Here is a 57,671-nt window from a genome sequence, read left to right as displayed (position 1 = left end):
GCTGCGGTAACAGAGCCTGGTGGGCCAGTAACTTATACTGTTACCATTACGAATACGTCGTCTTATTTTGACTCACCAGTGTCTATTGATTCGCTCAGCGATAATTTGTTTGATATCTCGAGTGGTACCGGAACTTGTACCACAGGAGGTACGCTGAATGCTGGTGAACAAGTTGTTTGTACTTATACCACCAATCTTACCGGCAACTTTGGTGATGCAGCCATTGTGAATGAGGCTAGCATTACGATCTCTGACAATGAGGGTGACACTGCAAGTAGCAGTAATACACATGCTGTTGCGATACTTGATGTTCCTTCTAGTATTTCGTTAACTAAACAGGCGACACCGAATTCTGTACCAGAAACTGGAGACGATCCTTCCGTTGTTCGAGCTATTGATTACACCTTCACCATTACTGTGAATAGCTCTGGTGTTGACACTGTGACATTTAGTTCGTTGTTAGATGATAAATTTGGTGAGCTAGTCGATGAATGTTTAGTAGGCGGTTCAACTAAGTTAAGCGAGTATGTGGCAGATCCAGGAGAAATGCTCTCTTGTGTAATCTCCCGTGATCTACAGGGCAGTGCAGGTGATAGTCATGTGAATATCGCGAATGTCAAAGGTGTCGACGCTGATGGTCAGATGGTTATGGCTGTAGCGACTGAAACGGTCAACTTTACCGACGTGATGCCAACTCTTGAGCTCGCGTTCGCGCCAAGAATCGTTGTGGTCTTGCAGATCAAGAATACCAGCATCGAAAACGTCAAGTTGTCTGGTCTCACATTGTTTAGCCAGAACGTGCTAGAGGATGATATGGTCGATGACGGTTTCACTTTCCGAAATGTAGGAGGCACCTATAACGAAGTGTTCTATCCAGCATGTGAACTCAATAAAGATATCGAGTATGCCGGTTCTGGTAACGACACTTACTTGTGTGCCTTTGTCGTGGACTTCGAAGCAGGTCTTGATGACGTAACCGCGGTTAACTTTAATGCCAACGCTGGAGATGCAGTCGTTGTTAGTGTTAAAGATGACCAAGATAATACGGTTAGCGGAAATGTATCCGTTCAACTCGTGACTCAGGAATAAAAATATGAGCGTACATTGCCATTGGCGATGTACGCTTTTTCTCGCTTTTTATGTCTAGTTTGGAAAATCGTCAAGCGAATCATTGAACTCTTATTTTACGATGCGTATTAAGTGTGCCTTAAAATGCGAGCTATCTATCTCATTGGAGGCTGATTTCTACGCCTACCTATCTCCACCCCCTCAACTACGCCTCGGGCTGGTCAGTCTAAATGTTGTGCGCTTGATTGCACTTTGTAGGGTTTTTTACGTCCAGTAGTGTGAATTGTGTTCAATGAAAAGGTTATTTCATCAATTTCAAAAACTTTAGTAACATTTTTCACATTTTGTTCGGTAGGACCTTTTTTAGGATAGAGACAGGTCAAGTCTTTGATGTAAGACGCCTCTTTTCCCTCTATAACAAAAGGTTTAGAAAGTGGACAATAAAAAACTAAACATGACAGTGGTTGCTAAAACCCTAATACCTCTGCTCTCAGCAGCTGTATTAGCAGGTTGTAACTCGAGTAGTGATTCTGGTACGGATGCTGGCGGAAACACGGGTAATATTGAAGGTCTATATCAGGCGGGTGAAAACGAAGTTGTAATCTACTACAAACGTGATGTAGCTGCGCAATCTGGCGGGACATATGATGGCTGGGGCTTGCACCTTTGGAATGGCGAAGGGTGTGAGAGTACGGATTTAGAAGCGATGAGCATTGGATCTGGCGGCACATCATGGGATAGCCCATACGCACACTCTGGTATCAGTGATACTTATGGTGCTTATTACGTACTTAAAGTTAACCCAAATGCGTCAGATCCTCATGAGTGTATGAACTTCATTCTGCATAAAGGTGACGAAAAGGCGTTTGGTGGCAACAACCTTAAAGTTGAACTTCGCAACTTAGATGAAAACAAAGGTATCTTCGGCTTCCATGGCAGCAGCAAACTTTATTACGCACCTATTGAAGAGCGCCCGGTAGTGATTGATGGTCGTTCTGCACACTGGATTGATGCAGATACTATTGCTTGGGAATCAGCAGGTTCTGCGAGCAAAGTAGCGCTTTACCACAGCAAAACGGGTGGCATTGAACTTGATGAAGACAAAAACATCTCTGGTGGTGAAAAGCTTGAACTATCCATTGGTGGCGATCTAAATGATTCGCAGAAAGAGCGCTTCAGACACCTAGCAAGCCTTAAAGCTGTAACGAATAACTTTACTGCGGCTGAGGTTCACGACCTTCTCAAAGGACAAATTGTTCTTGTTGCGTACAACGCTAACGACGAAATCATCTCTGCAACTGAAGTTCAGTCAGCGGGTGTATTAGACTCTGTCTACGCTTCAGAAGAAGCGGGTGACGCAATGTCTGAAGAGCTAGGTGCTATCGTTGAAGGCAGCTCGGCAACCTTCAAACTTTGGGCACCAACGGCCCAGTCTGTATCTCTTGAAATCTATGATGACGCAAAAGGTCTAGAAGAAACGATTACTATGAATGAAAACACTGACAATGGTGTTTGGTCTAGTGATCCAGTTTCTGGTGCGGTTGGTAAGTTCTACCGCTATAAAGTGACGGTTTATCATCCAACGACGGGTAAGGTCGAAGAGCGTCTAGTTACTGACCCGTATTCTTTGAGTGTATCTGCAAACTCTCTGTACTCCCATGTTGTTGATCTTGATGATCCTGATCTAGCTCCTCAAAACTGGGGCGCTGCCTTTACTAGTCCAACAACGAAAGATATTGACCATGTACTTTACGAGTCACACATTCGTGACTTCAGCTTTAGCGACACTAACGGTACTACTGCAAACAACGGCAAATACCTTGCGTTTACTGAGTCAGAGCGTGAATCAGTGAAACACTTACAAGCGTTAAAAGACGCAGGTATGACAACTCTGCACGTGCTGCCAGCATTTGATATTGCGACTGTCGATGAAGTAAACCGCGTAGATATCACAGATACAGTAGGTGACCTATGTGAGGCTAAGTCAGACGCCGCTATTTGTGCGACGGGCAACATGGGTGACACCATTGAATCCGTGCTTGAAGGCTTTGATAGCTCAACTGGTGATGCTCAGGCGCTGATGAATGACCTTCGTATGCTTGATAGCTTCAACTGGGGTTATGACCCGTTCCACTACACAGTGCCTGAAGGTAGCTATGCAAGTGATGCTGACGGTTCTGCGCGTATCAAAGAATTCCGTGAAATGGTTCAAGCGACTCATGACATGGGACTTAAGTTCGTTATGGATGTGGTGTACAACCACACTAATGCATCGGGCGTAAATGATAAGTCGGTACTGGATAAGATTGTCCCAGGATACTACCACCGTCTAAACATCAACACGGGTGACGTAGAAATGTCTACATGCTGTGATAACACAGCAACTGAAAACCTAATGATGGGTAAACTTATGGTCGACTCACTAAAAGTGTGGGCTAACGATTATAACGTTGACGGTTTCCGCTTTGACTTGATGGGCCACCAACCTAAAGACCTAATGGTAGAAGCACTAGCAGAAGTTAAGAAGATTGATCCTGATACTATCTTCTACGGCGAAGGTTGGGACTTCGGTGAAGTTGCAAACCACGCTCGTTTCGAGCAAGCGACCCAAATCGCGATGGCTGGCACAGGTATCGGTACATTCTCGGATCGTCTACGTGATGCGGTTCGTGGCGGTAGCCCGTTCGACGGTGGCGAAGACACAGATGGTCGCCGTTCACTTAAGTACAACCAAGGCTTTGGTAACGCTGCTTACATGAACGATGAGGTTGAAGACTCTGCTGCAACAACTAAGGCGATGCTTCATAACCAAGACCTAGTTCGTCTGGGTATGGCAGGTAACCTAGCGACTTATGTACTGCTTGACTCACAAGGTGAGACTAAGCTAGGTAAGAACGTAGACTACAATGGTGCACCTGCTGGGTACACAGAGCAACCTTCAGAGAACATCTCTTACGTTTCTAAGCACGATAACCAAACGCTTTGGGATAACAATGCCTATAAGATTGCGTCAGGTACATCGTCTGCAGAGCGTGCGCGTATGCAAACGGTCTCTCTGTCTACTGTGATGATGGGCCAAGGTATTCCGTTCATCCACATGGGCTCTGAGCTACTTCGTTCTAAGTCAATGCAACGTGACTCTTACGATTCTGGTGACTGGTATAACCGCGTTCGTTTCGACGGTACAGACAACAACTGGAACGTTGGTCTACCTCGAGAAGACAAAGACGGTTCAAACTGGAACTTGATCAAAGAGATCATCGCAGATTCGACAGCTAAGCCAGATGCAGACGATATCGAGCTGTCTAAACAGCAGTTCATGGAGCTACTTACTATCCGTAACGATAGCGAGCTGTTCCGTCTTGCGACTGCAGCTGAAGTTAAGAACCGCGTAGACTTCCGTAACGTTGGCGCAGACCAAACTCAAGGTCTGATTGTGATGACGATTGATGATGGTACAAGCGCTGGTGCTGATTTAGATAGCAAGTACGATGCGATTGTGGTTGTGATTAACTCAACGGCTACAACTCAAGACTTCACTATCGAAGATACTGCAGGGTTTGTTCTGCACGATGTTCAGAAAGCTTCTGCTGATGATATCGTGAAGACGGCAGAGTTTGCGGATAGCACGTTCACTGTTCCAGCACTAACAACAGCAGTTTTTGTTCTGCCACAAAACGGCGCACAAGGTGCTGGTCTACCGGTTGATATGTCTAATAAAGACGTGTCAAACCTACCTCCTTACGGTGAAACAGACCTTTACGTACGTGGTAGCTTAACGGGTGATAGCTGGCCTGCAATTGATGAATTCAAGATGAGCTTCGTTGGTAACGGCATCTACAGCCTAACAGTTGGTTTGGATGCAGGTAATCATGAGTTCAAGTTCGCGGATGCAGACTGGTCTGACGGCACGAACATCGGATGTAACTGGGCTGAGCAAGCGAGCGGCTCTATCGACCTTGGTACAGAAGGTAACTGCAAGCTATCCGTTGAAACAGCAGGCAAGTACACGTTCACTCTTGATGCGTCTTACATGCAAAACGATACAGCAGACAAACCAGTTGTTTCCGTTGTTGCAGCACCAGATGCGCCAACTTGGGGTGATACAGCACTATACCTACGTGGCGATGTCACTGATTCTGGTTGGGCTGCGATTGATTCTGCTAAGTTCACTTATGTAGCTAACGACGTGTACGCGCTTGAAGTAGCTTTGAGTGCGGGTAACTTCAACATGAAAGTGGCAGATTCTGGTTGGTCAGATGCAACTATCTTTGCACCGGATGCGGAAGGTGTTTCAGTTGAGTTCGGTACACCACTAACACTTGGTGTTGGTCCAGCAACTAAGAACTTAGGCATTGCAATCCCGAGCGCAGGTGATTACCGCTTCGAGGTTAACTTTGCTGACAAGAGCGCACCAGTGCTTACCGTTACACAGCTATAAGGTTTTTGTAACTTAAATAAAAAGGCAGCGAACATTCGCTGCCTTTTCTCATTGTGCCGGTATTTAATTGGAGCTAGGCGATTGATGTTAGTCGACTACCACCGCGGTACCACTCGCCGATACCATCAACATACCATTCCCAGTACCCAGTACTTCATAATCGAGATCCACGCCAACAACCGCGTTCGCGCCCATGTCGCTGGCTTTTTGCTCGAGTTCTTTCAAAGCAATCTCACGCGCTCTTTGTAGCTCACGCTCATAAGTACCAGAGCGACCCCCGACGATGTCTCGCAGTCCCGCAAACATATCTTTAAAGACGTTAGCGCCTAATATTGCTTCGCCGGCAATCACGCCTTTGTAGTTAACAATTCTTTTTCCTTCAACGGTTTGTGTTGTTGTTACTATCATGCTTTGTTCCTTAATGAAGAGTTCCTTAATGAAGAAAGAGATGGTGTGTTATTCACCATAGCAGCTTGGTTGGATTAGATAAAAGTATCAATTATGGAATCAAAGGGTGCATCACAGTGTCTTGTGAAGTGTTTTCTAGAGGTGGGGTTAGGGGACATGAGATATAGAGAAGGAGAGCAACGCTCTCCTTCTCAAAGATTATTTCTTAACTGGGGTGTAACCGTACTCTTCGATCAACATCTGCCCTTCGGCTGAAAGAACATATTTGATGAACTTATCTGCATCGTCATCGATATCGTCTTTCTTGTGCAGCAACAAGAATGGGCGAGCCAGTTTGTATTTGCCTTCCGAGATATTTTTGGTTGAAGCGTCAATGCCTTCGAACTGAATCGCTTTAACTGAGCGGTCAACTGAACCTTCAGAAATAAAGCCAATCGCGTGTGGGTTGTGGTTCACTATGGTTTTTACCATGCTGTTGCTGTTAACGACCAAGTTGGTTGGGTTAATATCCGAAACGGTTCTGTCGTTAATAACGCGAGTTAGACCGAGTAGGTTTTCAAAACTAGCGCGCGTACCTGATGAGGCTTCACGAGTTACTACTGCGATCTTTTGATCTGGACCACCAAGTTGCTTCCAGTTGGAGATCTTACCTTTATAGATATTGAACAGCTGCTCACGAGTTACGTTTTGAACTGGGTTTGCAAGGTTAACGACAACCGCAAGACCATCATAGGCGATTGGAAAGACTTCTAGAGACTCATTATTTTCTTGGACTGTGAGATAGCGGCTGCTCATGCCAATATCGGTCGCGCCTTTTTCTAGAAGAGTGATGCCTGCGGTTGAACCCACGCCTTGCACTGCAACGAATGTGTTTGAGTTTTGGTTGTTGTATTGCTCTGCTAAAACATCCATCACTCGCGCAACAGACGTTGAACCTGAAACGTTCACTTCTTCCGCTTGAACATGGGCAATGCTGGTAATAGAGAGTAGGGTGGCTAGCGCGATGCGAAGCATAGGAAAACTCCAAATAAAGTAAGAATTTGCCACATCATATTTCGTTAGTGTGACACTTTTGTGAATTGGCAAAACTCGCTGTTGGGCTGGCTCCCAAAAACATTCTTTTGGACTATGCAACGCTAACAAACTGCCCAAAAAGCAGTTATATTAAATGTATCTAACTAGAGGTGTGGTGTATGACGCTTATTCAAATGTCACAGTGCCGTTTAGAGCGGTGTGCGGAGATTGTTTGCAGTAACCGTAATCGCAGTATGCCCGTTGAACTCGGAAAGTCTCTATTTGAAATGCTAGAGCAGGGCGTAGTATTTTCTAAAGCACACTATCTGCTTGATTCCACTTCTTCGAGTTACACCAGTGCAGTAGCCAAAGTCGAACTGGATCCAAATGATCAGAATTGGTTAGTGTTTGTTCCCGATGAAGAAGACGGCGAAACCTGGATACCTTATCCGTTTCTTGGCAAAAGCTCAGATCTCACTGCCGTTATGCGAGAAATCGAAAAAGACCCGAAAGCTTACTTTTGGTAAAGCGTTTGAGGGTTATGTATTAGAAGATACAAAAAATGGGAGCCTAGGCTCCCATTTTTGCGAATGGAGAATTACTTCTGTTCTTCGGTCGCTGTCGCCGTCTCTACCTCAGCAGGTAACTCAGCAAATACTTCAACAGGTTTAGCAACTAGGCTACGCGTCTCTTGGTTTACATCTGAAAGTACGACTTTTAGTGTGTCACCTAAGCGATAAACCACTTCTTTATCGATAGACACTGTGCCTGTTTCGTTGTTGCTTTCGATACGCTCTTTGTTGGCAACGATTAGCGGGTTAGGGATAAACACACCAGCGCCATTTTCTAGAAGACGAGCACGCATGCCTGCACGGTTGATGTCGAAGATCTCAGCAGTGAACTCTGTTCCAGCTTTTGGTTCGTTTTCAAGAGTACGAGCGTACAGCCAATCACCGACTGTTCTTTCAGCGATCTTGTGGTGCTTACGGTGAATCGCGAGCTCTTCGCCTAGCGCATCATCTGGCTTCTGAATTGGTTCATTACCAAGAATCAATGCTTTGAGAAGACGATGGTTAACCATGTCGCCGTATTTACGAATCGGAGAGGTCCAAGTCGCGTAAACATCCAGTCCCATCGCGAAGTGCGCATCAGGCTGGTTGCTGATTTCGCTGTAGGCTTGGTACTTGCGAATACGGTTGTCTAGGTAGCTTGACTCAAGCGCACCAAGGTCGCGACGAAGCGCTGCAAAGCCTTCGAGTGTCGATAGAGATTCAGCGGTATACGTCGCTTCTTCCTTATCTTGGTTTACAAGTTCAACCACGTCTTTTAATTTGTCAGCTTTAAAGCCTAGGTGGGTGTTGAACACGCCGTAGCCAAATGCTTTGCTAATTGCGCGACCCGCACAGATATTAGCCGTGATCATCGACTCTTCCACTAGGCGGTTAGCTGTGCGGCGCATATCCGCGTGAATAGCGACGACGTCGTTGTCTTCACTCAGTTCAAAACGATAGTCTGGACGATCTGGGAATACAACTGCGTGAGTTTCACGCCAATTGGCTCGTGCTTTGGCAAACTCGCTCAGGTCAGTCACAACTTTGGCGATCTCTTCTGTCGGTTGCCATTTTTCACAACTGCCTGTTTCAAGCCAATCCGACACATGGTCATACGCTAAACGAGCATGTGACTTGATGTTGGCAGCGAAGAATTTGATGTCATCAGCAATAACACCATCGGCATCAACGGTCACTTGGCAGCAGATTGCTGGGCGTACTTCATTCTCAATGAGAGAGCAAAGGTCATCAGCAAGGTCGCGAGGTAACATCGGAATGTTTCGACCAGGCAGGTAGATAGTAAAGCCACGCTCGCGCGCTACTTTATCCATACTATCTTCTGGAGTGATGTATGCAGTTGGGTCAGCGATAGCAATCGTAAGTTCGAACTGGCCATCTTCTTTCTTTTTCGCATACAGTGCATCGTCCATATCTTTGGTGGATTCACCATCGATAGTGACGAAAGGCATGTCAGTTAGGTCAATGCGCTCTAGTGCTGCGTCATCTTTAATTTCCCAAGTATCAAGACCTTCTGGCTCAGTGTTTGGCAAATCGTTTTGCGCCAGGGTTACCCACCAAGGAGCAATCTTGTCATCAGCATCAGTGATCTTCTCAGTGATTTCAACAAAGAAACCATTGTCGCCTTTAAGAGGGTGTCGAATAAGCTGAGCAACAACCCAGTCGCCTTCTTTTAGCTCGTCTGACTTAAGACCTTTGATGGTCTTAGCTTTCAACGTCAGCTTCTTTAGTTGCGGATGATCGGGTGTAACGTTCAGTTTGCCTTTAAACAACTTAACGCGACCAATAAAGCGGGTTACGCCTTGCTCTACAAGCTCTTGAGGTTCTGCTACTTCACGCTCTTTTTCCGTACGAATGATCGCGACAACTTTATCGCCATGCATACACTTCTTCATGTACGGAGGCGGAATAAAGAAACTATTTTTAGCGTCCACTTCTAGGAAACCAAAACCTTTCTCAGTCGCTTTGATGGTCCCTTCTTTTTTAGGAAGGTTTTCTTGAATTTGCTGCTTAAGTTGAGCGAGTAACGGATTGTCTTGAAACATGTAGCGTTTATATACCTTTGCTTGAGAGAAGCGATTATTGCGGTGGATTCTACCATTGGATTGATATGGCGTCACACACAAGTTGAAGTAAATCGAGACAGGACAGTCGCAGCAATAGTTAAGTTGCTAAGTCCCTAAAAGCATGAATGTTTGTTTTCTAACCGAGAAATGTGTCAGTTTGACTATGGTTTATACAGATTTTTGTCATTGAGGAGAAAATTGTGATGTATTTCAATTTTTTCTAGCTTTTTTTGTGCTTTTAGGGAATAATCCGCCTCCTTGTTTACGTCCCTAGCGGCTTGATGCGATTTGTTACTTATCCGCATCTGAATGGAATCAGCTCTTAATCGATTGTTTTTAGAGACAATCTGGATCAGTTTGGAATTGGTAGAGCTCGTGGGACCTAGTTATTAATCTAAGAATGGGATCCCAATGACAGATTCTACTATCCAGTTTAGCGATTTAGCGCTGAACGACGCTATCCTTTCTGCTCTTGACGGAATGGGTTTTGTTTCTCCAACGCCTATCCAAGCTGCAGCTATTCCTTACCTTCTAGAAGGTAAAGACGCGCTAGGTAAAGCACAAACTGGTACTGGTAAAACAGCTGCCTTCTCTCTTCCTCTACTTAACAAGCTAGACCTTGGTCAACGTAAGCCACAGGCTATCGTTCTTGCCCCAACTCGCGAACTAGCGATTCAGGTTGCAGCTGAAGTTAAGAACCTTGGTAAAAACGTTGCTGGTCTTAAAGTTCTAGAAATCTACGGTGGTGCATCTATCGTTGATCAAATGCGTGCACTTAAATCTGGTGCTCACATTGTTGTTGGTACTCCTGGCCGTGTTCAAGACCTTATCAACCGCGACCGTCTACACCTAGACGAAGTACACACGTTTGTTCTTGATGAAGCTGATGAAATGCTAAACATGGGCTTTGTTGACGACGTAACAGAGATCATGGAGCACGCCCCAGAAACAGCACAGCGCGTACTTTTCTCTGCAACTATGCCTCCAATGCTTAAGAAGATCGTTGACCGTTTCCTTCGTGAGCCAGAGTACATCGACGTTGCTGGTAAAAACCACACAGTTGACAAAGTAGAGCAGCAGTTCTGGGTTGTTAAAGGCGTTGAGAAAGACGAAGCAATGTCTCGTCTTCTTGAAACAGAAGAAACTGACGCGTCAATCGTATTCGTACGTACTCGTCAAGATACTGAGCGTCTTGCAGACTGGCTATCAGCACGCGGCTTCAAAGCAGCGGCACTGCACGGTGACATTCCTCAGTCTCTACGTGAGCGTACTGTTGATCACATCAAACAAGGTGTTATCGACATCCTAGTTGCGACTGACGTTGTTGCACGTGGTCTAGACGTTCCACGTATTACGCACGTATTCAACTACGACATCCCATTCGATGTTGAGTCTTACATCCACCGTATCGGCCGTACTGGTCGTGCTGGACGTAAAGGTAAAGCGATCCTTCTAGTTCGCACTAACCAAATCCGTATGCTTCGCACTATCGAGCGCGTAACTAAGTCTTCAATGGAAGAAATCCAACTTCCTCTACGTGACAAGGTTGCAGAAGCTCGCCTAGTTAAACTTGGTGAAGAACTCGCTCAAGAAACTGAGCACAAGTCACTAGACAAGTTTGCTGAGCTTGTTGAGAAGCTACAAGAAACTCTAGAGATTGACGCAGCAACACTTGCGGCAATCCTTCTTAAGCGCCAACAGGGTAAACGTCCACTGTTCTACATTGGTGAAGACCCAATGATCGCTGCTATCGAGCGTGACAAGCAGCGTCGCAAAGAGCGCCGTGAAAACCGCGATCGCGACGGTGGTCGTGATGGCGGTCGTAACTTCAACACTCAAGACTGGGATACGTACCAACTACAAGTTGGTCGCGAGCAGGGTGTTCAGGTTAAAGACATCGTTGGCGCACTAGCAAACGAACTAGGCCTAACTAAAGGTTCTATCGGTGCTATCAAGCTAGACCGTGAATCAACTTACGTTCAGCTTCCAAAAGCAATGACTTCAGACGTTGCTGGTAAGCTACAGAAACTACGTATCCGCCAAAAAGAAGCGGGTGCGGTAGTGGTTGATTTCAACGACTTCCGTGAGCCTCGTGGTCGTCGTGACGGCGGTCGTCGCGATGGTGGCGGCTACCGTGGTAATCGCGATGGCGGTGGCTACCGTGGCAACCGTGATGGTAACCGTGAAGGCGGTCGTGGCCGTGGTCGTGATGGTGAGCGTCGTTTTGATCGTAACCGTGGTGGCGATCACCGTGGTAGCCACCGTGGCGAGCGTTCATTCTCACGCAACCGTCGTGATGAAGCTTAAAAATAGTTGAGCACTCAAAAATAGTTGAAAGCCGAGCGTAAGCTCGGCTTTTTTGTATGATGAATATGCAACCTGTCTGCGAAGCTACTATAATCAAGGGATGCAATCGATTAAATTCAAATCGTGAATTAAATAATATGTTGATCATCATCAATAAATATCATTTTGATACAATCGAATTCTTAAAAGAAAGTTGAAACATTCAAAAAATATTGAATAATACTACTAATGTTTGGAAGTCGACTTCCATCAATGCTCAATAACAGGATAAATCCCCCCATGTCTAATTCGTTTGTTCTCGTAATCAACTCTGGTAGCTCATCTTTGAAGTTTGCCGTGATTGATTCACAAAATGGTGAAGCAGTACTTTCTGGTCTTGGCGAGTGCTTTGGCCTTCCTGAGTCTCGTATGAGCTGGAAATTCAATGGTGAAAAAACTGAAATCGCTATCGAAGGCGATGACAGCCACCACAAAATTGCTATCAGCAAGCTAGTAGGTCTGACTGATGAACTAGGTCTGCAAGAGAACATCGTAGCTGTTGGTCACCGTATCGTTCACGGTGGTGAGAAATTCACTAAGACTGTACGCATTAACGAAGAAGTGACGGCGGAAATCGAAAAACTTGCGGATCTTGCTCCACTACATAACCCTGCAGGTGCTATCGGTATCCGAGCTGCGATGGAAGCGTTTCCTTCTCTTCCTCAGTTTGCTGTGTTCGACACTGCATTCCACCAAACTATGCCTGAGAAAGCATTCACTGGCGCAATCTCTAACGAGCTTTACAAAGAGTACGGTATCCGTCGTTACGGTTTCCACGGCACAAGCCACTACTTTGTAAGCCGTGAAGCGGCGAAAATGCTGAACAAACCGGTTGAAGAATCGAGCTTTATCTCTGTTCACCTAGGTAACGGCGCATCAGTATGTGCTATCAGCAACGGCGAAAGTGTTGATACGTCAATGGGCTTTACTCCGCTAGCTGGTCTTATGATGGGCACACGCTCTGGTGACCTTGACCCAGGTATCATTGAGTTCTTGATGAAAAAAGGCTGGAGCCAAGAGAAAGTATTCGAAACGCTTAACAAGAAATCTGGTTTCCTAGGTGTATCTGGTCTAACGTCAGACGCACGTGGCATCCTAGAAGCGATGGAAGAGGGCCACGAGGGCGCTAAACTAGCGTTCGAGGTATTTACATACCGCGTAGCTAAGTACATTGGTTCTTACATGATTCCACTGTCTAGCCTAGATGCAGTAATCTTCACTGGCGGCATTGGTGAGAACTCTCTAGACATTCGTCGTGAAATCCTAAGCAACCTTAAACTACTAGGTTTCGTTGAAGATGCGAAAGGTAACGAAGATGCGCGCTTCGGTAACGCAGGCATCATCGGTAAATCTGAACTGCTAGACGCGGTTGCTATGGTTATCCCAACTAACGAAGAATTCGTTATCGCTCAACAATCTGTTGAACTGCTTTAATCATTAGATACCCCAATATCTATTGACCCTCGACCCGGAGTGCCTGACTCCGGGTTTTTTTGTTTTAACTCAACACTAAATCATAAATCACCAAAAAATAACAACTTAGCAGCTTACCCGCATGCCATCCTTTTTAAGCCGTTTGACTAATATTTATTCACCTATTTTACTTAGTTATAAAACAGTCAAAAAGGAGGAAGGAACCTCTGATGATCCGAGAAAGCGCGAACCATGCTGAGCGACACACGATTAAAAGATTAGTTACGGCTAATATCTCACCGATAATTGTCAGTGATTTACAAGGTAAGTTACTTTATGTTGATAACTCCTACGCTACTGTGTTGGGTTACAGTCAGAACGAAATTTTCTCTTCAAATGTCGTCATAACGCACCCTGATAGCCTGGGTCTAAACAAGCTTGCTAGAGTAGCATTGGTTGATCAGGTCATTGACGAGATATCAATTGATAAGACCTATTTAAAGAAAAATGGTGACATACTCAATGCAGAGCTCAAGATGAAACTTTACTTCGATAAAGTGAACCTGCAAAAAGTACTTGTCTCACGGGTTAACTATGCGAGTGACAAGCGAAGTTTAAATGATCTTTATACGCTGGCGTATTGTGATGCATTAACCGGACTGTACAACCGCAACTATCTAAGTATTGTTGAGCACATCTTTAGCCCCAGCTTTTACAGCTATATGCTCTACTTCGATATAAATGAATTCAAGCAGTTAAATGATGAATTTGGTCATCAGTTTGGCGATCAGGTACTGATTCATTTTGCGCGACATTTACGTTCAGCGACGAATGATCTAGGTACTCATATCCGTTTAGGAGGGGATGAGTTTATTACTCTGTTGTCAGGTGTACGGGATCAAAAGCTCCTTACTGAAATGGTCAGAAACTTAGAGTCATTCAAAGTGATTTCACCGAGCAGTTGTTCAACTAAAGTAAGTGTGAGTGTTGGAGTGGTTCCTATCAACGAACAATCCATCTCCCTGAGTAAAACAATTGCCATCGCCGATACTGCGATGTACTGCAAAAAACGGTACCTTAGGCGTCAAGGCTGACAAAGCGATTGGTTGAGTTTTCCATCAAGTCATGTTTTATTTGTCATTATATCAATTATTTAGTGGTTGAATGGAATAATCATGTCTAAAGTTATACTAACCGGTTACATAGAAGTACCGAACGATGAAATTAGCGTTGTAACTGAAGCTCTGAATGAGCACATTTTACTCACTCGCAAAGAGTCGGGTTGCATAGTTTTCAAAGTCACCCCACATGATGATATTTCTGGTCGATTCGATGTTTATGAAGAGTTTGTTGATACAGCCGCTTTCGAGTTTCATCAAGTTCGTGTTGCTAAATCACATTGGGGAAAAGCTACTGTGAATGTTAAGCGCTTCTACGAGGTTGTTTATAGTTAAGTATATTTAAGGGCTTTATTCGTCGGTAGAGAGAGGAGGGAATATGTTATGGATTATCACCAAATACCTGCTCACAGCTGGCGTAGTAGTCTTGATCTCTGAAGTAGCAAAGCGAAGTGATAAGCTTGGTGCTCTAATTGCAGCACTACCTGTGGTGACCATTCTTGCTTTAATCTGGATGTATGTAGAAGGGCAAGGTCAGCAAAAGCTAGCAAATCATGCTTACTACACCTTTTGGTATGTATTGCCGACGTTGCCAATGTTTCTTCTCTTTCCACTCCTGCTGAGTCGTTATTCTTTTTGGTGGTCCCTGGGTGTCGGGGCATTAGTGTCGATAGGGTGCTTCTTTGTCGTTGTCTATATAGCGAAAGGTATGGGTATCGAACTGATTTGATGGAAGCGTCAAGATGGCATTTGAGAGCGTGCCACCTTTGAATTTGGTGCTTTGCGCAAAGTCTCAGCGACATAGTGGGCTGTTCTAACTACTTCCTCTAAATTAACACCGGTATTGATACCCAAACCCTCACATAGATACAGAACATCCTCTGTCGCTACATTACCGCTGGCGCCAGGTGCATAAGGACAGCCTCCGAGTCCAGCCACACTGCTATCTATGGTGTTGATACCCATTTGTAAAGCTTGAAAAATGTTGGCGAGGGCTTGGCCGTAGGTATCGTGGAAATGCACGGCAAGGTTGAGGGTTGGCAATAAATGGGACACCGACTCAATCATTCGAGCAATTCTTAAAGGTGTTCCTGTCCCAATCGTGTCGCCCAACGATACCTGATAGCACCCGAGATCACTCATTGCCTTTGCTATAGACGCTACTTGAGCGGGCTGAGTTGGACCTTCGTACGGGCAATCGGCGACGCATGAGAGGTACCCTCGAACTCTAATATTTTCAGATGCCGCGAGAGCGATAACGGGCTCGAAGCGCTTTAGGCTTTCGTTGATGGAGCAGTGAATATTATTCTGACTGAACGTTTCGGATGCAGAAGTAAATACGGCAACTTCGTCAGCGCCCGCCTGAATGGCATCTTCTAAACCTCTTAAGTTCGGAGTTAGGGCAGAATAGGTAATATACGGCTTTCTGTTAATCGCCTCAAAGACTTCAGCGGAATCCGCCATTTGGGGAATACGTTTTGGAGAAACAAACGCGCCTGTTTCGATGTAACAGAGACCAGTTTGGGAGAGTTTATCAATTAAGGCGACTTTAACGTCGAGAGGCACCATTTTTTCATTCTGCAGCCCGTCTCTCGCGCCAACTTCAACGATGTTGACATGTTTTGGTAGAAGCTTGTGCAAGCGTGTTGAATAGTCATCGTTTCTAATCATTGTTATTCCTTCCAAACCCACTCTGGCGTTGTTTTTGAGAAGAACGATTGCAGTCCATGCTGCCCATCTTCAGAGACTCTTGCGTCTGCGATAAGCTCTGCGGTGTGATTGATGAGAGGATCTTCGATATGAAAATGGCATTTTTTAATTAATGATTTTGTGTTTCGGATGGCAGACGGACTAGAGGAAAGGATTTGTTTGGCCATGTCCGCCGCAACAAATTCAGAATCGCCGTCCTGTGTCAGTTCATGAAAGAGACCTAGTTCAAGTGCTTGTTTTCCAGAGATTGTCTCAGCGGTCAGCAAGTATCGTCTTGCCGAGCGAGTTCCAATAGCTCGAACGACATAGGGGGCTATAGTAGCGGGTATCAGACCAATCTTTACTTCGCTAAAGCAGCAAAGACTGGACTCTTCGCCAATGACGATATCACAGCAGCATAGTAGACCCAACGCTCCTCCAAAGGCGCAACCTTGAACGACGGCGATTGTTGGCATTGGCATGTTATCCAGCGACGATAATAGTAGCGCAAGCCGCTTGGCGTCTTGGACGTTCTCTTCACGACTGTTATTAGCCATTGATTTCATCCATGCTAAATCAGCACCAGCAGAGAAGTGTTTGCCTTCTCCTTGCACGATCAAACACCGGACATTTCGTTGGTTGGAAAGAGAATCTAGCGCGGCTATGAGTTCACTGATCGTTTTGCTGCTGAACGCATTTCGTTTGTCAGGGCGATTCAAAGTAATGGTAGCGACACCAGACGCGGTGATATCAAGACGTATATGGTCACTCATAGCTTTCCCCTACATTCGAAAGATACCAAACTCACTGTCGGGTATAGGTGCATTGAGCGAGGCTTTGAGAGCTTGACTCAACACGCTGCGTGTTGTTTTAGGGTCGATGATTCCATCATCCCAGAGCCGCGCACTCGCGTAGTAGGGGCTACCTTCTCGCTCGTAGCGCTCAACAATACTTAGTTTGTAAGCTTCTGCTTGAGCAGGCTCCCATTCTTCACCCTGACGCTTTTTCACATCATGTTTCACCTGAGTGAGGACATTAGCGGCTTGTATCCCACCCATTACCGATATACGAGCATTGGGCCACATCCACATCATGGTTGGGTCATACGCTCGGCCGCACATCCCATAGTTTCCCGCACCATAGGAACCTCCGATGATCACAGTAAACTTAGGGACGTCTGCACATGAAACGGCCATGACAAGTTTGGCTCCGTGCTTAGCAATGCCGCCTTCTTCGTACTGTTTTCCGACCATGAATCCGGTGATGTTTTGTAAGAAGAGCAGGGGAACCTTACGCTTGGCACATAACTCGATAAAGTGTGCCCCCTTTTGAGCAGACTCAGAGAATAGGATGCCGTTGTTGGCGACGATACCAATTAGCTGACCTTCAATTCGAGCGAAGCCACATACCAGGGTTGAGCCATAGAGTGCTTTAAACTCATCGAAATCAGAACCGTCTACTAATCGGGCTATCACCTCTCGGACATCAAATGAGAGTCTCAAATCGCGGTTGACGATGCCATAGATGTCTGTGATGGAGTATTTTGGAGGAAGGAACGAGGCTGTTGTAGCTTCAACTAAGGACTGGTTTGTGTTGGAGAGAGCTTCACGAGCAAGTTCAATGGCATGACTTTCTGAATCAGCATAATAGTCCGCGACACCTGACTTTTTGCAGTGAACATCAGCACCACCAAGCTCCTCATCTGTCACTTCTTCCCCTGTCGCAGCTTTGACTAGTGGTGGCCCAGCCAAAAAAATCGTGCTTTGCTGCTTCACCATAATTGACACATCAGCCATGGCGGGTACATAGGCTCCACCAGCAGTACACAAACCCAGAACGACGGCGATCTGCGGGATACCCTTTGCAGACATGCGAGCTTGATTGAAAAAGATCCGCCCGAAATGCTCTTTATCAGGAAACACTTCTGCTTGATGTGGCAGGTTAGCGCCACCTGAATCTACCAAGTAGATGCAGGGTAGGTAACATTTCGCTGCGATTTCCTGTGCTCTTAAGTGCTTTTTTACGGTTAAAGGATAGTAAGTCCCGCCTTTAACCGCTGGGTCATTCGCGACAATCATGCACCTTACGCCCGATACATGGCCGATGCCCGCAACAACCCCAGCGCAAGGTACTGACTCATCGTAGACTTCCCAAGCGGCAAATTGGGCGATCTCAAGAAACTCCGAGCCCTTGTCAATGAGTGCTGCAATGCGTTCTCGCACTGGCAATTTGCCTTTCTTGCGTTGACGCTCAATCGCCTTATCTCCACCGCCTTGCTTAATTTGGGAGAGATTATTTTCCAGCTTTGAGACTAGGCTCTCCATCGCTGCTGTATTATCTTTAAAAAGCTCTGAATCAGGCTTAATTTTGGTGATAATTTGTGGCATAGCCTCTCCTTAACGCGACTCGTCAAACAGCTCTCGACCTATCAGCATCCGACGAATTTCTGAGGTTCCTGCGCCAATTTCATAGAGTTTAGCGTCTCTCAATAGTCGACCTGCTGGATATTCGTTGATATAACCGTTACCGCCGAGTAGTTGAATCGCATCGAGCGCCATTTGCGTTGCTAGTTCAGCGGTATACAGAATGACGCCTGCAGAATCTTTGCGGGTTACCTTGCCTCTATCGCAAGCGTTAGCAACCGCATACAGATAAGATCGAGCAGCGTTGCAACGGGTATACATATCAGCAAGCTTGGCTTGAACTAGCTGGAACTCACCAATGGCGCGTCCAAACTGTTTGCGTTCATGAACATAAGGGACGACGAGATCAAGGCAGGCTTGCATAATGCCGACGGGACCAGCAGCTAGAACGACGCGTTCGTAGTCAAGACCGCTCATTAATACCTCGACGCCGTGGTTTACTTCACCTAACACATTCTCAATCGGTACCTTGCAGTCTTGGAATACCAGTTCACTAGTGTTTGAACCCCGCATGCCAAGTTTGTCGAGTTTTTGAGCATGGCTGAATCCATCAAACTGCTTCTCGATGATAAAAGCAGTAATACCGTGTTGCGCAGCGTTCGGATCGGTTTTGGCATAGACAACTAGCACATCGGCATCGGGACCATTAGTGATCCACATTTTGCAGCCGTTAAGTAAAAAGTGGTCTTCGTGGCGCTCGGCTCTTAACTGCATACTCACCACATCTGAACCAGCATTTGCTTCACTCATTGCGAGCGCGCCAACGTGCGACCCATCAATGAGCTTTGGCAGGTATTTTTCACGTTGCTGTGAATTGCCATTTCTGTATATTTGATTGACACAAAGGTTTGAGTGCGCGCCATAAGAGAGAGCGACGGAGGCGGAAGCTCGGCTGATTTCTTCCAAGGCAACGACGTGAGCAAGGTAGCCCATATCTGCGCCGCCATACTGTTCAGCGACGGTAACGCCAAGTAAGCCCATGTCTCCTAGTTGTGACCACAATTCATTTGGAAAAGCATTTTGCTCATCGATTTGAGCGGCGAGAGGCGCGATACATTCGTTCGCAAACCCGCTCACGTGTTCACGAAGTAGGTTGATGGATTCATCTAAGCCAAAGTCCATGGGGCGATACTGAGCGAGCATAATTCCTCCTCATACTGGACATTGACCTAGTCACAAACCCATGTTGCGCAAAGGTGCGCTGAGCGTTCTACTCTTTTGCTAATGCGGCTTCGCAGCGTTTTCGCGCAACGGTCAAGTCTTCCAGTAGTGTATTAATGTCATCGAGCTGTCTTTTGAGAACGGCTTCTTTCTCGTCAATGATCTTCAACATTTTGGTGAGTTGGTCACCTTCTTGATGAGTATCATAAAGCTCGAACAATTCCCTGATCTCTGCGAGCGAGAAACCTAGGCGTTTTCCTCGCAGTATGAGTTTAAGGCGTATTTTGTCGCGTCGATTGTAGAGACGCATACTGCCGCTTCGGTCCGGTTGGATCAGACCTTCATCTTCATAAAAACGAATGCTTCTTGTCGTGATATCAAATTCTTTTGCGAGTTCGCTGATCTTATAGGTTTCCACGGTACTGCTCTCCGATTTACTGGGCTCAGGTCAGTCTTCACTCTACCACTGCTGTATTGAGTAAAGATAAATTGACAAGTTAGCAACTTGTTTCTTTACGTTTACGTAAATGTTAGTGCTATGCTTACGTAAACGTCAAGCTAATCATTAACAATGAAGTGAGTGAGGAAGCAAGGTGATGGATAAGCATGTTGAAGACAACGAAGTCTGGGTAGTTGCAGCGAAGCGAACGCCGATGGGAAAATTTCAGGGCGAGCTTGCTTCATTTAGTGCGACGGATTTAGGAGGCATCGCAATGAGCGCGGCGTTGAAAGAATCTGGGCTAGACGTAGACGTCGTTGATGAGGTCGTAATGGGCTGCGTGCTGACTGCAGGCGTTGGTCAAGCTCCGGCCAGACAAGCTGCGCTGAACGCCAATCTCAATCTCAACACGCCTTGCACAACCGTCAACAAAGTGTGTGGGTCGGGGATGAAAGCTGTGATGATGGTGACCACTCAGATTCGGATAGGGGAAGCTGCGTGTGCGGTAGCGGGTGGGATGGAGAGTATGACCAATGCGCCATACTTATTACCGCAAGGACGAAATGGCATGCGCATTGGGCACAAAACGACTTACGATCATATGTTTCTAGACGGGCTGCAAGATGCCTATGAAGGCGAGCTAATGGGCGTTTACGGTCAGAGAACTGCCGATGCTCTCGGCTATAGCCGTGAACAAATGGATGAATGGGCGGCACGCTCAGCAATGAGAGCGAAAAGTGCCATTGAAAATGCCTCGTTTTCACAAGAAATTGCGAAGATCCAATTAGATAACAACACTTTTATATCAAATGATGAGCTACCCAGTTCAATTCGAGTCAGCAAAATCCCGTCGCTAAAACCTGCTTTTGATAGCAGCGGTACTATCACAGCCGCAAACTCCAGTGCTATTTCCGACGGGGCTGCGGCATTGGTGCTGATAAGCAAAGTAAAAGCCCTCGACTTGGGACTCGCGCCGCTCGCTGTCGTTAAGGCACAGGTAACGGCTGCAAGAAGACCTTCAGAGTTTACACTGGCACCCCTTGATGCCATTCAAAAGCTACTCAAACAGCTCCAGTGGAATCGAAACGATGTTGATCTTTGGGAGATCAACGAAGCCTTTGCTGTTGTCACTCAAATAGCAATTGACCAGCTAGAACTCGACTCAGAAAGGGTCAATGTTAAAGGTGGTGCTTGTGCGTTAGGGCACCCAATAGGTGCGAGTGGCGCACGAATTCTAGTGACGCTCATACATGCGCTGAGAGAAAGAGCGCTCAAATCAGATAAACCGCTCAAAGGAATTGCCACTTTGTGTATTGGTGGCGGTGAGGCAACCGCGGTCGCCATCGAAGTACCGAATATTTAACGGACATTATGAGGACTTACTCATGACCAACAACGTTAGAAATTTTATTGATGGGCAAGCCATCGTCTCTAATGCGACAGAATGGCTTGACGTCACTGACCCGAGTACAAACGATGTTATTGGAATGGTGCCTCTGACGCCAATTGATGAGATGGAAGCCGCCATTCAGCAAGCCGTTTTGGCTCAAAGAGTGTGGCGTGAGGTGGCAGTGTCAGAGCGTGCTCGTTTAATGCTTCGTTATCAGCACTTACTTAAAGAGCACCACGACGATATCGCAGCAGTGCTCTCCAAAGAAACAGGCAAGACCCTGGCAGATGCCAAAGGCGATGTGTGGCGCGGTATCGAGGTGGTAGAGCAAGCAGCAAACATAGCCTCAAATATGATGGGTGAAACCGTTGAGAATGTGGCGACCGATATCGATAGCTATTCGCTCATTCAGCCACTTGGTGTGTGCTGTGGTATTACTCCATTTAATTTTCCAGCCATGATACCGCTTTGGATGTTCCCGATTGCCATAGCAGCAGGCAATGCCTTTGTTCTTAAGCCTTCAGAGCAAGTTCCTTATACCGCAGTGAAACTCGCTGAGCTATTCCATCAAGCGGGTGCGCCAAAAGGTATTTTGCAGGTTATTCATGGGTCGAAGCCGCAGGTTGACTACTTGCTAACTCATCCAAACATTTGCGCGGTTTCATTTGTTGGTTCAGTGCCCACCGCTCAATACATATATCAAACGGGAACGGCAAATCACAAGCGAGTACAAGCCTTTGGGGGCGCGAAAAACCATATGGTGATCATGCCTGATGCAAATAAAGAGCAGGTGATTAACCAATTGGTGGGTTCGTCGGTGGGCGCAGCGGGGCAGCGTTGCATGGCTATTTCTGTTGCGGTGTTTGTCGGTAGCGCAAATGAGTGGATTGATGAACTTAGTGATGCAATGAAGGCGATCCACCCTGGCGCATGGAATGATGCCTCAGCCGCTTATGGGCCACTAATCAGTAAACAAGCGAAACAACGTGTGTTGGATCTGATTGAAAAAGGGAAGTCAGAGGGAGCGCAATGCCTGCTAGATGGTTCCAGCAGTACTGTCAAAGATTTTCCGAACGGAAACTGGGTCTCTCCAACCTTGTTCAAAGGGGTGACACCAGAAATGGCGATTTATAAAGAAGAGATATTCGGACCAGTATTGGTGTGTGTAGAGGTGGACAGCTTGGAGGAGGCAATTGCTTTGGTAAACGCCAATCCATACGGCAATGGCACGTCCATCTTTACAGCGAGTGGTGGAGCTGCACGCAAATATCAACATCAGGTGCTCGTGGGTCAGGTAGGGATCAATGTTCCGATCCCGGTTCCTCTACCATTTTTTTCATTTACAGGCTGGCGCGGCAGTTTTTACGGCGACCTTCATGCCTACGGTAAACAAGCCGTTCGTTTTTATACTGAGACCAAAACCGTCACAGCAAAATGGTTTGAAGAAGATGTGTCAGATGGGCCTAATTTAACGATTCAGCTTCGTTGAAAAACGGGTGAGCTTCTCAAATGGGGGTAAATGATGGATTTTGAACTTAACGAAGACCAGCGAGCCTTTGCGGACACGGCGAGTCAGTTCGCAACAGAGAGCCTACTTCCAAATGCTGCAAAGTGGGATGAAGAATGCCACTTCCCCAAAGACGTTCTTAGACAAGCGGGTGATATCGGTTTTCTTAGTCTCTATACGCCGGAAGAGCAAGGTGGGCTGGGGTTAAGTCGGTTAGATGCTTCCATCGTTTTTGAGCAGTTAAGTATGGGCTGCACATCGACGACAGCTTTCATGACGATTCACAACATGGTGACGTGGATGGTCGCCAGCTTTGCAGACGATGCCGCTCGGCAGCGATTTGTACCTAAGCTTATCTCTGGAGAATGGCTCGGCTCATACTGTTTAACCGAGCCTAATGCTGGCTCAGATGCAGCGTCACTCACTACAAATGCGAGTCTTGAGGGCGACTATTACGTGCTCAATGGTGCTAAAACTTTTATCTCTGGTGCGGGAGATACTGAAGTGTTGGTCGTGATGGCGAGAACCGGAGAGGTCGGCGCAAAAGGGATTTCTGCATTCGTACTGGATGCAGATTCCGAAGGAATCAGCTTCGGCCGTAAAGAACCAAAGATGGGCTGGAATAGCCAACCCACTAGAGCCATTACTTTTGAGAACGTTAAAGTCCCAGTTAATCAGTTGTTAGGTCGTGAAGGTGAGGGCTTTACTTTTGCCATGAAAGGGTTGGATGGTGGGCGCATAAACATCGCTACTTGTTCTGTTGGGACTGCCCAACACGCGCTAAACCAGGCGACTCAATATCTTCAAGAAAGAAAGCAATTCGGTCAACCTTTAGCGAGCTTTCAAGCATTGCAATTTAAGTTGGCCGATCTAGCTACTGAGTTGGTCGCCGCGAGGCAAATGGTACGCTTGGCAGCGTTCAAGCTCGACGCTGGGCATGCAGATGCCACGACATATTGCGCGATGGCGAAACGCTACGCGACCGACGTTGGTTTTAAGGTATGTGACGGTGTACTTCAGCTTTTTGGTGGATATGGCTACATCAAGGAATATTCGTTAGAGCGTCACTTCCGCGATGTTCGTGTTCATCAGATCCTTGAGGGGACCAACGAAATCATGCGCCTCATCATTGCAAGGCGATTGCTAAATAACAGTTACCCGATCGAATAGTGCTACCTTCAAAATGAGCGGATAAGGAGAACGCCTCATGTCTGAGTCATCATTGATTCCTCATCAAATTCAGGATCACGTTGCAATGATCACGATCAGCAACCCGCCAGCGAACACCTGGACGGCGGCAAGTCTCAACAACCTAAAAAGCTTAGTCGATGAGCTGAACGCTAACAGAGAGGTCTATGCTTTAGTTATCACCGGGCAAGGAGAGAAGTTTTTTTCTGCTGGTGCAGATTTAAATGTGTTTGCAGGCGGCGATAAAGAGAGTGCTTGTTTGATGTCACGCGCTTTTGGTGAAGCGTTCGAAGCCTTATCACAGTTTCGTGGAGTGTCGATCGCCGCCATCAATGGCTACGCTATGGGAGGAGGCCTAGAAGTCGCGCTAGCTTGTGACATTCGTATTGCTGAGACACACGCTGTGCTCGCCTTGCCTGAAGCGAAAGTGGGATTATTGCCTTGTGCCGGTGGTACTCAAAATCTCACGGCGTTAGTCGGGGAGGGCTGGGCAAAACGAATAATCTTGTGTGGTGAGCAAGTTTCAGCCCAGCAAGCATTGCAAATTAAGCTGGTCGAGGAGGTTGTAGGTAAGGGGCAAGCCTTAGGAGCTGCGAGTAAGCTTGCTCAACAAGTCGCCAATCAGTCGCCTTCATCAGTAGCAGCATGTAAAACGCTTATTCAAAACAACCGAGGTCATTTTGTATCGCACGGTTTAGTCAAAGAGCGGGAGTTATTTATTCAATTGTTCGATACCGAGGATCAAGCAGAGGGCGTGAATGCATTTCTAGAGAAACGTCCACCTCAATGGAAGAATCGTTAGGAGGTTTTATGGCACCAGTCCAGTTCCAGGAAGTTAGCTGTGACAATGGCAATGTGATTGGTATTGCTACACTCAATAATCCGAAAGCACTCAACGCACTGACCTTCGACATGTTAGTGCTGTTGAAGCAGCAGTTAGAGGTGTGGCATGAGGATGACAACGTACTTTGCGTTCTATTGGATGGCTCAGGCGATAAGGCCTTTTGTGCTGGTGGCGATGTACGTGCTCTGCATGACAAGATGAAACAGGGGCCTTTAGACGATGCAAAAGCCTATGGTGAGCAGTTTTTTGCGACCGAATACGAGTGCGATTACCTAATCCACACTTATTGCAAACCCATCATTGCATGGGGAGAAGGTATTGTCATGGGGGGTGGAATGGGGCTGTTTATGGGCGCGAGCCATAAGGTGGTAACGCCAGACTCTCGACTCGCGATGCCAGAGATTAATATTGGTCTCTTTCCCGATGTGGGTGCCACCTATTTTTTAAATCAACTAGAAGACAGTATTGGTCTGTTTCTCGGACTAACTGGCGTTATGATGAATGCCACCGATGCGTTAGATATCCATCTCGCTGACCATCTAAACGCGCCTTCTGATAAACAGAGATTGATAGGCCAACTTCAAAGCGCTGAGTGGGATAGCGTTGAAGACAGCTATGACTACATCACTGAAATCCTTAGCGAGTTATCCGACAAGGCCAATATCGCTAAGCCTGAAGCGCACCTTAAACCACTACTTCCTGATATATCGTTAGCATGTGACTCAGATAACCTCACCGATGTGTACGCCAATATCATGGCGTTACCTTGTCACGAAAAGTGGATGGAGGCTGCTAAGCAAAACCTTATGGACGGTAGCGCTATTACAGCACACATCTGTTTTAGACAAATCAAGAATTACAGTCACTTATCTTTAGCCGACTGCTTCCGACTTGAGCTAATCCTCGGACTTAGAAGTGTTCTTCTCGGTGAGTTTCAGGAAGGCGTGCGCGCTCGTTTAGTTGATAAGGATGGTATGCCGAACTGGAAGTATCAACATGTCAGCTTGGTGGATAGAAGCGTCATTGATGAGCTATTCACCTCATTATGGCGCGATGAAGAGCATCCTCTCGCCAAACTTGGACACTATTGAGTCAACTACGGTGGAATAATTAAGGAGATAATTATGAACGAGCAAGCTAACACCACGATTGCTTTTGTCGGGCTTGGAAACATGGGAAGTCCTATGGCGAGTAACCTGCTTAAAGCTGGGTTTGCCGTTCGTGCTTATGACCGTGTGCCAGCGCTTATTGACGCGTTGAAGAAAGAAGGTGCGGTGGGATGCTCAAGCCTAAGAGATACCGTAGAGAGTGCCAATATCGTCGTAACCATGTTACCTGCGGGTGAGCATGTTAAGGCAGTGATCCTTGGTACCGAATCTGATGAAGGGGTGCTTGAGCTCATCTCCGACGATACGTTCTTGATTGATTGCTCGACGATTGACCCGGATACGGCGAAAGCAGTCGCTAGCGTTGCCTCTGAAAAAGGCATCGAGTTTGTCGATGCGCCTGTTTCTGGCGGTGTTGCAGGTGCCACGGCTGGCACGCTGACCTTTATTGTTGGTGGAACGGACTCTGCTTTTAGTAAGGCGAAAGCCATTTTGTCTCATATTGGGAAAAACGTGTTTCACGCTGGGAAAGCGGGCGACGGTCAAATGGCAAAGATATGCAACAACTTATTATTGGGTTCTGTCATGGCAGCGACATGTGAAGCCCTTAATCTTGGTGTGGATAACGATCTCAATCCTGAGGTGTTATCAAATATTATGCTACAGAGTTCTGGAAGAAACTGGGTTTTAGAACTATATAACCCTTGTCCGGGAGTTTTGGAGCACGCGCCAGCGAGCCACCAATATACTCCCGGTTTTATGTGTAAGTTGATGTCAAAGGATTTGGGGCTTGGGTTAGATGCGGCGAAATTGAGCCAATCTTCAGTGCCCATGGGAGCGTTAGCTCACAGTCTCTACGCACTCCATAACCGAAACGGAAATGCGGAGTTAGATTTCTCAAGTCTTTTTGAGTTTTTTAGCAATAAGCAGTAGAAGGGAGAAGTAAATGGAACTTGAACAGAGCGTTATCGCTATTACTGGTGCAGGACAAGGATTAGGTCAAACTATGGCGACAAGCCTAGCTTCGCAGGGAGCGAGCTTGGCACTGCTCGATGTCAATCAAGACGCCTTAACAGAGACAAAAGAACTCTGCGAGGCATTTGGGGTAAAAGCGCAAACTTATCAAGTCGATGTCACCAATGAGGAACAAGTGGAGCAGGTATTTAGTGACATTGTCACTGAATTTGGTGCTCTTAACGGTCTCGTCAACAATGCCGGAATTCTCCGTGATGGCATGCTCGTTAAAGCAAGAGGGGGCGAAATCACTAAGATGTCTCTGGGTGACTTCAATGCGGTCATTAATGTCAACCTTACGGGCACTTTTCTGTGCGGTCGTGAGGCTGCAGTGAAGATGATTGAGTCAGATTCTCGCGGTGTCATCATCAACATCTCTAGCGTCTCACGAGCGGGTAATATGGGGCAAACCAACTACGCAGCTTCTAAGGCAGCGGTTGCGACCATGTCATCAGTATGGGGTAAAGAGCTGGCTCGTTACGGTATCCGTTCGGTAGCGATTGCACCGGGTGTTGTAGAAACGTCGATGACTGCTTCCATGAAGCCAGAAGCGCGTGAGCGCTTAGAGAATATGGTGCCAGTGCGTCGAATGGCTGACCCGTCAGAAATCGCCCATACCGTTCGTTATATTCTTGAAAACGAGTATGTTAATGGTCGCGTGATTGAGGTAGACGGTGGGCTTGTTATCTAGTTATTTACTTTCAGCGTTATGAGTCTTGTGACCTCTACCTGAAAAGGTAGGGGTCTTTGTTTTTATGATTATAGGTGTGCTGGACTTATATCATCGTCTAAAATTGCTTGCTCAATCACATTAAGTAATACAATAGCATTGTAGTATGTTTGTTATCCATCTGGAGACCCTACAACGATAACAAGGACATCTACAATGAAAAAAATCTTACTTGGATTAGCGGTTGCGAGCCTAATGGCGGGCGCTGCACAAGCATCTACTCAAGTGATTACCTCTTCTTCAAATGAGCTGTTACAAGATCCCCAGTTTACTGAGTTTAGAAGCAACAAAGGTAAGAGTGATTTTTGGCGTAAAGAAGCGGATAACAAGAACGGAAAAGGCGATGTTGGTAGCTCAAAAGACACGGCTTTTGATGATGAAGGCTCAGTGCGCATTCGCTTTAGAAATGCGACGGATGATTTCTCAGCTACTCCGGGTGTGAGTCAAGAAGTCGCGGGTCTGAAACCGAACACTGACTATACGCTTTCGTTCTACTACAACGACAAGAAGGGTGATAACTCACCGAGCCAACTACTTGCTGGTGTACTCGGTGCAAACGGAAAGACACTCAAAGAGAAATCAATTCATGTTACTGATCTTTCTGACAGCCCTAAAGGTGCGGTGAAGAAGTCATTCCGCCAAGCGTCACTTTCGTTTAACTCTGGTGATAATACCAGCGCCGTTATCTACACCAGAATGCGTATCACCGATACGTCTGGCATCAATATGGATGGTGATATCGGTAAGCAGACTGAAGTACGTTTGGATGAGTTTGCTTTGAAAGCTCAATAATGCGCTATTAGTTATATTCCGAAAAGCCTCAGCAACCGTTGAGGCTTTTCTTTTGGATACTACACTCAATGTCTTCAAATAATTCAAGGGCAGCATAATACGCGTCTGCGACAATTGTGCTTTGCCTCAGGTTCTTCCTCTGAACCATATTGGACAATAGATGAAGTATTTGGATTAATCTTATCCTTTTGTCGTAGTCAAACGACCAATCAGGCTCCGTGACTAAGGGCTGTCCCCTGAGTGCTATTTTAAACGGCAGTCTACAGTCGACAAATATTTCGCTATTCACTGTCACTAAACAGGCTAAGATCAATATCTTCTCACTGTTAGGCCTAGCAACATCTGCACCACCAAAATTATGTTTAAGCTTGTTTAGATAGCGTTGAGCTGTTTTTTTGCACAGAGGTTGTGGACACTGAGTTTCAGTCTGGGCATCCTCATAATCCATGCACACAGCAATATCGTTTGTTCTTCGCATAACCACTCCTATATTAGCTAATTCGTGGCTATCTCACTGATCGTTTAATAATGGCAGTAAAACGATTGTCGGACGTATTGGCAGAGACTAGGATCCATCCTTGAGCGTTCATATAGTTCAGAGCGTCCATAGGAGAGTTAAAAGCCAGTGTTTTACCGCTTTCATCTCTCAATAAATCTTTGTTCCTAATCCCTATCTCCAATTCTTGCCCAAAGTCGACTTCAACTTTCCATTGGGTAAGGCTGAGCAATTTCCCTGAGGCGATGACCATCGCATATTGTTCTGTTTGATTGGTTCTAGATGTAGCCTCTGGTGATTTAGCAGCCAATGCTGTAGAGCACAGGGCAAGTGTTAGTAAAGGGGTTAGAAAAACTCTATGGATGGCTTTCATGGCTACCTCCGGTAATCTTTAGCTCAAAGTAAGCACGTTGTGTGTGATTGAGGCTTAGATTACTAGAGGGCATTTCCATTATTCGGAAATGATTGGGGCGCATTATACGAATTATGGATGCGCATTTGGGGTGTTAGCCTTCGCTGTCACCATCGCGTTTTTTCAAAGACGCGTAGAAGTTAGAGAGAAACTCGATGTCCTCTTTCGGGGCCGCTAACATGAGATCGAGGAACTTTAGCGTACTGGCAGAAAGCGGCAACTGACCACCATGTAATCGTTCTAACTGAGTCATCGGAAACAATTGCAGTAAGCTTACGTCGAGCGCTTTTGCAATTCGGAAAAAGTCCAAAATGGTGAAGTGGCTCTTCGCTTCTCGATCCATTTTCTCATAAAGAGAAGAACGACCAATGTCCGCCTTTTTAGCCAGTCCGTTTTTAGAGAGTCCTTCTTGAACCATGAGAGCTTCGATCCGCTCTATGACCATTTTTCGAAATACCGTCTCTTCAACGCCAAAAAACTCGAATCCTTCAGTTTCTATTTCTGCCATAGCGTTTGTCCGTTTTTCTGGAATCAGTCCCTTAATGGTATCTGAATTTCGGAAATTTGAAATGATAATTTAGTAGCCAGACACAGAGACTAGAGCGGTCTCAACTGATTAACCAAATAGATGAGGGTAAACACCATGCTAACGACTAAACGCGCAATCCTTGCTACTGCACTTGCACTATCTGGCGCAGCTCAGGCGATTTCTCTTGAGCCAGCTCCAGGCCTGGATGTAAATCAGCCTTACTATGCTCCGCAAGCATTTGTGCAGCAAGAAAGCCTACCTATTGTGGATATTCGCGGCGTAAAGCCGGCAGACTACGCTGAGCTATTTGAAAAGCAGGTAGGCGAAGAAGTGCGACGTGGTATTGAGGAAGCGCAATACGTCTATAAGCTAGCAGGGATAAATGTGGTCGAGTTCGAGAAAAGCTCGATGAAGGTGCTGGAAAACTCACGAAAGTTAAACCCGGAATATTTTGAAATCGTTGAGGCACTGGCAACAGTAGGTGGCATTTCTTTGGAAACCATGTTCACTCTATCGCAGCTAGATGCAGCATTGGCGTCGGCAGCCCAGTCTGCACTAACTGGATGTACAACAGTAAGTTTTGCTGGTACGGGTGTTGTTGGTCAGGTAAACGATACGCCATCGCTTTCTGGAGGCAACTACTGGGTATTGCAAGCTGATGACTATGTACAAGTGATGGCGTCTGGCTTCTATGGCTCAGGTCAGACGCTGGGTAAAGATATTGGTGTTGTGATTAACTTCCAAGGCACGGATTCCAAAGGTGTTGGGCTAGAAGCAGACAGCGCAATTGAGCTAGGTGCACTTCAAAACTATCTCGTGCGCAATGCTAAGAGTGTTGATGATGCGGAAAAGATCCTCGACCAATACCGCACAGTAGTGGCTTCTCACTTTAACTTTGCTGATAGCACTGGTAACACCGTTGGCGTAGAGATGCTTGATGGTGAGAACTACATAATTAAACGTCCTGCGGGTGTTGGTCATGCTAACCACTCTGAGCGCCCAGGCGTCATGCAAGCTTTCGCAGAATCTGTTGGTTTAGGTGAGAAAAGTAAGCAACGCACGGTTGCTACCGCCTATACAGAGTGGCGAGCAGAATTCGCACAGCAGTTCATCGACAATACGCCGGAGGGCAATGTTGATGCCGCTAAATATGTCCTGAATACTAAACCCATCGCCCAACACGCAGCCTATGGTTCTGATTTTATTACGACATTAACAGCGGTGATGGATACAAAATCAGGATGTATGGAAGTAGCGCCAGGCGTGGGAGAGTGGAATGACTTTCAGAAAGTGTGTCTTGAAAAATAATGGGCATCTTAACGGTTAAGTTAATGAGACTTCGCTACTTGCTGGGGATTTTATTTATTGCTCTCGTAGGATGTGATCATACCCCATTAAAGTATCAGGACAATTATGAACTTTGTCAGTCTCTGGCATATGGCTATAGTGAAGAAGTGGTGCAAGAGTTAGAAAGTCGAGGGCGATCAGCCTCAGATAAAGAATGCGGAGATGCCAAACGTCGAAAGCAAGGTGAGATAGAGCTAAGGCATTTAATCTGGAGTGCTGAGCATACTATTCGGCATGAGAGCTAAGATTAGCCCTCACTAGTTGATAGAAGAAAAGATAATAGGACAAGGACGTTTGCCTTATGTTGACCGCTACATTCCTCTATAGTTCGGTCCTCCGCCACCTTCGGGTGCTGTCCAGTCGATATTCGCTGAAGGGTCTTTAATATCACAGGTTTTACAATGCAAACAGTTAGTTGCGTTTATTTGTAGCTTACGGTTGCCCTCAACATCAACGATTTCATAGACACCAGCAGGGCAGTAGCGTTGACTCGGTTCATTGTAGAGGGGGATATGTGTATCCAGCACCAAAGTAGAATCAGTAAGGTGTAAATGACAGGGTTGGTTTTCTTCATGCTGTGTGCCAGATAAAAACAATGAAGAGGGTCTATCAAAACTCAAAACGCCATCTGGTTTCTGATAATTTATGGGCGTTGTACTGTCTTTCGTTTTGAGTGCCATATGATCCTCAATGTTATCAGTCACTTTCAATGGAATAGGGCTCTTAAAGAGTCTAGACCACCAGTTTTGTTCTATTACATTAAGTAGGCCGCCCAACGGTTCTCCAAACTTGTGCAGGTTAGCGCCAAAGTTTCGAGTCGATGCCAGTTCTTTATATAACCACGAGCTTTCAAACCGACTTTGATAATCGGCTTCCTGATGAACCTGTCCGGCAGACAATTGTTCAAAGACCGCTTCAGCCGCAATCATTCCTGATTTCATCGCTGTATGGGTACCCTTGATTTTCCCCATATTTAATGTGCCAGCATCACAGCCAATCAGTAATCCTCCCGGGAACTGTTGTTTAGGCAATGAACGTATTCCACCTTTGGTAATAGCGCGAGCCCCAAAACACAAGCGTTCTCCACCTTGCAAATATTTGGCTATGGCACGGTGGTGTTTGAAGCGTTGAAACTCCTCAAAGGGATTCAGGTGAGGATTGGCGTAGTTAAGGTCAACGATCAAACCTACCGCAACTTGGTTTGATTCAAGATGGTATAGAAAGCTGCCACCTGTGGTAGCGCTTTCGGATAATGGCCACCCAACTCCGTGTAGCACTTTGCCTTTAGAGTAGTGGGGATGATCGTCAGGGAGTTGCCAAAGTTCTTTAAAGCCGAGAGCATAGTGTTGTGGCTGTTTGTTCTTGTCTAATGAGAACTTGTTGATGAGCGACTTACCTAGATGTCCGCGCGATCCTTCAGCAAACACAGTATACTTGGCTAATAAATTGATACCGAGTTCGAATGTTGGTTTTTTCTCTCCTTGTTTATCGACTCCCATATCCGTGGTTTGCACCCCGATAACGCGTTGCTCAGAGTCATACAACACTTTACTCGCGGCAAAGCCAGGAAAGATCTCAACGCCCAACTGCTCTGCCTGCTGTGCAAGCCAGCTGCAGAGTTTGCCTAGGCTTATCGCGTGATTATCTGATGAGTTTTTTAAAGTACAGGGCACCATTGCGCTAGGAACTTTAAGATGATTTAAATGTGTTGTTAGATAAATAAACTCGTCGTCACTAACAGGATTGGCTATGGGAGCATTCATCTCACGCCAGTCTGGTAGCAGTTCATCTAAAGCTCTGGTTTCGAATAGGGCACCAGAAAGAATATGTGCGCCAACCTCCGACCCTTTCTCAATCACGCACACGGAAAGGGTTTGGTTTTGATCATGAGAAAGCTGAGCTAGCCGAATGGCTGCCGAGAGGCCAGCCGGTCCTGCACCGACAATCACGACATCAAACTCCATTGATTCTCTTTCCATTATGTACACCTTTGTTGCCAAACATCGGATTCAAAACTTCCTACGTATAAATATAATGCAGTTGACGTAAACGTAAACTTTACTAAGCTCAGTTTATGGTCAATCCGAGCCGTTGAACGTCGAATTAGGGAGTGAACATGAAGGTATTAGTGGCGATAAAGCGTGTAATAGACCCTTATGCGAAGATCCGTGTAAAAAGCGATGGAACCGGGGTTGAGACAAGTAATATGAAGATGTCGATGAACCCGTTTTGTGAAATTGCGGTGGAGGAGGCGATTCGATTAAAGGAAGCTGGTGTTGCCAAGGAGGTTATAGTGGTCTCCATTGGTGATACTAGCGTGCAGGAGACGTTGCGCGGCGCGCTGGCACTCGGAGCAGACCGAGCAATCCATATTGAAGCGATACAAGAGCTAGAGCCGTTGTCGGTTGCCAAAGTACTAAAACAAATCATGGAACGAGAAAAGCCTAAATTAGTTTTACTCGGTAAACAGTCCATCGATACCGATAACAATCAAGTCGCTCAGATGTTGTCTGCGATCACTGACCGTCCTCAGGGTACTTTCACATCAAAGCTGGTCGCTTCAGGTACACACGTAACTGTAACCAGGGAAGTGGATGGTGGGTTAGAGACCAATCGCCTAGAAATGCCAGCGATCATCAGTACTGACCTTAGGTTAAATGAGCCTCGTTACGCGTCACTTCCTAATATTATGAAAGCTAAGAAAAAGCCGATGGACCTTATCAAGTTAGAAGACCTCGATGTCGATGTGATTAGCCATCAAACAATACTGAAAGTTACACCGCCAGTTGCTAGAAGCGCAGGGGTGATGGTTGCCACGGTCGATGAGCTGGTGGATAAGCTTAAAAACGACGCCAATGTGCTTTAGGGAGAGTATTATGGATACGCGAGTTTTGGTCATTGCCGAGCATGACAATAACAACATTGCTCCAGATACGCTGAAGGCATTAAATGCCGCATCACAGTTAGGTGGAGCCGTCTCAGTATTGGTCATTGGGCATCAATGTTCGAGTGTTACCGATACACTGAGTGGAGCTGTCGGTGTAACCCAGGTGTATCAAATAGACGATGAAAGATACCAAAATCCACTAGCAGAAACGTTAACACCAGCAGTCTTTGGTTTAGCGAAAGACCATAGCCATGTGTTGGCGGCTGCAACGACCTTCGGTAAAAACTTGCTGCCAAGAGTTGCAGCGTTGTTAGACGTTGGGCAGGTATCGGATGTGATCAGCATTGAGTCTGCAAATACATTCATTCGTCCTATCTATGCAGGTAATGCGCTTGCTAAGGTGCAGTCCAACGATAGTAAAATCGTGTTGACCGTTCGCGGGTCTGCGTTTCAAGCATGTGCGCTGGGTCAAGATTCGGCTCCTGTCGTTAATCTCGATGCGACAGAGACAGCAAATACTATTAGTGAGTTTATTGGTATTGAACAAACGGTGAACGAAAGACCCGATTTGTCGAGTGCAAACGTTGTAATTTCAGGTGGACGAGGCCTAGCGAGTAAAGAGAATTTCGCCTTAGTAGAGAGGCTTGCAGATAAACTTGGCGGTGCTATAGGCGCATCGAGAGCCGCGGTGGACGCCGGGTATGTGTCTAATGATCTACAAGTCGGTCAAACCGGGAAGATAGTAGCCCCAGACCTTTATATCGCCGTTGGAATCTCCGGCGCGATACAGCATATGGCAGGGATGAAAGACTCAAAAGTCATCGTGGCGATAAATAGTGACCCAGATGCGCCAATCTTTGAGGTGGCAGATTATGGTTTGGTCGGAGATTTGTTCGAAATTATGCCTGAACTGATAGATAAAGTTCCTTAAAGCAGTGCGTAGCTGAAGCTCAATGACCGAATACAGGCTAAGGCTACGACCTTAGCCTTCGTCTTTATCGCTTTCCTTCAGAGTCCTCGCCGCGTAGCGCACTGCAAACAAACACATCAACATCATGATAAATGGAATTGAAGCCAAAGACATTTCGACCCATGAGTACTCAGTAAAGAACTTCGATAACAAAAGGTGCGACAGGATATTGAGAAGAGCAATCGCAATTGCGACTACAAGTAGCTTTGATTCTCTATTCAAAACGAACGGCTTCCTACCTATATTAATATTATTGAGTCAGAACTGACGTCCCGACTACTGCAACGGTCGTGACTATATCATAGGGATTACTTTGGTTTCGTGATGATCTAATAACTTTAAGTTATTGATACTTGCTGTAGGCGTCGATGAATTGCAACATATTCAAACCACAAATGGGAACTCAAAGGATACGAAATGTCTGGGATTACTGATTTAGACCAACTACTAGCCTCCATGGAGCCGAGCTTGGTCGATGAAGAGTTTGTCTTTTGCACCTGCAACGGATCGCTAAGTGAATACACTGAACTCGACATTATAGGGTCTTTTAAAGAGCGAGAAGGACTCACCCTGATACTGCCTTTATCGCAGGCTAGGCAAGCAGACCTTGAGTATGAAGGTGTCTTTAGAATGATCACCTTAAATGTCCACTCTAGCCTCGAAGCCGTCGGTTTAACTGCTGCGGTGTCTAACAAGCTTTCCCAACGAGGTATCAGTGCAAATGTCGTCGCTGCCTATTATCACGACCATATCTTTGTGCAATCTACTAAGGCTGATGAAGCACTTTCAGCACTGCTGGAGTTTGCGAACTAACGGCTTAAAAGGGAAGAAATACTATGAAGTATGATGAGTTTAATGACTTTTGCAGTTCATTTACGGCGACATCGCATGTAGTCCAATGGGGAGATGCGCATGTTTGGAAGGTTGGAGGAAAGGTCTTTGCTATCGGAGGGTGGAGCAAAGAAGGCAGTGAAGCGTATATATTCAAAACCTCGGATCTAAATTTCGATTTTCTCAGTGACCATGAGGGCTATCGCCCCGCACCGTATTTCGCTAATCGTGGAATGAAATGGATTCAACAAACCGAGACGCAAGGACATCTCGATGAGGAGTTACGATACTACATCGGTGAATCATATCGTATTGTTGCATTGGGATTGAGCAAACGAAAAAGAGCAGAACTCGGAATCGATGTCTAGTAGTATTCTACCGTCAAAATATACTGTGCAAATAGAGTGATTCACTCAAATCTATTCTTTAATTCTCCTTTCATATCCGGTGTTCCATTGTTGAAATAGTGAAAATTATACTCAAAAAACGTAATTTTGATCACTGTATGTAGTTAAACAAAATGTGACATCTGCAAAGGCGAAAAAATATCGTTTATAAATCAGGTAAATATAATGATAGTTATATTTCCTGAGTTTCTATTCACAGAAATACAATTTAAATACACATTTAGTGATTCTGCTTCAATCGAATTGTGCGTTTATTGTACAGTTTATGATGCTACTCACGTTAGAAAAAATAGACAATTACAGATGTAAATTTAGTGCCTACCTTATTTTTGGTTGTTTATGTTGTTTGAAATTAAATCTATAAATAAGGAATAGAAATGAAACCTAAGTTAAGCTTGGCTGCAGGATTAATTCTTGCGGGACTAGCCTTTCCCTCTATTAGCACCGCGTCAGAGGTACCGAGAACCACATTTGTGCATCTATTTGAATGGCGCTGGAATGATATTGCGACAGAATGTGAGACATTCTTAGGCCCTAAAGGTTTTTCAGCTGTGCAAGTATCTCCACCTCAAAAAAGTGTTGATAATCAGGCTTGGTGGTCTCGTTATCAGCCAGTAAGCTACTCGTTTGAGGGCAGAAGTGGTAGCCGTCAAGACTTTCAAAGTATGGTAGACCGCTGTAAATCGGTTGGGGTTGATATATACGTTGATGCCGTAATTAACCATATGGCAGCATGGGACCGCAATTTCCCAGAGGTCCCGTTTGGTGGTAACGATTTTCACAACTGTACCGACGATATAAATTATGGTGATCGCTGGTCCATACAGAATTGTGACCTCGTGGGTTTAAATGACTTAAAAACGGAATCTGAATATGTCCGCCAGAAAATAGCGGATTATATGAATGATGCGATTAGCATGGGTGTGACTGGATTTAGAATAGATGCAGCGAAACACATGCCAGCAGGCGATATTGCTGCCATTAAAAGTAAGCTCAATGGAAACCCTTATATATTCCAAGAAGTGATTGGAGCGGGCGGTGAACCAGTTCAGCCGGGTGAATACACCTATATTGGTGATGTAACAGAGTTCAATTTTGCAAGAACGCTCGGGCCTAAGTTTAAGCATGGCGGAATTAAAGATCTGCAAGGTATTGGCAGTTGGGGTGGTTGGCTATCGAGTGATCAGGCGGTGACCTTTGTCACTAACCACGATGAAGAGCGACACAATCCAGGGCAAGTATTGAGTCATCAAGATTTTGGTAATTTATACATGCTAGGAAATGTGTTCACGTTAGCCTATCCGTATGGTTATCCCAAAATTATGTCTGGTTACTACTTCAATAATGATTTTGATGCTGGACCACCTTCAGCAGGTGTCCACTCAGGTAATGCTTGTGGATTCGATGGTGGTAACTGGGTATGCGAACACAAATGGCGAGGTGTTGCCAATATGGTCGCGTTCCGAAATCATACCGCTTCAGAGTGGCGTGTCACCAATTGGTGGGATGATGGGTATAACCAAGTTGCCTTTGGACGAGGAGGGTTAGGCTTCGTAGCGATCAACCGCGATGACAATAAATCCATCGACCAAGGGTTTCAAACCGGAATGCCTTCTGGTGAGTATTGTGACGTGATTGCAGGCAACTTTGATTCTGACACAGGCACCTGTGACGGACCTACTATTTCGGTCGATTCGTCTGGTTACGCTCACTTTACGGTTGCCAAGCATGATGCAGCGGCAATTCACGTAGGAGCAAAAGTGTGTGCAGGGTGTACTGAGCCGACGCCAGGACCAACACCAACGCCTGATAGTCCAGTCAATACGACCGCGATTTGTATCGACAATCGTGCGGGACTAAATAATCCGAACTTATATTACTGGAATGCAACGCCGGCAGGCAGCATTGCTAACGCGACGTGGCCAGGTGTCTCAATGACGTCAAATGGAGATTATTTCTGTCACGATCTTGGTGTGGTAGTAGACAGTGTTAATGTGATTTTCTCTGATAATGGTGCAAATCAAACTGAGGACTTGATCGCTAGTTCTGGTCAATGTTTCTCAAATGGCAAATGGGACTCACTAGTAGCTTGTGGTTTCACAGTTAATGGTGACGGTGGTGATAACGGCGGTCCAGATCCCGTAATCGGTAGTAAGGTCTGCTATGACAATGCAGAAAATCATTCAGAGCCAACGCTGTATTACTGGAGTGTGGTTGCAGATCAGTCCGTAGCTAATGCAACCTGGCCTGGAGTGACGTTAAAAGAAGAAAATGGTGTGTACTGCCATGATTTTGGTGTGGGTGTACAAAGCCTCAACGCGATCTTTAGCAATGCTGGTAACAATAAATCAGCAGACTTAAGCACGTCAGCTCCCGAACTTTGCTTCAAGAATGGTCAATGGCAGTCACTGTATAACTGCCAAAGTACAGCTGTTGGCGGAGATGAAACCTGGTATTTCCGCGGCACTTCAAACGCTTGGGGTCTAGCTAAGCTGACCTACGATGCTAACTCTGGTCTCTATACAACACAGCAAAGCTTTAATGGTGAAGAGACGCCTGCACGCTTCAAAATTGATAGTGGCAGCTGGACCGAGGCCTACCCGAGTAGTGACTACCAAGTTGGAGATTACGCGAGCTATAAGATTGACTTCAATAGCGCAACTAAGCAAATCACTATAACCAAGCAATAAGGATTACGAGCATGAGCAAGCTTATTTTGACCATGCTCGGCGTGGCGACGGTAACGTCGCCAGTGTCCGCAGAATGGTTCTATCGTGGTACGTCCAATGATTGGGCAGCAGCACAAATGTCTTCAAAAGGGGGCAACAAATATGAGATTTGCCAAGTGTTTAGCAGTGGTGATCAATCAGGAGGACCAAGGTTTAAGGTCGACCGAGATGGCAATTGGACAGAGAGTTATCCTTCGAGTGACTATACTGTTAGCAACGACCAAACATTAGTTATACAGTTTGATGCCAACAGCAAGCAAGTATCGGTCGAAGCGGCTTCCAGTTGTGAATCAGCATCAGATTCGCGTTTTAGCCAGCTTTATTTTAGAGGTACGGCGAACAACTGGGCTTCAACGCCAATGACACGAGTATCAGAAAGCTTGTGGCGTGTTTCTGTTAACTTTGATGGGCAGTCTAACCAAAGGTTCAAATTCGATGTACTCGGGGACTGGACTCAAAACTATGGTGATAATGATAACGACGGAGTTCTAGACTTCTCAGGTGATGACATTATTACCAGCATTATTGGTACCTATGATGTTGAGGTTGATGATCAAACACTCGCTTATACTTTGATTCAAACAGGGGACGAAAATCAAGCTCCTGTGGCTCAGATTGACTCTTCCGCTAGCTCGTCAGTCGACGTTGGTACGACGGTAACCTTCTCCGCGGCTAACTCTTATGATCCTGATGGCTCAATTGCGTCTTTCCTGTGGAATACAGGGGAAACGACAGAATCGATCGATGTGACTTTTAATCAAGCGGGACAACAAGAAGTATCCGTTACGGTGGAAGATAACCAAGGACTATCTGCACGAGCGAGCTTGATGATATCAGTCGGAGCAACGAGTACCGACTCATGGTACTTCCGTGGAACCCCAAACAATTGGGCAGCACTTAAAATGACATCTTCTGGTGCGGATTTGTATTGCACAGAGCAAAGCTTTGGCGGAGCGGATCCTAGGTTCAAAGTTGATCACTACGGCGATTGGACCGAAAGCTATCCAGCAGAAGATTACCGTATTGCAAACGCGGGAGACTATGAGATTTGCTTTAATGCAGTCGACAAGAGTTTAGTTGTCACTCAGCAGGGTGGCGCGGATACAACCCCGCCTTCTGTGGTTGCATCTCCAAGTGCGGGCAGCTATGCCGATAGTCAGTCAATAACGCTCAGCGTCAATGACAATCAAGATAGCGCCCCTAAGCTATATTTCACGACAGATGGCTCAGAACCAACTGAGCAAAGCAGCCAATATAACAACCAAGTGTTTACAGCCAATGATATTACTTCTGGCGTTGACTTGGAGATCCGCACCTTGGCTGTTGATGCGTCGGGTAATCGGGAGCTTCAGTCTTTTCAATATCGTATAGGTGATACAAGTATTGGAGGGGGAGATTTTAGAAGCGAAACGATTTACTTCTTGATGACGGCACGATTCTACGATGGTGATAGCAGTAACAATTACTACAATCGAGACCGTTACAAAGAAGGTGATCCGCAATGGCGTGGTGACTTCAAAGGTTTGATTCAGCAATTGGATTACATTAAAGACCTCGGTTTCACTGCGATTTGGGTGACGCCACCCGTTGAGAACCGCTCTGGTCTCGACTATCACGGTTATCATGCTTATGACTTCTACACGGTTGATCCTAGGCTAGAATCGGAAGGCGGGAGTTATCAAGACTTCATTAATGCGGCCCATGCTAAAGGACTTAAGGTCATTCAAGATGTGGTAATTAACCATTCAAGCCAATACGGCTTGCGTGGTCATGTTTGGATAGATCATATGCCAATCAAGTACTACGTTCCGCAAGGTTCAACTCAAGGTCTGATTGATAATGGTCCTTATCAAGGAAACTTGGGTGACTACTCAACGGTCAATCGATGTGATGATGATAACCCAGTGGCACCACCGTGGTATCGCGAGGCATGTAATTCGGACCCCGAGGGGATACAGCCCATCGTCGACCCGAAAACAGGTGTCACGCTGCCGCTTGCTGGTTACGACCCCAATCGCTTCTTCGGCATTGATGCTCAAGGGCTAGACCCAGATTGGTATCATCTGGATGGGTTTATGTCAGGTGGTGACTGGGAAAATCCGGAAGCGCTTCAACGCAAGCATATGGCGGGCGATACAATAGATTTAGCCACTGGCAACCAAAACGTTAAAGACTACATCAATACTGCGATACGTCAGTATCTCGATATGGGTGTTGATGCCATCCGTTTGGATACGGTTAAACATGTCGAACGCGATGAGCTTTTAGAGTATGTGAATAACTGGAAAGCCCACAAACCGGATTTGTTTGTGTTTGGTGAGAACTTGGTGAAGGGCACCGGTTGGGGCTCTGAGATTGCCAACGATAATGCGTCGGCTGTCATCCGTCCTTGGTGGTATACCCGAACAACTCAAGATCCATCGAACCCAAATGGTGGTGGCGACTCTGGTTTCTCGGTACTTGATTTCTCATTATTTTCCACGTTCCGTGACAATGTCACACGAGGTCACTTTGGTGGTGTAGGGGGCATATTCTCGATGGATTGGGTATATGGCGATGCAACTAAACTCGTCACCTTCTTCCAGAATCATGATGTGGGTCCTGACAATGATTTCAAATATCGATTCGGTGGTGAGGAAGCGAATGCTGCGACGGTGTACAACTTACTGTGGACCGCGCGCGGTATACCTACGTTGTACTATGGTGAAGAAATCATGTTCCAAGCGGGTCTTCCACAAGACATTGCGAGTGCAAATGACACCATTGATCAGACCGGTCGTGCTTATTATGGCGAGCACTTAGAAAACGCTGGAGCAACCCAGTCACATCCGCTCTATCAGCATATTAAACGTCTTAATATGATTCGCTCTGCCGTGCCAGCGCTACAAAAGGCTCCTATGAGTGAAGTAAACGAATGGGGTGCCGGTATGAGTTTTGTTCGTGATTTGAGCTCAGAAGGTAGCTATGCAGTAGTTGGATTAGCGGCTGGTGGTAATCAGCAGATCAGCGTTAGTAACGTACAGAACGGCACCTATACCGATGCGGTATCGGGTGAAACTAAACAGGTGAGTGGTGGCAGCTTTACATTTAATGTTCCTGCACATTCTGTACGAGTCTGGGTACTAAATGGCGGCGGACAGATCGGTAGTAGCGGTAAATACCTGAAATAATTCACGTGATTAGTAATAGAAACGCCCCTCGATAGGGGCGTTTTCGTACTAAAGCTGTCCCAACTAATTTGCGGAAGCACGCTGTAAGTGCTCGACGAGTACTTTGACAAACCTCGCGGCCTCACCACCAGTACACGCTCTATGGTCAAAGGTAATCGACAAGGGGAGCGCTTTAACACCAACTGCTTGCCCCTCGCGTAATATGACTTTTTCAATAATTCGACCCGCACCGACTATTGCTACTTGAGGCGGTGTGACAACCGGTGTGGCAAAGATCCCCGCGATTGCACCGAAATTTGAAAGTGTAATGGTTGCGTGTTGCAACTGATCTCGACCTATCCGCCGTGCACGAATACCTTCGACGGTTTGGTTGAGCCATTTTCGGATCCCTTGCTGATCATATTCATCTGCATCTCTGAGCACTGGTACATACAGTCCATGACTGCTGTCGACCGCGATGCCGATGTTCACTTTTGAATGTACACAGCGGGTCATTGTCTCTGCATCAAACCAAGCGTTTAATGCAGGCTCTTCTTGGCAAGCATGAACGACGGCTTTAATCAGTCGTCCAGATATGTCTTCTGTGTCCACCCAACTATCTAGCATAGCTTCTTCAGTAATGGTCACAGAGGCTACAGAGTGGTGTGATTCCGACATAGTGCCGACCATGGTTCTTCTTGCACCCTTGAGTACTTCGGTGCCCGGCGCTTGCTTACCGATTTGCTCGTAGACATCGCTGTCTATGATGACGCCATCTTGCCCACTACCTTTAATTTGAAGTAGATCGATACCCAGTTTCTTCGCGAGAAGACGAGCAGATGGCATGGCAGTAATAGATTTTTCGTTGGAGGTGTGATGGGCTGGTCCCACCCAGAAATCGTCCACTTCGATGTGGTGGGTGTGGTTGGATACATTACCAACCACGGTCGCTGCGTCACTTGCTGTGGATTGAGATGTTGAGCCGTTGGTTTCCGTTACGGCTTCTTCAATTTCGATCAGTAGACTTCCGATACTAATGACATCACCTTCCGCACCGTAGCGCTTCACGATTTTGCCGCTGTAAGGGGCAGGGACTTCAACCACGGCTTTCGCAGTTTCCACTGTCAATATCACTTGGTCTAGCTCGACATCATCTCCAACGTCAACATGCCACTCTACAATTTCTGACTCAGCAAGACCTTCCCCTAAGTCTGGCAATAAAAATGATTTCATTTCCAGCCCTCCACAAGTTCTTTAGCCGCTTGAACGATGTCTTCTTCTTGAATCAAAAAGTAATCCTCGTTTTTGTAGTACGGCATCACGGTATCAAGACCAGCCACACGCTTCGGAGGCGCTTTGAGCATGCACATTGCTTGCTCTGATGTGCGGCTTATAATCTCAGCACCGACACCACAACTTCTGCTTGCTTCATGCACCACGAGCAAACGACCTGTTTTCTCAAGCGACTTGAATATCGTCTCCATATCGATAGGTTTGATGCTGGCAAGATCAATCACTTCGACTTCGATACCAGAACGAGACAAAGTATCAGCAGCTTGAAGCGACTCGACGACGCATGCTCCCCAAGTGACTAAGGTAAGATCTCGACCTTTTCGCAACGTATAGCAAGTATCAAGTGGAAGAGCTTCGCCGTTATCTACAACATTTGATTTAACAGTGCGATAAATACGCTTTGGCTCAAAGAACATTACCGGGTCGTTACAGCGAATGGCTGACAACAATAGTCCATAAGCTCGTTGCGGCGAGGAGGGAATAACTACTCTTAAACCAGGAATGTGTGCGAACAAAGCCTCGACACTCTCAGAGTGATGTTCTGGGGCATGGATACCACCACCAAACGGAGCACGAAACACTATTGGGCAGGACAAGCGTCCTCGAGTTCGATTTCTCATCCGTGCAGCGTGGCAGATGATGTGTTCCATGGCGGGAAATACAAATCCTTGAAACTGGAACTCAGCGATTGGTCGCAACCCCTGAGTGGCCATACCAACGGCGACACCGCCTATTAGCGCTTCTGCTAAGGGCGTGTCAATCACTCGCTTAAGACCGAAGCGCTCTTTTAGTCCGACTGTTGCTCGAAACACACCGCCATTATCACCGACATCTTCCCCTAACAGGACTACACGTCTGTCCCTTGCCATTTCATGATGCAACGCTAGGTTTACGGCGTCGACTAGGGTGGACTCCACCGATGCTATCGGGCTTGCGAGAGGTTCAATATGTAGTTGATCAGCCATGTTGTCCTCCTTGCATTCGCATCGATTTATTGATGAGTTCATCTCGTTGAGGTCTGAGTTCCTTTATCGGTTGCTCGTAAAGGTAATCAAACGCGGTTTCCGGAGCTTGTGGTGGAGTATTCAAATAGCGTGCGACAGCTTCCTCAACGAGCTTTTTACTTTCCGCAGCGAGTTCTATCTCATTGGGTTCTTCCCACCATCCTTGAGCTTCTAAAAAGGTTTTTAATCGCGCAATCGGCTCGTATTCCCAGGCCGTATCCAGCTCGTCGTCACTGCGATATCGAGTAGCATCGTCGGCAGTAGTGTGGTCGCTGAGTCGATAGCTTATTGCCTCGATGAGCGTCGCTCCTTTGCCTTTGCGAGCGTTGGCAATCGACGTTGTAATGGCATCCATCATGGCAACGACGTCGTTGCCGTCGACCTTGAGACCTGGAATGCCCGCGCCCTGTGCTTTATCTGCAAGAAAATCGGCACCGCATTGAAGTGCGCGAGGCACAGAGATAGCCCACTGGTTGTTGTTAACGACAAACACAAGAGGAATGTTCCACGCGCCAGCGCAGTTTATCGATTCTAAAAAATCACCTTTGGATGTTGCGCCATCTCCACACGTCACAAGAGCTACATCGTGGTTTCCCTTTATTTTAAGCGCTGCTGCAACGCCGACGGCATGAGTGCATTGGGTGGCAATGGGCACGCAAAATGGCAAGTCAGTACATGGATTGTCGCTGTTGGTAAATTCAAAATCGCTTCCGCATTCGTCGCCACCCCAGTATTGAAGGTTTTTTTCCATCGGGATGCCACGCACCCACATGGCTGGCATATCACGATAGTAGGGGATAAAGACGTCTCGATGGGATAGGGCATGACCGATGGCAATCCCTATTGCTTCAGCGCCGAGGTGCGAAGGATAGGTACCGAGTTTACCTGTCCGTTGCAGTGCGACAGCTTTAGCATCGTAGGTTCGTGCGACTACCATGTCGCGGTACAGCTTGATTAGGGTCGCTTTGTCAGCCCAATCGGGTAGTGAGTTGACTAAGTTTCCTTGGTAGTCGATAAAACGATGCATGGGTAATGCTTGTACGTTCATCTCGAACTCCTTTTCACATACTCTGGGTAAGAGTGATGTCAATAAGGTTGAAATCAGATACGTGTTTATACGCAGTGTCTCAAACACTTGGATACTATAAGTGTAAACAAATTGTTAATTTTTGCTTCAATTGGTACTTTGTTTGGCAGTAAATATAACCTTACAGTGACTTATGTGAGAAAGAAAAAACTATCAATTATCGCCCTGTTAGTGATTTAGACTGCTTTTTGAAGCTCGGATTGTTTCGAGTTGAAATATGATTCTGGCGAGTTAGTGTTCAAAATATTATTAAAACGGGAGAGTTAAGCCCAAGATTTTGGGCTTTTTTTAATTAAATTTGTTACCTTGTCACCTCTTCGCAAAGCTCTAGTGGCAAACCATCTGGATCTTGGAAGAAGGTATAGCGCTTACCCGTGTACTCGTCGACGCGAATCGGTTCTACTGAGACTCCTTGCTCTATAAGTTGCGATACTGCGCTATCAATATCGTCTACGCTAAAAGCGAGATGTCTCAATCCTTGTGCCTCGGGAAAGCTGGGACGAGGCGGCGCTTCGGGAAAAGAGAACAGCTCTATTTGTGTGCCATCTGGTAGTTCTAAATCCAACTTGTAGGAATCGCGATGCTCTCGATAGTTTTCTGCCAGTACTTTCAAACTGAGTATTTGCGTATAGAAGCGCTTTGATAATTGGTAATCAGAACAGATAACGGCGATATGATGTGTTCCTGTTAGCATGTCACAAGTCCTTTTTATTTGATGAGTTTTGATGGCAGTTCGCGCGCCACGTAGTCGATGAACACTCTCAAACGAGCCGGCATATATTTGGTTTGCGCGTATTGAAGTGCAATAGCCCCGTGGTAATTACTTTTAATCGTCCAATCTGGTAGTACAGGAATAACACTGCCGTCATCAAGTGACTCTTTTATCACGAAGTCGTGGAAGATACCGATACCTAAGCCTTGTTTTACACCGCTAAGTCGCATTTGTGAGTGGTTGATGGCATACCGACCGGCAACGGTCACCGTGTGGAAATCATCGTCTTTGAGAAAATCCCAAATGTTGTCTCTGTCGACTTCTGCCAGATATAAGCAATCGTGATGCTCCAAATCACCGGGTGAAGTAGGGAGCCCATTTTTTCGGATGTATTCTGGGCTCGCGCACAGTACGAGATTTGTTGGTCCTAGCTCTTTCATGACTAAGTTTTCATCAGGTGTGTCGGTTAGCTTGAACGCGACGTCTATCCCAAGGTTTAAGAGATCGTAATCACCATCAATGGCACGTACTTTTAGCTGAATCTCAGGGTACTGCTGCAGAAATGGCGCAATGAAAGGTTGCAGTACTGAGTTAAGGAAAGCTTCTGGCGCTGCCACGGTGATAGAGCCGCTGGGTTCGGCGTGATCCGACTGTGACACTTCAACCGCTTGTTGAGCGGCGTTAACCATTAGAACACTCTGATCGTAAACCTTTTGACCTGCTTGAGTGATTATCAGCTTTCGAGTTGTTCGTTCGAACAGCTTTACAGACAGGGCGCTTTCTAGCCGAGTAATGGTTTTAGACAGAGCTGAGGGTGTCACGCCTAACTTCTTTGCAGCAGCGGTAAAACTGCCTTCGTTAACGACCAATATATAAGACGCCAAGTCGGGTAGGAGCGCGATAAGCTTCTGGCTGAACATGATTCGTGCCTCAGATTCACTAATGGTTTTCCATGTTAAGGGATAATCGTTTGCAGCACAATGAACTAAAATGATTGCATTCGTTAGATACACCAAATCAATAGAATTTGGCTATCTCATCCCCTACATAACCTATTGAGAAATAGGATAGAAAAAGGAATCCACTATGTCTGCTTCGTTTTATAAGCAAATCCAAGATCAGATTGAAGAAGTAAAAGCGGAAGGTTTGTACAAATCTGAGCGTGTTATTACTTCTCAACAACAAGCGGCTGTTGAAATCTCAACGGGTGAAGAAGTACTCAACTTCTGTGCAAACAACTATCTTGGTCTAGCTAACCACCCAGCGCTTATTGAAGCGGGTAAAGCGGGTATGGATAAAAATGGCTTCGGTATGGCGTCTGTACGCTTTATCTGTGGTACTCAAGACATTCACAAAGAGCTTGAGCAGAAGCTTTCTACATTCTTAGGTAAAGAAGACACGATTCTTTACACCTCTTGTTTCGATGCAAACACAGGTTTGTTCGAGACTATCCTAGGCAAAGAAGATGCAATCATCTCTGACGCACTAAACCACGCATCTATTATCGATGGCGTTCGTCTATGTAAAGCGATGCGTTACCGTTACGCGAACAACGATATGGCTGAACTAGAACAGCAACTTATCGCCGCGACTGAAGCAGGTGCTCGCCACAAGCTGATCGTGACTGACGGTGTTTTCTCAATGGACGGCGTTGTAGCAAACCTACCAGCTATCTGTGACCTTGCTGACAAGTACGGCGCACTGGTTATGGTTGATGATTCTCACGCTGTTGGCTTTATGGGTAAAAACGGCGCAGGTACTCACGAGTTCCACGATGTGGTTGACCGTATCGATATCATTACAGGTACGCTAGGTAAAGCAATGGGTGGCGCGTCAGGCGGCTATACTTCTGGTAAGAAAGAAGTGATTGATTGGTTGCGTCAGCGTTCTCGTCCATACCTATTCTCTAACTCTGTGGCACCGGCAATTGTTAACGCATCTATCCGCGTTCTAGACCTGCTACAAGAAAGCGGTGACTTACGTGACCGTCTATGGGAAAACGCAGCACACTTCCGTACTCGTATGGAAGGCGCAGGCTTCACTATGGGTGGTGCAGACCACGCGATCATCCCAATCATGCTAGGTGATGCGAAAGTAGCGGCTGAGTTCGCTGAGCGTGCACTAGAGAAAGGCATCTACGTAATCGGTTTCTCTTTCCCAGTTGTACCTAAGGGTCAAGCACGTATCCGTACTCAGATGTCAGCAGCACACTCTCGTGAGCAACTAGACCGCGCTATCGATGCATTCATCGAAGTGGGTAAAGACATGGGTCTTATCAAGTAATCGCTCTCTCATTGATTTTTGGCCCTGAGCTTATAGCTCGGGGCACAGTTTGGTAAATATTATGAAAATCAAAGCACTTTCAAAGCTTAAGCCAGAACAAGGCATCTGGATGACCGAAGTAGACAAGCCAGAGCTTGGTCACAACGACATCCTTATCCGCATCAAAAAGACCGCAATCTGTGGTACTGATGTTCACATCTACAACTGGGATGAGTGGTCACAAAACACAATTCCTGTTCCTATGGTTGTTGGTCACGAGTATGTGGGTGAAGTCGTCGGTATCGGTCAAGAAGTTCGCGGCTTCGAAATTGGCGATCGTGTATCTGGTGAAGGTCACATCACTTGTGGTCACTGCCGTAACTGTCGTGGCGGTCGTACTCACCTATGTCGCAACACTGTAGGTGTGGGTGTTAACCGCACTGGTGCTTTCTCCGAGTACCTTGTTATCCCAGCATTCAACGCGTTTAAGATCCCAGAAGGTATTTCTGATGACCTAGCGTCTATCTTTGACCCGTTTGGTAACGCAGTGCACACAGCGCTTTCTTTCGACCTAGTAGGCGAAGATGTACTTATCACAGGTGCAGGTCCAATCGGCATCATGGCAGCAGCGGTTGCAAAACACGTTGGTGCTCGTCACGTGGTGATCACTGACGTAAACGAATACCGTCTAGACCTTGCTAAGAAGATGGGCGTAACGCGTGCAGTTAACGTCGCTAAAGAAAACCTAAAAGACGTAATGGCTGAACTGGGCATGACAGAAGGTTTCGATGTTGGTCTAGAAATGTCGGGCGTACAAGCGGCATTCAGCTCAATGCTAGAAACCATGAACCACGGTGGTCGTATTGCGCTTCTGGGTATTCCACCATCAGACATGGGCATCGACTGGAACCAAGTAATCTTCAAAGGTCTTGTGATCAAAGGTATCTACGGTCGCGAGATGTTCGAAACTTGGTACAAGATGGCAAGCTTGATCCAATCAGGTCTAGATCTAACACCAATTATCACTCACCACTACAAAGTTGATGACTTCCAAGAAGGCTTTGATGTAATGCGCAGTGGTCAGTCTGGTAAGGTTATTCTCGATTGGGAGTAAGATAGCCTTTCATAAAGTGTCGCCTGCAATTGGGCGACACTCGGTATTATTGACAGAGTTACTCCACTCTCATAGTAAAACCTCTTCTCTAGAAGTGGCTTTATTTTGCTTTCAGCATCCCCTTTATCTCTTCTAGTTCCTTGTGAATTTCTTCCACCTGCTGGTGAGTCGCAAGTATTTGTCTTGCCTTATGGTCTGCAGTAAGTAAAGGTATTTCGGATTCCTTGTCTTGCTCTGCAATGGCATGCTCAGCCGTCATTGTCTCAATCACGACACCTATCATCATGTTCAAAAAGACAAAGGCAGTGAGAAAAATGAAGGTAAGGTAGTAAATCCAACTAATGGGATAGACTTCCATTGTCTCATACATGACGTCAGTCCAATCTTCAAAAGTGGCAATGCGGAACAGGGTGAGCATGGAGATTGACACATCTCCCCAAAGTATATCGTTGATGTCTGAGAAGACTAAGCTACCTATGACTGCATAGATATAGAAGATAATAAACATGAGAACGGCGATGTAGCCCATCTTGGGAATCGCTTTGAGCAGTGCGTTAATGAGTAGCTTGAGTTGTGGGATTGCAGATACCAGTCGCAATACTCGAAATACTCTTAGTAAACGAGCGATTAAGATGCTTTGACCTGCTGCAGGAATCAAACTGCCGATGACGATGGCAGTATCAAATAGATTCCAACCACTTTTAAAGAAGTCGAGTTTGTTTCGATAAGAGAAGAACTTGATGACAATTTCAACTAAGAAAAACAACAAAATACATGCATCTAACCATTGAAGAGTTTCGACTAGAGCATCGGGTAGTTCAAACGTTTTCGCGCCTATTGTAAGTGCTGCCAGTATGATCACAATGACCGTTAACGATTGAAAGTACTTATTGTTGTTGATTGCGTTTAACTTGAGGTGCAAAGAGGAGATCATAGATGTCGCTCCTTCGTGTCTAAGTATCTATTGTTACTTAAATGTTAGGTTGACTTTTTTGATTTTCGCCAGTGGAGAATTGCGACATTTCATTAATCAAGTTGTTATCAAAAGTATATTACTCCCTAGTTCCCCTTGTTACTTCTCTGGCTACGATTAGCGGCGCATAATTACGCTAATCATGGATAGTTTCATGTGACTATTGCTTGCGGTTAGGACTTTGAGGGGGAGTCGAAATGAGAAGTTACTACTGGGCGCTGATTCCTCTATTGGTGTTATGTGCGCTTATATATGTACTACCCAATGAGAAAGTCAGGCAAAACTCAACGCAAATAGAAGTTGAAACGAAAGCACATCAACAGCTGAGTAATTCGACGTTCTATCAGGCTCCAGAGGAAGTGGTGAAAGAGAACCCTTCACAGACAATCAAACCAGTGGATAGTAATCAACAACTGACTCGAATCAGAGCGAAATTGAAAAAAATAAATGAAACTAAACTACGAACCAAACAGAAAGGATTCTCAGAAACTACCGCGGACCTAGAAGCGTACTATGATGACACATGTTGGCTGACCTTCTATTTGTCACTCGGTTATGACGAGGATGATATTGCCGCCATGATTGCTCTTCGTAGCCAGTCTATGTCTGACGAATATCAACGAAATGTGAGTGATCCAGACCCATCGATACCGCCACATTCAATACTTGTCGAGATGCTAGCGAGTAATGTTATTGCCTATCTTCGTGATGAAGCAGGGATGACGTTTCAAGAAGTCATAGACTTCTCAGTACAAGATATTCACCAAAGCTACTCAGTACCTAATGGGACCATTTTAAACTTTGCTCATTTATATTTGATTGATGAGCTGGAAAGACGGTTAGAAAACTTTTCAGCCGATGAGCAAGAAGTGCAATTTGACGAAAGCAGTTCAGCACTGACGAGGCAGTTTGTTGCTTATCTGGACTCTGACGATGAATATATACATCAGGCTAAAGATCCAGTAGTGTTTTCAGAAACTAACCTTGTTGAGCAAGAATATGACGTTGAGAGTGAAACCATCGAGTGAAGGGCCAATAACTGTTTCTTTCAGCGAGAGTGAAGGTGTAAAGTTTAGAAGGGGTAACGAGCCATTTTCTAATGCCCCTTTGTTAGATGACCCAGCTGTTATGCTCCTTTATTCAATAGGGTCTTGTATGGCTATTTCCGTCCAAAGACTGGCGAAGCGAAGAAAAGTCGATATCAACCCATTTCAAATTCGGGTGATAGGGCACAAGGGCCTAACTTTGCCGGCTCACTTTGCGAGTTATGAACTTGAGTTAAGTCGAGGAGTTCATTCGGATACAGAAACCGCTCAACAGTTGCTCAAAGATGCCAAGAAAATCTGTACTATTGGTAACAGCGTTTCAGGTACCTTTGAGCTCACAATAGAAAGCCAGTTGTTAAACAGCATTGATAGGTAGTCGGATCTGGAAGTGCGCTCCAATGGAGGCATCTTGCTCTACGATTCGAATATCGCCTTTCAACTTTTGAGTCACTAAGTTATAGACAATAGAAAGTCCCAATCCCGTTCCGCCTTGATTTCTATTGGTGGTATAAAAGGGGGTAAAAACCTGATGGGCTATTGCGTCATCGATTCCAACACCATTGTCTTGATAATCGATGATGACCTTGTCATCAACCTTGAATACCTTAATAAACACGAGATTATGTGACTCTTGGCTGCCTTTGAACCCATGCTGGCAACTGTTGTTGATAAAGTTGGTGAGTATTTGTTCAACTGCACCAGGAATGGTCTCGAGCTTGAGGGCTTCTTGCGACTGATAGCTTGATTACACTTTCTTGTATCATAAGCACCATCACCTGATATTGCTTTGATAGTGCGGCGTGTTTGCTGCAGAAGATTTGGCAGCACTTCTCCATCTGTCACACCAGATAAACTCAACGCTGCAGCGACGATTTCATGAGTGGAAGTATCGACGGCTAGGTGAAGCTTGCGCCACACTCTTCGCTTGCCATCGGTACCATGCTTCTTGACTTTCCATTCACCCTCGCCATAAACCTTGAGGCCCGTTGCATCAATGGCTAGGTGTTGTATTGTGCCGCGAGTAGAAGTTTTAAATGAGATCTCAACATCCTTCGCTCGGCGGCTGATGCAGGTATAATGGTGACATACCAATGGAACATCGGCCAACCTAAACACTGAGTCTATAAAGCCCTGAAGTGCTCTTAAGGGCATCGAGAATACGCGTTTCACCATAAGAGCCGTGGTGATAGCGAGATCACTAAATGTACGAGGCCTACCGCGCGTTCCTTGCTTTGGTTGCTTCCAGTCTCTTATCGCTTCCTCGTCGATCCAAAATGTGAGGGAGCCTCTGTTAATCAATGAACTGTTGTACTGGCGCCAGTCAAAGCACTCAGAGTTTTGCCTATCCCAAAGGTGACAAATCCGCGAGTCCGATTCACGATTATTACGCATTACTGGTGACGATATTGACCGTGGTTGGGGGAAGCGATAAGCCTCTTCTCAGTGACTTCGAGTCTTGGACCTGTATGTTACTTGAGCGCCTTCAAATTTTACGTCTTTCAACCCAACTAACCGATAGGGTAGAGACGCTTGTCAAAGCCATCACTAAAGACCTTCAGCTACCTAATTCTCATAGTGGCGCTTAATGTCTAAGAAGGCGACACCTTTATTTTCTTGTGATTGATTCACGATAGATAGAAGGTGGGGCAGTCAAAAATATCCTTTCCGTCGAATAACGTGTTCTGTCTTGCAAAATTGTTATCGTTTTGAGCGAAATGTAAACAATAATCTATGCTTATCATTGAGTTAGCTCTATCCCCAGAATGGAGTCGGTATCTGGGAACCTAGTGGGGCACGCACTCGCTGTATAAAAGGAATAAAATCAGGAGAAGTTGTCCATGAAAGCGACAAAAACAGCGTTAACGGTATCACTTATTATAACTGGGTTTATGGCAGCCGAAGTACATGCTGCGACCGAGTGGAATGTATCTTTGTGGGGGAAGCGCAGAGCTTTCACAGAGAATGTGGAAAAACTGGCGGAGCTAGTTGAGCAGAAAACCAATGGTGAATTTAAGCTTGTATTGTCTTACGGTGGTTTATCGAAAGCGCGAGAAAACTTAGATGGAATCTCATTTGGTGCCTTTGAAATGGCGCAATTCTGCTCTTTCTATCATACAGACAAGAACCCAACGATTACGGTAACGGAATTACCCTTCTCTCAAGATGTATCTTTGGCAAGAGTCGGTGAAATCTATACCGAAGTCTTTAATCACCCTGAAGTTAAAAAAGATCTCGCTAGATGGAACGCAACGTTACTGATGCCAACACCCTTACCGCAGTACAACATTGCAAGTAAGAGTGACAAGTTAGAAAGCTTGGATGACTTTAAAGGGCTGAGAGTTCGCGGTCCCGGTGGGATTATGAGTGTGCTAGAAAAGCTCGGTGCAGTCAAAACTACAGTACCTTTTTCTGAGGTTAGGCAGTCAATGGACTCCGGTGTCATCGATGCAGCATCGTTTGCCCCGCACGCCCACCTGGCGACAAATACATATAAGGTAGCAAACTGGGTGACGACCAACTTGAACCTAGGCTCAGCGAACTGCCCGGTAGTGGTTAACACAGAAGCGTTAGAAATGCTTAAACCTGAACATCGAGAAGCGTTATTGAGCTCGGTGCCAGAAGCACTGGATTACTATGTTTCGAATTACGAGCAAAACACGACGGCGAAGTTCGATAAAGCAATCGCAGATGAGGGCGTCACACAAGTCACTTTCACGGCAGATCAAACTGCAGAACTTAATGATTTAGCGGCTTCAGTGCGTGAAGATTGGGTGAACAAGTACAAAGGTCAGTTCGACTCTCAGGCTTTATTTGACTACACAGAAGCCTTATTCAAACAGCAGAATTAATGCTCATTTCAACACTCAAACTATTAAGCGCTAGTCGTGACTAGCGCTTGGTTTTTTTCAATACCAAAAGGATTTCGAGTATGTCTGCGTCAGTTTTAGAGGACAGCTCGGCGGTAAGTCGGGTCGACAAGGTATTCTTCAAGCTTGAATCATTATTAAATCTTGCCGCAGGGTGCGTGATCGTTGCACTTGTGGCATTGGCCACGACCAACATCCTAGGGCGCTGGCTGTTTTCAATGCCGATCAGCGGTTACATCGACTGGGTAGAACAGGCGATGGCGTTTATCGCCTTTTTAGGGATTGCGTACACGCAACGTATGGGCGGACACATTAGGATGGATATCTTGGTCGGACGTTTCAAAGGTCGATGGTTGTGGTTCACTGAGTTCTTATCAAGTGTATTGATGCTAGTCGTCACTTTGCTACTTATTTACGGCTCTTACCTTCACTTTTGGCGAGCCTATTCTATTGGTGACTCTTCTGTTGATATCAATTTGCCCACTTGGCCTGCAAAGCTAGTTGTGCCATTTGCATTATCGGTGTTAGCACTGCGATTGATGTTGCAAATCTGGGCGTATTTGCGAGCGATTAAGCGAGGTGATACTAAGCCAGTAGCCGTTCCCATGATCGAATCTGCTGCCGAAGTTGCAGCGAAAGAAGCTGAAACCGTGAGTGCCAGCGACGAGGGGGCTTCAAAATGATGTCTTTGTTTGAAGTTATGGGTGCCATGGACTCTATTGAAATCGGCTTGTGGGTTTCGGGTTTTATGTTGGTCATGGTGATCATCGGGGTACGCGTCGCTTTTGCTGCTGCGATTGCTGGTTTCTTAGGCTTAGTGTGGATCTTTTCGGCGAAACTGGGCTTTGAAAGGGGGCTCTTAGTTGCGATTAAAATGGCTGGCACCATTCCGCATTCTAAAGTGTCATCGCTTGCTTTATCGCTAATCCCGACCTTTATACTTATCGGATTTCTCGCTTACCATGCAGGATTGACACGTTCATTGTTTGAGGCCGCAAAACGTTGGGTTGGTTGGCTTCCAGGCGGTATGGGGGTGGCTACGGTGTTTTCAACCGCGGGGTTTGCCGCTGTATCAGGTGCATCTGTTGCAACATCAGCAGTTTTTGCCCGAATTGCCGTCCCTGAGATGCTCAAACTTGGCTACGATAAACGCTTTGCGGCAGGGGTTGTAGCTGCTGGTGGTACGTTGGCTTCGTTGATCCCGCCTTCTGCGATATTGGTTATCTACGCGATTATTGTTGAGCAGGATGTAGGCGCACTGCTAATGGCTGGCTTTCTACCAGGCGCTGTCTCTGCGCTGATTTATGGTGGGTTAGTTGTATTTCTTGCTCTAACACGTAAAAACTTTGGTCCACCTGTGAGAGGTTTTACGTGGAAAGAGCGATTTGAAACCCTTCCGGGAGCGATGCCTATATTCGCAGTAGTAGGCATAATCGTCGTATGTATTTATGGCGGCGTCGGGACTCCTACAGAAGCTGGCGCGTTAGGTGCATCATTGATTCTGGCCTTGGCTATTTTCCACGGTAGTCGTTGGAAAGAAATAAAAAGCTCTTTGATGGAAACGGCTAAATTGTCAGCCATGATCTTCGCAATAATTTGGGGTGTATTGATCTACGTGCGTTTCTTAGGGTTTGCAGATCTTCCCACAGCGTTTTCGGATTGGATTGTTAGCTTGGAACAAAGCCCAATGCTCACGCTTCTACTCATACTTTGTGCCTATGCCGTTTTAGGGATGTTCATGGATGCTATAGGCATGCTGTTGTTAACGCTACCGGTTGTTTATCCAGCGGTTATTGCTCTAAACGGTGGCGCAGATGTCGCGGCGGTAGATTCAGCATTTGGAGTGTCAGGAGTAGGGTGTGCAATTTGGTTTGGTATCATCGTTGTAAAGATGGCTGAACTCTGTCTAATTACTCCGCCAATTGGCTTGAACTGCTTTGTTGTTGCGGGCGTTAGACCTGAATGCTCGGTACAAGACGTATTTCGAGGTTGCTTACCGTTTTTTGTCGCTGACGTGATCACCATTGCCGTGTTATTAGTGATGCCAGGAATTGTTCTATGGTTGCCGAGCTTAATGGGGTATACCTAGTTCGATCTAGACTCGTGTGTTAGTCGCTAAACAATAGGAGTGCCTCGATTAAGTCGAGGCATTTGTTTTTCGTCTTGCGATAAATCAATTGTCTTTGTTTTCTCGCCAAATAATCGTGACTTCACGAACACCCCATTGTTTGGCGCTCTCTACATCATTACCCATATAGATATCAATCTTTTTAGTCCATCGCTTGTTCATTTTGTCTAGCACTCGATAAGTTCCTTTAAACCCTTCGATGGTGACTTCTTGATTATGGTCTAAGCCAAGCTCAATTAGATCTCTCGATACCGCAATTGACCTCATACCTGGCTTGAGCGTGTCTCCCCAAGCCCCAATGTTGGGCGTCGAATCTGTCTCACCGACGGCAGAGGTGTAGGCACTCGCCGTGACTCGGAGCTTTTTCTCAGTAGAAGCGAATGTCACTAAAGGAACAAGTAAAGTTAGGACTAGATAGCTAAGCGATTTCTTCATCTAAAACCGTGTACTTAAAATGGGAAGGTTGAAGTAAGTATAGCTTTGTATTGTGCTGTGCCTGTCAGGCAAGCGTTTGATGAGGGAGAGGAAAAGCACATAGCGGCTTCATGCGCTATGCACCTAATCAAGGGATTATCTTGTTTTGCACTCAGTGAAAACAACTTCGGATAACCCTTCCTCCGCTTGTTTTACGGTATCTGCACACATGGTTTTGGTGAACGATTTAGTATCGTTGAAGTTGTATCCAATTGATGAACGAGTATC

51 protein-coding genes and 1 pseudogene (2 of these 52 cut by a window edge) are annotated in these 57,671 nt (G+C 46.0%); 30 read left to right on the top strand and 22 right to left on the bottom strand.

Going from position 1 to position 57,671, the window contains the following annotated elements; genetic code table 11:
* Positions 1-1,089 carry the 3' end of a CLIPPER-2 domain-containing protein gene (locus AC6I8U_RS17080; protein ID WP_498019024.1) on the top strand. It extends 1,221 nt beyond the left edge of the window, so only the last 1,089 of its 2,310 coding nucleotides appear in the window; the start codon falls outside the window, past its left edge; the stop codon is at positions 1,087-1,089.
* A 412-nt stretch (positions 1,090-1,501) separates the two neighbouring features.
* The gene (pulA, locus tag AC6I8U_RS17075) at positions 1,502-5,509 is read left to right on the top strand and encodes a pullulanase-type alpha-1,6-glucosidase (protein ID WP_498019023.1); all 4,008 of its coding nucleotides are present in this window, start codon (positions 1,502-1,504) and stop codon (positions 5,507-5,509) included.
* Positions 5,510-5,596: 87 nt separating this feature from the next.
* Here pulA and AC6I8U_RS17070 read toward each other — a convergent pair whose 3' ends face one another.
* Positions 5,597-5,917 carry a heavy metal-binding domain-containing protein gene (locus AC6I8U_RS17070; protein ID WP_042470328.1) on the bottom strand — a complete coding sequence of 107 codons (321 nt, stop codon included), beginning with the start codon at positions 5,915-5,917 and terminating at the stop codon, positions 5,597-5,599.
* A gap of 198 nt (positions 5,918-6,115) precedes the next feature.
* Positions 6,116-6,931, bottom strand: a complete 816-nt coding sequence (locus tag AC6I8U_RS17065; protein WP_128649045.1) for a phosphate ABC transporter substrate-binding protein — start codon at positions 6,929-6,931, stop codon at positions 6,116-6,118.
* 179 nt (positions 6,932-7,110) lie between these two features.
* Between AC6I8U_RS17065 and AC6I8U_RS17060 the strand changes: the two genes are divergently transcribed.
* Complete coding sequence (locus AC6I8U_RS17060) at positions 7,111-7,458, top strand: DUF3024 domain-containing protein (protein ID WP_042470331.1); 348 nt, start codon at positions 7,111-7,113, stop codon at positions 7,456-7,458.
* 71 nt (positions 7,459-7,529) lie between these two features.
* Here AC6I8U_RS17060 and rnb read toward each other — a convergent pair whose 3' ends face one another.
* Positions 7,530-9,545: an exoribonuclease II gene (gene rnb / locus AC6I8U_RS17055; protein ID WP_498019022.1), complete on the bottom strand. Its 2,016-nt coding sequence runs from the start codon at positions 9,543-9,545 to the stop codon at positions 7,530-7,532.
* Between the two features lie 432 nt (positions 9,546-9,977).
* Between rnb and AC6I8U_RS17050 the strand changes: the two genes are divergently transcribed.
* From AC6I8U_RS17050 to AC6I8U_RS17030, 5 genes are all read left to right on the top strand, one after another.
* Positions 9,978-11,873, top strand: a complete 1,896-nt coding sequence (locus AC6I8U_RS17050; protein WP_498019021.1) for a DEAD/DEAH box helicase — start codon at positions 9,978-9,980, stop codon at positions 11,871-11,873.
* A gap of 279 nt (positions 11,874-12,152) precedes the next feature.
* Positions 12,153-13,346, top strand: coding sequence for an acetate/propionate family kinase (locus AC6I8U_RS17045; protein ID WP_252014813.1), 1,194 nt, complete (start codon positions 12,153-12,155; stop codon positions 13,344-13,346).
* A gap of 209 nt (positions 13,347-13,555) precedes the next feature.
* Positions 13,556-14,419, top strand: a complete 864-nt coding sequence (locus AC6I8U_RS17040; RefSeq protein ID WP_498019020.1) for a diguanylate cyclase domain-containing protein — start codon at positions 13,556-13,558, stop codon at positions 14,417-14,419.
* 81 nt (positions 14,420-14,500) lie between these two features.
* Positions 14,501-14,779 (top strand): putative quinol monooxygenase, encoded by a 279-nt coding sequence (locus tag AC6I8U_RS17035; RefSeq protein WP_498019019.1) that lies wholly within the window; start codon positions 14,501-14,503, stop codon positions 14,777-14,779.
* Between the two features lie 43 nt (positions 14,780-14,822).
* Entirely contained in the window at positions 14,823-15,173 is a 351-nt protein-coding gene (locus AC6I8U_RS17030; RefSeq protein ID WP_498019018.1) for a DUF3147 family protein, read from the top strand.
* Between the two features lie 8 nt (positions 15,174-15,181).
* Here the strand turns inward: AC6I8U_RS17030 and AC6I8U_RS17025 are convergent, their stop codons facing one another.
* From AC6I8U_RS17025 to AC6I8U_RS17005, 5 genes are all read right to left on the bottom strand, one after another.
* Complete coding sequence (locus AC6I8U_RS17025) at positions 15,182-16,114, bottom strand: hydroxymethylglutaryl-CoA lyase (RefSeq protein WP_498019017.1); 933 nt, start codon at positions 16,112-16,114, stop codon at positions 15,182-15,184.
* A 2-nt stretch (positions 16,115-16,116) separates the two neighbouring features.
* Positions 16,117-16,905 (bottom strand): enoyl-CoA hydratase-related protein, encoded by a 789-nt coding sequence (locus tag AC6I8U_RS17020; RefSeq protein ID WP_498019016.1) that lies wholly within the window; start codon positions 16,903-16,905, stop codon positions 16,117-16,119.
* A 9-nt stretch (positions 16,906-16,914) separates the two neighbouring features.
* Positions 16,915-18,519, bottom strand: a complete 1,605-nt coding sequence (locus AC6I8U_RS17015; RefSeq protein ID WP_498019015.1) for a carboxyl transferase domain-containing protein — start codon at positions 18,517-18,519, stop codon at positions 16,915-16,917.
* Positions 18,520-18,528: 9 nt separating this feature from the next.
* Positions 18,529-19,698 carry an isovaleryl-CoA dehydrogenase gene (locus AC6I8U_RS17010; RefSeq protein ID WP_498019014.1) on the bottom strand — a complete coding sequence of 390 codons (1,170 nt, stop codon included), beginning with the start codon at positions 19,696-19,698 and terminating at the stop codon, positions 18,529-18,531.
* Between the two features lie 67 nt (positions 19,699-19,765).
* On the bottom strand, positions 19,766-20,134 hold the full coding sequence (locus AC6I8U_RS17005) for a MerR family transcriptional regulator (protein WP_252014805.1): 369 nt from the start codon (positions 20,132-20,134) through the stop codon (positions 19,766-19,768).
* A 178-nt stretch (positions 20,135-20,312) separates the two neighbouring features.
* Here AC6I8U_RS17005 and AC6I8U_RS17000 point away from each other — a divergent pair, with 178 nt between their 5' ends.
* From AC6I8U_RS17000 to AC6I8U_RS16965, 8 genes are all read left to right on the top strand, one after another.
* Complete coding sequence (locus tag AC6I8U_RS17000; protein WP_498019013.1) at positions 20,313-21,518, top strand: acetyl-CoA C-acyltransferase; 1,206 nt, start codon at positions 20,313-20,315, stop codon at positions 21,516-21,518.
* Positions 21,519-21,540: 22 nt separating this feature from the next.
* Positions 21,541-23,034: a CoA-acylating methylmalonate-semialdehyde dehydrogenase gene (locus AC6I8U_RS16995; protein WP_498019012.1), complete on the top strand. Its 1,494-nt coding sequence runs from the start codon at positions 21,541-21,543 to the stop codon at positions 23,032-23,034.
* 33 nt (positions 23,035-23,067) lie between these two features.
* The gene (locus AC6I8U_RS16990; RefSeq protein WP_498019669.1) at positions 23,068-24,222 is read left to right on the top strand and encodes an acyl-CoA dehydrogenase family protein; all 1,155 of its coding nucleotides are present in this window, start codon (positions 23,068-23,070) and stop codon (positions 24,220-24,222) included.
* 37 nt (positions 24,223-24,259) lie between these two features.
* A complete protein-coding gene (locus tag AC6I8U_RS16985) occupies positions 24,260-25,042 on the top strand; it encodes an enoyl-CoA hydratase (RefSeq protein WP_498019011.1) in 783 nt (260 codons plus the stop codon).
* 8 nt (positions 25,043-25,050) lie between these two features.
* Positions 25,051-26,175: an enoyl-CoA hydratase/isomerase family protein gene (locus AC6I8U_RS16980; protein ID WP_498019010.1), complete on the top strand. Its 1,125-nt coding sequence runs from the start codon at positions 25,051-25,053 to the stop codon at positions 26,173-26,175.
* Between the two features lie 33 nt (positions 26,176-26,208).
* On the top strand, positions 26,209-27,123 hold the full coding sequence (gene mmsB / locus AC6I8U_RS16975; protein ID WP_498019009.1) for a 3-hydroxyisobutyrate dehydrogenase: 915 nt from the start codon (positions 26,209-26,211) through the stop codon (positions 27,121-27,123).
* 13 nt (positions 27,124-27,136) lie between these two features.
* Positions 27,137-27,895 carry an SDR family oxidoreductase gene (locus tag AC6I8U_RS16970; protein WP_042470355.1) on the top strand — a complete coding sequence of 253 codons (759 nt, stop codon included), beginning with the start codon at positions 27,137-27,139 and terminating at the stop codon, positions 27,893-27,895.
* Positions 27,896-28,090: 195 nt separating this feature from the next.
* Complete coding sequence (locus AC6I8U_RS16965; RefSeq protein ID WP_498019008.1) at positions 28,091-28,726, top strand: hypothetical protein; 636 nt, start codon at positions 28,091-28,093, stop codon at positions 28,724-28,726.
* A 506-nt stretch (positions 28,727-29,232) separates the two neighbouring features.
* Here the strand turns inward: AC6I8U_RS16965 and AC6I8U_RS16960 are convergent.
* Together AC6I8U_RS16960 and AC6I8U_RS16955 are read right to left on the bottom strand one after the other, a co-directional pair.
* Positions 29,233-29,595 (bottom strand): hypothetical protein, encoded by a 363-nt coding sequence (locus tag AC6I8U_RS16960; protein ID WP_498019007.1) that lies wholly within the window; start codon positions 29,593-29,595, stop codon positions 29,233-29,235.
* Positions 29,596-29,728: 133 nt separating this feature from the next.
* Positions 29,729-30,142 (bottom strand): helix-turn-helix domain-containing protein, encoded by a 414-nt coding sequence (locus AC6I8U_RS16955; RefSeq protein WP_498019006.1) that lies wholly within the window; start codon positions 30,140-30,142, stop codon positions 29,729-29,731.
* Between the two features lie 135 nt (positions 30,143-30,277).
* Here AC6I8U_RS16955 and AC6I8U_RS16950 point away from each other — a divergent pair, with 135 nt between their 5' ends.
* Positions 30,278-31,471 carry a C45 family autoproteolytic acyltransferase/hydrolase gene (locus AC6I8U_RS16950; RefSeq protein ID WP_498019005.1) on the top strand — a complete coding sequence of 398 codons (1,194 nt, stop codon included), beginning with the start codon at positions 30,278-30,280 and terminating at the stop codon, positions 31,469-31,471.
* 350 nt (positions 31,472-31,821) lie between these two features.
* On the opposite strand, the gene AC6I8U_RS16945 is transcribed toward AC6I8U_RS16950, so the two are convergent.
* Complete coding sequence (locus AC6I8U_RS16945; RefSeq protein WP_498019004.1) at positions 31,822-33,489, bottom strand: electron transfer flavoprotein-ubiquinone oxidoreductase; 1,668 nt, start codon at positions 33,487-33,489, stop codon at positions 31,822-31,824.
* 137 nt (positions 33,490-33,626) lie between these two features.
* Here AC6I8U_RS16945 and AC6I8U_RS16940 point away from each other — a divergent pair, with 137 nt between their 5' ends.
* The gene (locus tag AC6I8U_RS16940) at positions 33,627-34,376 is read left to right on the top strand and encodes an electron transfer flavoprotein subunit beta/FixA family protein (RefSeq protein WP_498019003.1); all 750 of its coding nucleotides are present in this window, start codon (positions 33,627-33,629) and stop codon (positions 34,374-34,376) included.
* A gap of 10 nt (positions 34,377-34,386) precedes the next feature.
* The gene (locus AC6I8U_RS16935) at positions 34,387-35,328 is read left to right on the top strand and encodes an electron transfer flavoprotein subunit alpha/FixB family protein (protein WP_498019002.1); all 942 of its coding nucleotides are present in this window, start codon (positions 34,387-34,389) and stop codon (positions 35,326-35,328) included.
* 51 nt (positions 35,329-35,379) lie between these two features.
* Here AC6I8U_RS16935 and AC6I8U_RS16930 read toward each other — a convergent pair whose 3' ends face one another.
* Complete coding sequence (locus AC6I8U_RS16930; RefSeq protein WP_498019001.1) at positions 35,380-35,589, bottom strand: hypothetical protein; 210 nt, start codon at positions 35,587-35,589, stop codon at positions 35,380-35,382.
* A gap of 195 nt (positions 35,590-35,784) precedes the next feature.
* Between AC6I8U_RS16930 and AC6I8U_RS16925 the strand changes: the two genes are divergently transcribed.
* The 4 genes from AC6I8U_RS16925 (at position 35,785) to AC6I8U_RS16910 (ending at position 42,504) form a co-directional block, all read left to right on the top strand.
* Complete coding sequence (locus AC6I8U_RS16925; protein WP_498019000.1) at positions 35,785-36,180, top strand: ACT domain-containing protein; 396 nt, start codon at positions 35,785-35,787, stop codon at positions 36,178-36,180.
* 23 nt (positions 36,181-36,203) lie between these two features.
* A complete protein-coding gene (locus tag AC6I8U_RS16920; protein ID WP_498018999.1) occupies positions 36,204-36,566 on the top strand; it encodes an MmcQ/YjbR family DNA-binding protein in 363 nt (120 codons plus the stop codon).
* A gap of 416 nt (positions 36,567-36,982) precedes the next feature.
* Positions 36,983-39,295, top strand: coding sequence for a starch-binding protein (locus AC6I8U_RS16915; protein WP_498018998.1), 2,313 nt, complete (start codon positions 36,983-36,985; stop codon positions 39,293-39,295).
* Between the two features lie 116 nt (positions 39,296-39,411).
* Positions 39,412-42,504: an alpha-amylase family glycosyl hydrolase gene (locus AC6I8U_RS16910; protein WP_498019668.1), complete on the top strand. Its 3,093-nt coding sequence runs from the start codon at positions 39,412-39,414 to the stop codon at positions 42,502-42,504.
* Positions 42,505-42,567: 63 nt separating this feature from the next.
* On the opposite strand, the gene AC6I8U_RS16905 is transcribed toward AC6I8U_RS16910, so the two are convergent.
* From AC6I8U_RS16905 to AC6I8U_RS16885, 5 genes are all read right to left on the bottom strand, one after another.
* Positions 42,568-43,716 (bottom strand): dihydrolipoamide acetyltransferase family protein, encoded by a 1,149-nt coding sequence (locus AC6I8U_RS16905; RefSeq protein ID WP_498018997.1) that lies wholly within the window; start codon positions 43,714-43,716, stop codon positions 42,568-42,570.
* Positions 43,713-44,741: an alpha-ketoacid dehydrogenase subunit beta gene (locus AC6I8U_RS16900; RefSeq protein WP_498018996.1), complete on the bottom strand. Its 1,029-nt coding sequence runs from the start codon at positions 44,739-44,741 to the stop codon at positions 43,713-43,715. The genes AC6I8U_RS16905 and AC6I8U_RS16900 overlap by 4 nt, the downstream gene beginning before the upstream one ends.
* On the bottom strand, positions 44,734-45,828 hold the full coding sequence (pdhA, locus tag AC6I8U_RS16895) for a pyruvate dehydrogenase (acetyl-transferring) E1 component subunit alpha (protein ID WP_498018995.1): 1,095 nt from the start codon (positions 45,826-45,828) through the stop codon (positions 44,734-44,736). The genes AC6I8U_RS16900 and pdhA overlap by 8 nt, the downstream gene beginning before the upstream one ends.
* A gap of 340 nt (positions 45,829-46,168) precedes the next feature.
* Entirely contained in the window at positions 46,169-46,561 is a 393-nt protein-coding gene (gene gloA2 / locus AC6I8U_RS16890) for an SMU1112c/YaeR family gloxylase I-like metalloprotein (RefSeq protein ID WP_498018994.1), read from the bottom strand.
* Positions 46,562-46,575: 14 nt separating this feature from the next.
* Positions 46,576-47,499, bottom strand: a complete 924-nt coding sequence (locus AC6I8U_RS16885) for a LysR family transcriptional regulator (protein WP_498018993.1) — start codon at positions 47,497-47,499, stop codon at positions 46,576-46,578.
* 166 nt (positions 47,500-47,665) lie between these two features.
* Here AC6I8U_RS16885 and AC6I8U_RS16880 point away from each other — a divergent pair, with 166 nt between their 5' ends.
* Together AC6I8U_RS16880 and tdh are read left to right on the top strand one after the other, a co-directional pair.
* Complete coding sequence (locus AC6I8U_RS16880) at positions 47,666-48,862, top strand: glycine C-acetyltransferase (RefSeq protein ID WP_234496672.1); 1,197 nt, start codon at positions 47,666-47,668, stop codon at positions 48,860-48,862.
* A gap of 61 nt (positions 48,863-48,923) precedes the next feature.
* Positions 48,924-49,955 (top strand): L-threonine 3-dehydrogenase, encoded by a 1,032-nt coding sequence (tdh, locus tag AC6I8U_RS16875; protein WP_042470405.1) that lies wholly within the window; start codon positions 48,924-48,926, stop codon positions 49,953-49,955.
* A 100-nt stretch (positions 49,956-50,055) separates the two neighbouring features.
* On the opposite strand, the gene AC6I8U_RS16870 is transcribed toward tdh, so the two are convergent.
* Positions 50,056-50,889: an ion transporter gene (locus tag AC6I8U_RS16870; RefSeq protein WP_498018992.1), complete on the bottom strand. Its 834-nt coding sequence runs from the start codon at positions 50,887-50,889 to the stop codon at positions 50,056-50,058.
* Between the two features lie 236 nt (positions 50,890-51,125).
* Between AC6I8U_RS16870 and AC6I8U_RS16865 the strand changes: the two genes are divergently transcribed.
* Together AC6I8U_RS16865 and AC6I8U_RS16860 are read left to right on the top strand one after the other, a co-directional pair.
* Positions 51,126-51,956, top strand: a complete 831-nt coding sequence (locus tag AC6I8U_RS16865) for a hypothetical protein (protein ID WP_498018991.1) — start codon at positions 51,126-51,128, stop codon at positions 51,954-51,956.
* A gap of 127 nt (positions 51,957-52,083) precedes the next feature.
* Positions 52,084-52,350 carry a hypothetical protein gene (locus AC6I8U_RS16860; RefSeq protein ID WP_498018990.1) on the top strand — a complete coding sequence of 89 codons (267 nt, stop codon included), beginning with the start codon at positions 52,084-52,086 and terminating at the stop codon, positions 52,348-52,350.
* Here the strand turns inward: AC6I8U_RS16860 and AC6I8U_RS16855 are convergent.
* Together AC6I8U_RS16855 and AC6I8U_RS16850 are read right to left on the bottom strand one after the other, a co-directional pair.
* Positions 52,330-52,644, bottom strand: coding sequence for an ATP-binding protein (locus AC6I8U_RS16855; RefSeq protein WP_498019667.1), 315 nt, complete (start codon positions 52,642-52,644; stop codon positions 52,330-52,332). The two genes, AC6I8U_RS16860 and AC6I8U_RS16855, sit on opposite strands and share 21 nt — an antisense overlap.
* A 53-nt stretch (positions 52,645-52,697) precedes the next feature.
* Positions 52,698-53,336: pseudogene (locus AC6I8U_RS16850) on the bottom strand (IS5 family transposase); the annotation flags it as partial.
* Positions 53,337-53,812: 476 nt separating this feature from the next.
* Here AC6I8U_RS16850 and AC6I8U_RS16845 point away from each other — a divergent pair.
* The 3 genes from AC6I8U_RS16845 (at position 53,813) to AC6I8U_RS16835 (ending at position 56,930) form a co-directional block, all read left to right on the top strand.
* A complete protein-coding gene (locus AC6I8U_RS16845; protein ID WP_252014741.1) occupies positions 53,813-54,823 on the top strand; it encodes a C4-dicarboxylate TRAP transporter substrate-binding protein in 1,011 nt (336 codons plus the stop codon).
* A gap of 80 nt (positions 54,824-54,903) precedes the next feature.
* Positions 54,904-55,524, top strand: coding sequence for a TRAP transporter small permease subunit (locus AC6I8U_RS16840; protein WP_498018989.1), 621 nt, complete (start codon positions 54,904-54,906; stop codon positions 55,522-55,524).
* Between the two features lie 26 nt (positions 55,525-55,550).
* Complete coding sequence (locus AC6I8U_RS16835) at positions 55,551-56,930, top strand: TRAP transporter large permease (RefSeq protein WP_498019666.1); 1,380 nt, start codon at positions 55,551-55,553, stop codon at positions 56,928-56,930.
* 84 nt (positions 56,931-57,014) lie between these two features.
* On the opposite strand, the gene AC6I8U_RS16830 is transcribed toward AC6I8U_RS16835, so the two are convergent.
* Both AC6I8U_RS16830 and AC6I8U_RS16825 read right to left on the bottom strand, forming a co-directional pair.
* On the bottom strand, positions 57,015-57,404 hold the full coding sequence (locus AC6I8U_RS16830; protein ID WP_498018988.1) for a 3D domain-containing protein: 390 nt from the start codon (positions 57,402-57,404) through the stop codon (positions 57,015-57,017).
* A 135-nt stretch (positions 57,405-57,539) separates the two neighbouring features.
* A protein-coding gene (locus tag AC6I8U_RS16825) for a linear amide C-N hydrolase (protein WP_498018987.1) crosses the window boundary here: on the bottom strand, positions 57,540-57,671 show its final stretch. 942 nt of this gene lie beyond the right edge of the window; only the last 132 of its 1,074 coding nucleotides appear in the window; the start codon falls outside the window, past its right edge; it ends in the stop codon at positions 57,540-57,542.

The sequence above is a fragment of the Vibrio sp. KUL80 genome (assembly GCF_059725495.1).
Note: the sequence above shows the minus strand (reverse complement) of the source record. Positions and strands in the feature narration are given on the sequence as shown.

What these genes read in the sequence shown, in the direction of transcription:
- AC6I8U_RS16935 (WP_498019002.1), top strand. Translation starts at nt 34,387, where the DNA reads ATGGATACGCGAGTTTTGGTCATTGCCGAGCATGACAATAACAACATT.
- AC6I8U_RS16880 (WP_234496672.1), top strand. Translation starts at nt 47,666, where the DNA reads ATGTCTGCTTCGTTTTATAAGCAAATCCAAGATCAGATTGAAGAAGTA.
- gloA2 (WP_498018994.1), bottom strand. Translation starts at nt 46,561, where the DNA reads ATGCTAACAGGAACACATCATATCGCCGTTATCTGTTCTGATTACCAA.
- AC6I8U_RS16860 (WP_498018990.1), top strand. Translation starts at nt 52,084, where the DNA reads ATGGCTATTTCCGTCCAAAGACTGGCGAAGCGAAGAAAAGTCGATATC.
- AC6I8U_RS17010 (WP_498019014.1), bottom strand. Translation starts at nt 19,698, where the DNA reads ATGCTCGCTCAGTATCGCCCCATGGACTTTGGCTTAGATGAATCCATC.
- AC6I8U_RS16940 (WP_498019003.1), top strand. Translation starts at nt 33,627, where the DNA reads ATGAAGGTATTAGTGGCGATAAAGCGTGTAATAGACCCTTATGCGAAG.
- AC6I8U_RS16920 (WP_498018999.1), top strand. Translation starts at nt 36,204, where the DNA reads ATGAAGTATGATGAGTTTAATGACTTTTGCAGTTCATTTACGGCGACA.
- AC6I8U_RS17050 (WP_498019021.1), top strand. Translation starts at nt 9,978, where the DNA reads ATGACAGATTCTACTATCCAGTTTAGCGATTTAGCGCTGAACGACGCT.
- AC6I8U_RS16960 (WP_498019007.1), bottom strand. Translation starts at nt 29,595, where the DNA reads ATGAAAGCCATCCATAGAGTTTTTCTAACCCCTTTACTAACACTTGCC.
- AC6I8U_RS16885 (WP_498018993.1), bottom strand. Translation starts at nt 47,499, where the DNA reads ATGTTCAGCCAGAAGCTTATCGCGCTCCTACCCGACTTGGCGTCTTAT.
- AC6I8U_RS17030 (WP_498019018.1), top strand. Translation starts at nt 14,823, where the DNA reads ATGTTATGGATTATCACCAAATACCTGCTCACAGCTGGCGTAGTAGTC.
- AC6I8U_RS16985 (WP_498019011.1), top strand. Translation starts at nt 24,260, where the DNA reads ATGTCTGAGTCATCATTGATTCCTCATCAAATTCAGGATCACGTTGCA.
- AC6I8U_RS16925 (WP_498019000.1), top strand. Translation starts at nt 35,785, where the DNA reads ATGTCTGGGATTACTGATTTAGACCAACTACTAGCCTCCATGGAGCCG.
- AC6I8U_RS16845 (WP_252014741.1), top strand. Translation starts at nt 53,813, where the DNA reads ATGAAAGCGACAAAAACAGCGTTAACGGTATCACTTATTATAACTGGG.
- AC6I8U_RS17035 (WP_498019019.1), top strand. Translation starts at nt 14,501, where the DNA reads ATGTCTAAAGTTATACTAACCGGTTACATAGAAGTACCGAACGATGAA.
- AC6I8U_RS17060 (WP_042470331.1), top strand. Translation starts at nt 7,111, where the DNA reads ATGACGCTTATTCAAATGTCACAGTGCCGTTTAGAGCGGTGTGCGGAG.
- AC6I8U_RS17025 (WP_498019017.1), bottom strand. Translation starts at nt 16,114, where the DNA reads ATGATTAGAAACGATGACTATTCAACACGCTTGCACAAGCTTCTACCA.
- tdh (WP_042470405.1), top strand. Translation starts at nt 48,924, where the DNA reads ATGAAAATCAAAGCACTTTCAAAGCTTAAGCCAGAACAAGGCATCTGG.
- AC6I8U_RS16990 (WP_498019669.1), top strand. Translation starts at nt 23,068, where the DNA reads ATGGATTTTGAACTTAACGAAGACCAGCGAGCCTTTGCGGACACGGCG.
- AC6I8U_RS16945 (WP_498019004.1), bottom strand. Translation starts at nt 33,489, where the DNA reads ATGGAAAGAGAATCAATGGAGTTTGATGTCGTGATTGTCGGTGCAGGA.
- AC6I8U_RS16870 (WP_498018992.1), bottom strand. Translation starts at nt 50,889, where the DNA reads ATGATCTCCTCTTTGCACCTCAAGTTAAACGCAATCAACAACAATAAG.
- AC6I8U_RS16905 (WP_498018997.1), bottom strand. Translation starts at nt 43,716, where the DNA reads ATGAAATCATTTTTATTGCCAGACTTAGGGGAAGGTCTTGCTGAGTCA.
- AC6I8U_RS16840 (WP_498018989.1), top strand. Translation starts at nt 54,904, where the DNA reads ATGTCTGCGTCAGTTTTAGAGGACAGCTCGGCGGTAAGTCGGGTCGAC.
- AC6I8U_RS16950 (WP_498019005.1), top strand. Translation starts at nt 30,278, where the DNA reads ATGCTAACGACTAAACGCGCAATCCTTGCTACTGCACTTGCACTATCT.
- AC6I8U_RS16830 (WP_498018988.1), bottom strand. Translation starts at nt 57,404, where the DNA reads ATGAAGAAATCGCTTAGCTATCTAGTCCTAACTTTACTTGTTCCTTTA.
- AC6I8U_RS17065 (WP_128649045.1), bottom strand. Translation starts at nt 6,931, where the DNA reads ATGCTTCGCATCGCGCTAGCCACCCTACTCTCTATTACCAGCATTGCC.
- AC6I8U_RS17045 (WP_252014813.1), top strand. Translation starts at nt 12,153, where the DNA reads ATGTCTAATTCGTTTGTTCTCGTAATCAACTCTGGTAGCTCATCTTTG.
- AC6I8U_RS16900 (WP_498018996.1), bottom strand. Translation starts at nt 44,741, where the DNA reads ATGGCTGATCAACTACATATTGAACCTCTCGCAAGCCCGATAGCATCG.
- AC6I8U_RS16910 (WP_498019668.1), top strand. Translation starts at nt 39,412, where the DNA reads ATGTCTTCAAAAGGGGGCAACAAATATGAGATTTGCCAAGTGTTTAGC.
- AC6I8U_RS17015 (WP_498019015.1), bottom strand. Translation starts at nt 18,519, where the DNA reads ATGCCACAAATTATCACCAAAATTAAGCCTGATTCAGAGCTTTTTAAA.
- AC6I8U_RS16970 (WP_042470355.1), top strand. Translation starts at nt 27,137, where the DNA reads ATGGAACTTGAACAGAGCGTTATCGCTATTACTGGTGCAGGACAAGGA.
- AC6I8U_RS17040 (WP_498019020.1), top strand. Translation starts at nt 13,556, where the DNA reads ATGATCCGAGAAAGCGCGAACCATGCTGAGCGACACACGATTAAAAGA.
- AC6I8U_RS17000 (WP_498019013.1), top strand. Translation starts at nt 20,313, where the DNA reads ATGGATAAGCATGTTGAAGACAACGAAGTCTGGGTAGTTGCAGCGAAG.
- rnb (WP_498019022.1), bottom strand. Translation starts at nt 9,545, where the DNA reads ATGTTTCAAGACAATCCGTTACTCGCTCAACTTAAGCAGCAAATTCAA.
- AC6I8U_RS16915 (WP_498018998.1), top strand. Translation starts at nt 36,983, where the DNA reads ATGAAACCTAAGTTAAGCTTGGCTGCAGGATTAATTCTTGCGGGACTA.
- AC6I8U_RS17020 (WP_498019016.1), bottom strand. Translation starts at nt 16,905, where the DNA reads ATGAGTGACCATATACGTCTTGATATCACCGCGTCTGGTGTCGCTACC.
- AC6I8U_RS16995 (WP_498019012.1), top strand. Translation starts at nt 21,541, where the DNA reads ATGACCAACAACGTTAGAAATTTTATTGATGGGCAAGCCATCGTCTCT.
- AC6I8U_RS16965 (WP_498019008.1), top strand. Translation starts at nt 28,091, where the DNA reads ATGAAAAAAATCTTACTTGGATTAGCGGTTGCGAGCCTAATGGCGGGC.
- AC6I8U_RS16865 (WP_498018991.1), top strand. Translation starts at nt 51,126, where the DNA reads ATGAGAAGTTACTACTGGGCGCTGATTCCTCTATTGGTGTTATGTGCG.
- AC6I8U_RS16835 (WP_498019666.1), top strand. Translation starts at nt 55,551, where the DNA reads ATGGACTCTATTGAAATCGGCTTGTGGGTTTCGGGTTTTATGTTGGTC.
- pdhA (WP_498018995.1), bottom strand. Translation starts at nt 45,828, where the DNA reads ATGAACGTACAAGCATTACCCATGCATCGTTTTATCGACTACCAAGGA.
- AC6I8U_RS16980 (WP_498019010.1), top strand. Translation starts at nt 25,051, where the DNA reads ATGGCACCAGTCCAGTTCCAGGAAGTTAGCTGTGACAATGGCAATGTG.
- AC6I8U_RS16955 (WP_498019006.1), bottom strand. Translation starts at nt 30,142, where the DNA reads ATGGCAGAAATAGAAACTGAAGGATTCGAGTTTTTTGGCGTTGAAGAG.
- AC6I8U_RS17070 (WP_042470328.1), bottom strand. Translation starts at nt 5,917, where the DNA reads ATGATAGTAACAACAACACAAACCGTTGAAGGAAAAAGAATTGTTAAC.
- mmsB (WP_498019009.1), top strand. Translation starts at nt 26,209, where the DNA reads ATGAACGAGCAAGCTAACACCACGATTGCTTTTGTCGGGCTTGGAAAC.